The sequence below is a fragment of the Streptomyces sp. NPDC005551 genome (assembly GCF_042871785.1).
Lineage (GTDB): Bacteria > Actinomycetota > Actinomycetes > Streptomycetales > Streptomycetaceae > Streptomyces.
On the sequence record NZ_JBIAJE010000005.1, the window covers coordinates 428,930 to 484,752 of the forward strand.

A 55,823-nucleotide genomic window follows, 5' to 3' on the forward strand; every position below is an offset into this window, starting at 1 on the left:
GCGGGACGCATGTCGACGGGCTGTACGACACCTATCCCGACCGTCTGCGGCCGATCCTGCCCTGTTACCGCTCCGCGTTCCTCGCGCTGACCGCGTGGGTCGAGCGAGGGACGCAGCCGCCCGCGGACCGGACCATCGGCCGGCCCGCGAACGGCGATGTCGTCAACTCCTGCTCGCTGGAGCCGGCCCCATCCCCTCGGTAGCGCCTCAGCGGCCGAGCTCCTTTCGGCCGGCGCGGCGCAGTCTGCGCCGCTGCGAGGGGTCGAGTGTCAGATAGGCGGCGGCGGGGATGCCCAGCACGATCAGGAAAGCGATCCACCAGGGCACTCCCACCGCCGGCAGCAGGATCAGCAGGACGATGCCGATCCCGACGCCCCCCGCGACGACCTTCGCTCTTTTCGACATGTGTGTCGCCTCCTTCGCGGCCACCGGCCGCTCTCTGTCGTGGAAACGGATCGGCGATCCATGCGGTTCCGGAACGCGACCCTGATACATCCCTGAGCCGTGACCCCGAGTCTCCCCTGAGGGCCACCAGGGGCTGGACGTGTCGAAGACGAGGCGGGGGCATGCTCAAGACAGGCGGTGCCGATCTGGTGGTTGAGGCCGCCGAGGAACCAGTCGGTCGCGGGGCCGCCACGATGTTCCGCTGGGGGCGAGGGAGCTGCCCGGACCGGGGGACGCACGGCGCACGGTGACGTACCCCGCCGTCACACCCCTCTCGGCACTGAGCCCGAATGCTGTACCCTCGACGACCCGACCCCACTAGTCAAATTTGAGGAACGCGCCATCGCCGAGCAGTCGATTCCCGCAGCAACTCCCTCCGAGGTCCTGGAACTGTCCCGCTGCTGCGCCGTTTTCGTCCCTGGGGAGCCGGCCCGTACCGGGCACGTCGCCTTCTGGCGGCACGACGGCGACGCCCCACCGGTCGTCGAGTCCGCAGCCCTCGGGGACCTCACGATCGCCGTGCCAGGCACGGAGCGGGCCGAGCTGATGACCGTGCCCGCCGCCCTGCTGCCGGTGCGCGCCGCCCTCCCGGTGCTCACCCGCGCGCGTGCCGTCCCGCAGGCACACCGGGCGACCGCCTTCTGGGGCGCGGCCTCGGTGTTCGCTCTCCAGCTCGCGGCGCGCGGCCTGCTGCTGCCCGGTCTGACCGCGGACGATCATGACGCATGGCGCGCGGGCCCGCTCCGCGCGGAGGACTTGGCGCGGGCTCGGGACCTGGCCGCCGCCATGCCGCCGGACGCACACGCGGTCCCGGTGGACGAGTGCGAGCCGCTGCGACTGCCGGACCCGGAGCTGCTCCTGCGCGCCTTCCTCGACGCCGTCGCCGACGCCCTGCCAAGGTCCCCCGCAGCGCAGCTCGCGGCAGGCGGACCCGCCTTCGCGACGCGGGAGCCCCAGCGCGTACCGGAGCAACGTGCCTGGGCCGCCGCCGTGGCCGCCGGACACGACGCCGGAGTGCGGATCTCGCTGCGCATGGAAGTGCCCGGTCTCACCTCCGCCGTGCAGGACGCGGCCCGCCTGCCCTTCCGCGCTGTGCTCCAGGTCCACAGTGCGAGCGACCCGGCGCTCGTCGCGGACGCCCCGGCCATCTGGGCCGGTTCCGATTCGTTCGGCCCACGCGCGCGGACGGACACTCTGCTCGCCCTGCGGCGCGCCTCCCGCGCCTGGCCCCCGCTGGCCCCCCTGCTCTCGGCGGCCGTGCCCCACACCGTGGAACTGGCCGACGAGGAGGTGGCGGAACTCCTCGGCGAGGGTGCCCGTCTGCTGGCAGCGGCCGGGGTCGACGTGCACTGGCCGAAGGAACTGGTGCGCAGGCTCACGGCCCGTGCGGTCATCGGCCCGTCCGAGGAGGACGGCGGCCGGACCGAGTCGGACATGCCGTCCCTCCTGTCCGCCGACGCGCTGCTCACCTTCAACTGGCGGTTCTCGCTCGGGGATCAGCACCTCACCCGGCAGGAACTGGACCTGCTGGCCGAGGCGAGCCGGCCGGTGGTGCGACTGCGCGACCAGTGGGTCCTGGTCGACCCGGGGGAGGTCCGCCGCGCGAGCTCGCGGCAGGACCGCAGGATCACGCCCGTCGACGCGCTGAGCGCCGCCCTGACGGGCTCCGCGGAGGTCGACGGCCGCCAGGTCGAGGTCACGCCCAGCGGCTGGCTGGCGTCGCTGCGGGAACGGCTCACGGACCCCGAGGCGCAGGACCCGGTCGGTCAGCCCGCCGCACTCGCCGCGACGCTGCGGGACTATCAGCTCCGGGGTCTGAACTGGCTCGCCCGGATGACGTCACTGGGCCTCGGCTGCTGTCTGGCCGACGACATGGGACTGGGCAAGACGATCACGCTGATCGCCCTGCATCTGCATCGGCAGACCGACAAATCGACGGCGGGGCCCGCACTCGTCGTCTGTCCGACGTCCCTGATGGGCAACTGGCAGCGCGAGATCGAGAGGTTCGCACCCGGAGTGCCGGTGCGCCGCTTCCACGGCTCCCGCCGCGACCTCGACGACCTGGCGGACGGCGAGTTCGTCCTCACCACGTACGGCACGATGCGGCTCGACGCACCGCGGCTCGCCGCGGCACCGTGGGGCATGGTCGTCGCGGACGAGGCACAGCACGTCAAGAACCCCTATTCGGCGACGGCACGCGCGCTGCGCACTATCGGCGCACGCGCACGCGTGGCGCTCACCGGGACCCCGGTGGAGAACAACCTGTCGGAGCTGTGGGCGATCCTCGACTGGACGACTCCGGGGCTCCTCGGCCGGCTCGGCACCTTCCGCACCCGGTACGCGCACGCGGTGGAGGGCGGTCAGGACCCCGCGGCGGGCGAGCGACTCGGCCGCCTCGTACGGCCGTTCCTGCTGCGGCGCCGTAAGTCGGACCCGGGCATCGCGCCGGAGCTGCCGCCCAAGACCGAGACCGACCGCGCCGTGTCCCTCACCAAGGAACAAGCGGGGTTGTACGAGGCCGTGGTGCGGGAGACGCTGGCAGAGATCTCCGGCGCCGACAGCATGGCTCGGCGCGGTCTGATCGTGAAGCTGCTGACCGGTCTGAAGCAGATCTGCAATCACCCGGCGCAGTTCCTCAAGGAGGAGGAGCCGACGATCGCAGGCCGGTCCGGAAAACTGGAACTGCTCGACGAGCTGCTCGACATCATCCTCTCCGAGGGGGCGAGCGTTCTGGTCTTCACCCAGTACGTGCGGATGGCGCGCCTCATCGAGCGGCATCTGTCGGCGCGCGGTGTGCCCTCGCAGTTCCTGCACGGCGGCACACCCGTCGACGAGCGAGAGCGGATGGTGCAGCGCTTCCAGCGGGGTGAGTCGCCGGTCTTCCTGCTGTCGTTGAAAGCAGCGGGCACGGGCCTCAATCTGACGAGGGCGGAGCACGTCGTGCACTACGACCGCTGGTGGAACCCCGCCGTCGAGGCCCAGGCCACCGACCGCGCGTACCGCATCGGCCAGACCCGGCCGGTACAGGTGCACCGGCTCATCGCCGAGGGGACCATCGAGGACCGCATCGCCGAGATGCTCCTGCGCAAGCGCGAGTTGGCCGACGCGGTGCTGGGCTCCGGCGAGTCCGCGCTGACGGAACTGACCGACACGGAACTGGCCGACCTGGTGGAACTGCGAGGGGGCACGCGATGACCGGTCACGACACAGCGCGTACGTTCGAGGCGTTGCCGCCGGCTTCGGGGCGGGCCTTCGCCGGGACATGGTGGGGCCGGGCCTGGCTGAAGGCGCTGGAGGACGCGGCTCTGGACTCGGTCCAGGTGAAGGCTGGACGCGGACTCGTGCGCGCGGGTGCTGTCGGAGCCGTGTCGGTACGCCCGGGACGCATCACCGCGGTGGTCCAGGACCGCGACGGGACCACGCATCGCGCGGACGTCCTGTTGCGGGAGCTGTCCGAGGCACAGTGGGGCCGCCTCCTCGGCATCGCCGTCGAACGGGCCGGACACGTCGCCGCGTTGCTCGACCGGGTGATGCCACTGGATCTGGTGGAGGACGGTGCGGCGGCCGGGATCGAACTCCTGCCGGGCCTCGGCGATCTGGAGGCGGAGTGCGACTGCGGCGCCTGGGACCACTGCCGGCACACGGCGGCCCTGTGCTATCAGATGGCGAGGCTGCTGGACCAGGATCCGTTCGTGCTGCTCTTGCTGCGGGGGCGCGGGGAGCGCGCGCTGCTGGACGAGCTCCAGGCGCGCACGACCCGGCCGGACGACGGACCTTCGTCGCACCAGGCCGCTCCGGAGGGGGTGGACGCCGCGGAGGCCTACGCCGCCGGGGACATTCTGCCGCCCCTGCCCGACCTTCCCGAGCTTCCGGAGCAGCCCGGCGGACCGCCGTCCCTGGACAGCGAGGTGCCACCCGCGCCGGGCGTGCAGGCCGCCTCCCTCGAGTTCCTCGCCGCGCAGGCCGCAGGGGACGCGCTGAGCCTCCTGCTGGACGCGGTCGGCCCCGGCCACCCGGAAAGGGCGGTCAGCCGGGAACTGACGCTCTCCGAGGACGCCGTGCGACTGGCCGCGGGCGGTCCGGAGGAGGAGATCGCCGTCCGGCTCGCCGCCGGGTCGGGGCGGGACCGGGAAGGGCTGGCACTCGCTGTCCGCGCCTGGAGGCACGGCGGCGTGGCAGCGCTGTCCGTCCTCGAGGACGGATGGGCCGTGGATCCCGAGTCGCTCGCACGCGCGCGTGCCGCACTGGAGGCCGCCTGGGACGAGGGCGAGCGGCCGCGGCTGCACCGCTCGGGGAACCGCTGGACGGTGGCCGGCACCCCCGCCCAGCTGCGTCTGGGGCGGGACGGCCGGTGGTGGCCCTACCGCGAGGAGAAGGGACGCTGGGCCCCGGCCGGCGTGGCGTCCACGGACCCGGCTACCGCGTTGGAAGCCGTTCTGGGCGGCGACTGACAGACCCGCCGCCGAAGACGACGGGGTGGGCGGCACCGGTGCGGACGCACGGGGGCATCGCGACGACCACCTTCGGGATCCCGCGCGCCCGACGTCGGGGAGGCCGCGGGGCAAGGCCGCTCATCCGCTGATCTGCCTACCTCGGTCGGCCGGCGTTCCGTCGAGGGGGCGGGACGTACGCGCGCGTGGAGGTCGAAGTGCGGCCCACGCGCGCGTGCGGTCACCTCAACGGCCGGTCGAGTGGCCCTTCTTGAGCATGTAGGACGGCACTTCGTCGCCCGCCGGGACCGCGAAGAGCGATTCGAGGTCACTCGGCAGCCCGCTGGGGAAGCTGCTCGGCAGCCCGCTGGGGAAACCGGTCGGCAGTTCGCTGGGCAGCCCGGACGGCAGGCCCGACGGCAGCCCGGTGGGCAACGTCGACGGCAGCCCGGTGGGCAACTTCGACGGCAGGCTCAGCGAGGGGGTGGGCACCCGGCTCGTGTTCCTGCCGTCCTCGGTGGGGGACTTCTCGTCCGACGAGTCGCCTCCACCGTTGACCACCAGGAGGACGGCCACGAGGACGCCCAGGGCCACCACCACGGCGACCACGAGAAGGAGCGTGTGACGGCGAGGGCCCTGCCCGCCGGGCGGACCGGGAGGCGGCGGAGGCGACACACCCTCACCGCCGTGCCCGTACGTCCAGTTCCCGCTGTCCGGCGGCGGGCCGTAACCTCCGGCGCCGTACCCTCCCCCGCCGGGCGGTGCCCCGGGAACCTCCGGAGGCGGACCGAAGCCTCCGGGCAGCGGAGCGGATCCGGCGCCGTCCGGATACGGCGTGCCGTCTGGCGGCTGGGGCGGTAAGGGTGGCATGGCCATACCGCCCAGCGTCGCCTCGCACCGGCCACCGCGCGACTCCTGCACGGGAGTTGATACGCACTCATGCCACGGACGGCACGGTTCCGGAGAATTCGCCGCGGCAGCGGAGGGCGGACCGACCCGCGCGGACGCGGGCCGGCGCAAGCTCCGGAGACGGTCAGCCCCGCGCCCCCAGCAGGTGGTCCATGGCCAGCTGGTCGAGTCGCTCGAAGGCCATGCCGCGTGCGGCGGCCGCCTCCACGTCGAACTCCTCGAAGGACGCCCGGTCGGCGAGAAGCCCGGTCAGACCGTCCGCGGCGGTGGGCTGCGCCAGCTCGTCCAGCCGCGACGCCCGCAGTGCCTCCTGGACCTCGGGGTCGGCCCGGAAGGCGGCCGCCCGGTCCCGCAGGATGAGGTAGTTGCGCATGCAGCCCGCGGCGGAAGCCCACACACCGTCGAAGTCCTCGGTCCGCGGCGGCTTGAAGTCGAAGTGCTTCGGCCCTTCGTAACCGGCGGTCTCCAGGAGGTCCACCAGCCAGAAGGCGGACCGCAGGTCGCCCGCTCCGAAGCGCAGGTCCTGGTCGTACTTGATGCCGGACTGACCGTTCAGGTCGATGTGGAAGAGCTTGCCCGCCCACAGGGCCTGGGCGATGCCGTGCGGGAAGTTCAGGCCGGCCATCTGCTCGTGGCCCACCTCGGGGTTGACGCCGTACAGCTCCGGACGCTCCAGGCGTTCGATGAAGGCCAGGGCGTGCCCGACGGTGGGGAGCAGGATGTCTCCGCGCGGCTCGTTCGGCTTCGGCTCGATCGCGAAGCGCAGGTCGTACCCCTGGGAGGTCACGTACTCACCCAGCAGGTCGAAGGCCTCCTTCATCCGGTCGAGAGCGACGCGCACGTCCTTGGCCGCTCCCGACTCGGCACCCTCCCGGCCGCCCCAGGCGACGTAGGTCTGCGCTCCGAGCTCGACCGCGAGATCGACATTGCGGATGGTCTTGCGCAGGGCGTAGCGGCGCACGTCACGGTCGTTGGCCGTGAAAGCGCCGTCCTTGAATACGGGGTGCGTGAAGAGGTTGGTGGTGGCCATCGGCACGGTCAGGCCCGTCGCGTCGAGGGCCTGACGGAAGCGCTTGATGTGCGACTCGCGCTCGGTGTCCGAAGACCCGAAGGGGATCAGGTCGTCGTCGTGGAAGGTGACTCCGTAGGCACCGAGCTCGGCCAGGCGCTGCACCGACTCGACCGGGTCCAGGGCACGCCGGGTGGCGTCGCCGAACGGGTCCCTTCCCTGCCAGCCGACGGTCCACAGGCCGAAGGTGAACCTGTCCTCGGGGGTGGGCTGGTAGTTCATGCCGTGGCTCCTCGCTGTGCTCCGACTATTTCGTCATGGCGCTTAACAAATTAGTATGCGAACGCATCTCTGGGAAGAGACGAATCGCGAAACCCGGTCACGAAGGTCCGGGGAGCCCCGCCCACAGGACAGATTCCGCGGAGCCGCGGAAGAGGGAGAAGCCCGATGTCAGCAGCCGAGGGTCCGCTCGTCGTGGGGGTGGACACGTCCACCCAGTCCACCAAAGCCCTGGTGGTCGACGCATCCACCGGACAGGTGGTGTCGAGCGGGCAGGCGCCGCACGCCGTCTCCACCGGAGCGGGCCGCGAAAGCGATCCCAGGCAGTGGTGGGACGCGCTGAGGGAAGCGCTCCACCAGTGCGGGGACGCGGCGCACGAGGCGGCGGCGGTGTCGATCGGCGGACAGCAGCACGGCCTGGTCACCCTGGACGCAGCGGGTGACCCGGTGCGTCCGGCCCTCCTGTGGAACGACGTGCGCTCGGCACCACAGGCCCGTCGGCTGGTCGAGGAGCTGGGCGGTCCGAAGGCCTGGGCCGAGCGCGCCGGTAGCGTTCCGGGACCCTCCTTCACAGTGACGAAATGGGCGTGGCTCGCCGAGCACGAGCCCGAGGCGGTCCGCGCGACGGCGGCCGTGCGGCTGCCGCACGACTACCTCACCGAACGCCTCACCGGCGAGGGCACGACGGATCGCGGCGACGCCTCCGGTACCGGATGGTGGGCTTCCGCGACGGAGTCGTACGACGCGGAGGTCCTCGCACACATCGGACTGGATCCGGCGCTGCTCCCCCGCGTGGTACGCCCCGGCGAGGTGGCGGGAACCGTGCGCGACACGGCCGACCTGCCCTTCTCCAGGGGCACCCTGGTCGCGGCCGGCACAGGCGACAACGCGGCCGCCGCGCTGGGACTCGGACTGCGCCCCGGTACGGCCGTACTCAGTCTCGGTACGTCCGGCACGGTGTACGCCGTCTCCACCCACCGCCCCGCCGACCCGACCGGCACCGTGGCTGGCTTCGCCGACGCACGCGGAGACTGGCTCCCCCTCGCCTGCACCCTCAACTGCACGCTCGCCGTCGACCGTGTCGCCGCCCTGCTGGGGCTGGACCGCGAGGCCGTCGAACCCGGTACGAGCGTGACGCTGCTGCCCTACCTGGACGGGGAGCGCACACCGGACCTGCCGCATGCTTCGGGCCTCCTGCACGGGCTACGGCACGACACGACGGGCGGCCAGCTGCTGCAGGCCGCGTACGACGGTGCGGTCCACTCGCTCCTCGGGGCACTCGACCTGGTCCTCGACGCGGAAGCCGACCGTTCGGCGCCACTGCTGCTCATCGGCGGAGGTGCGCGAGGGAAGGCCTGGCAGGAGACCGTGCGCCGGCTGTCGGGACGGCCCGTCCAGGTACCCGAGGCCAGGGAACTGGTCGCGCTCGGTGCCGCGGCACAGGCGGCCGGACTGCTGACCGGCGAGGACCCGGCGGCAGTGGCCCGGCGCTGGAACACCGCCCGCGGTCCCGTGCTCGACGCCGTGGAACGGGACGAGGCGGCGCTGGCCAGGATCACCGGGGTACTCTCCGACGCGGCCCCGCTGCTGGAGCGAGGAGCCGACAAGCGCTGACGAGCGTCGGCCTGACCAGGGCAGCCCCGCGGGGACCGGCCGGACAAGGACTGACGGAGGCATGACCGCACCGCTGCACGAAGCCCATCCGGCCGGCCGGCCACTCCCCGACACCCAGCAGGGCATGCGCCGCCGCAACCTCGCCCGCGTCATGCACACCGTCAGCGCCGAGGGGCCGCTGTCCCGGGCAGCCGTGGCCTCACGCATCGGGCTGACCCGTGCGGCGGTGTCGACACTGGTGGACGAACTGACCCGTTCCGGGCTCCTGGAGGAACTGGGCCCGGAACGCCCGGGACGTGTCGGGCGTCCCGGCTCCGCGCTGGCCGTGAGCGGTCGCGGTCCCGCCGGCCTCGGGGCGGAGATCGGCGTCGACCATCTCGCGGTCTGCGCGGTGGATCTGCGCGGCGAGGTGCGGGCACGGGCCGTGCGGCACGGGGTGAACCGCGGCCGGTCGCCCGAGTCGGTGACCGGGGAACTGGGCGAGCTGGTACGCCAGGTCGTCGCCCGGGCCGACAGCGAAGGGCTGTGGCCCGCGGGCCTCGCGGTCGCCGTGCCGGGCCTGGTGGCCCGCGACGCCCGGACCGTGGTCCGTGCCCCCAACCTCGACTGGCACGACACGGACCTCGGCGCTCTGCTGCCCGAGGATCTGCCGCTGACCGTGGACAACGAGGCCAACTTCGGCGCCCTCGCCGAACTCTGGCTTGGCGACGGAATTCCGCGGGACTTCCTCCACGTGTCGGCCGAGATCGGCATCGGCGGGGCGGTGGTCGTGGACGGGCGGCTGCTGCGTGGGACACGCGGCTTCGCCGGCGAGCTGGGGCACGTACCGGTCCGCCCGGAGGGCCCCGAATGCGTGTGCGGCGGGCGGGGCTGCCTGGAGCAGTACGCGGGTGAGGACGCCGTGCTGCGCGCGGCGGGCCTCGCTCCCGTCGAGGACCGTGTCGGACTGCTGGCCGGACGCGCCGCCGAGGGCGACGAGGACGTACGGCGTGCCCTGCGCGGAGCCGGAACCGCGCTCGGCATCGCGCTGACCGGTGCCGTCAACCTGCTCGACCCGCAAACCGTGGTGCTGGGCGGCGCCCTGGCCCGGCTGGCGCCCTGGCTGCTGCCCGCGCTGGAAGGCGAGCTGACGCGGCGCACGACGGGCCCCGCCTGTGCCGTCACCGTCTCCCGCCTGGGGCCCGAGGGTCCTCTGCTCGGCGCCGCGCACTCGGTGGTACGGGCGGTGCTGGACGATCCGGCGGGTGCTGCGGCCCGCACGTAGTGGGCCCGGGCGCCCACCCGTAGCGGGGCGTGGCTGGTCGGTCCGCCGCCGAGGTCGACGACTCGGGCGACATCCGTGGCCCGGTTGGCGCCCCACTCCCCCTTCTGGGTGACGGAGTTGTCCACAGCCGCGGAGTTGTCCACCGACGGACGCCGCTCTCTTCCTGCCCAACCGGCAGGCGCCGTACCGTGATTCAGGCGAGGCGCAGCCGTCCTGACGACGGCTGTGCGAGCGTCACGACGGATCGGGGGGTCACATGTACCGCAGGCGCGAGTCGTTCTCGCCGGTACGGCAGTTTCTGTTGCCCGTGCCGGGTATCGCCGGCTTCGTGCCGGCGCTGCTGACACCGACGGGCCTGCTGCCGGCCTTCGACCTCGTGTCCGAGCTGACCGCGCCCGTGTCGTACGCGGGTCCTGTCGCAGTTGTCTGGATGATGACGGGAGTGTTGCCGGGCGTCCTCGTGCGGCGCCGATCGGAACGCATAGCCGACCCGGCCCGTGCCCGTCTCGACGCGAGTCTGCCGTCCTACTCGTCCGGCCTTCCCACGAACGGAGCTGTGCAGCCATGAGCGATTCCCGGATCCTGACCGAGTGGCCCCGGGCCCGAGTACGCGTGGACGCTCGGCGGCGCACCACCCGTGGCACGCATCGCTCACCCGCCAGTTCGCGACCCGGGCGGTCGAGTCACCGTCGGCCAACGTCTGCGACACCGACTGCACGTGCGTCGCCAAGCTTCGCAAGAAGTGGCTGCCCGAGCGGGAGAAACGAGCGGGAGACGCACCGCGGACTGCACGCGCGACTTCGCGAAACGGCGACGACGCTCCTGAGCTGAGCCGGGCGCCCCGACCCGACCCGCCCCGACCTGACCCGCCCTGATCAGCACCACTGGCCCCGGCCTCGCCCGCGTCGCCCCCGTCACCACTACCGGCCCGAGCTCCCGGTCGGCGCAGCTGCACCGGACCGCACCCGTGTCTCGCCGACTCCCGGTCGGCACAGCCAGACCTCACCCCAACCCGCCCCCCACATGGAAAGGCAGGCACCGATGGAGCGAGCCAGACCGTTCCTCAGTCGGCGAAGGCTGCTGACGGGCGCAGCCCTCGCCGCCGTCCCCTACGCGTTAGTACCCGGCACTCAGGCCGGAGCCCAGGCCCAGGCCGTCGACTACCCGTCGGCCGAATGGGTGCCGGCGAGCACGTCCAACCGCACCTCGTCCAGCCGCCCCGCCAGCTACCCGCTCAACTACGTGATCATCCACGTCACACAGGAGACCTACCCCGACACGCTGTCCATCTTCCAGAACCCGCAGAAGAAGGTGTCCGCCCACTACGTCGTCCGGTCGGCCGACGGCCATGTCGCGCAGTGCGTCCGCGAGCGCGACATCGCCTGGCACGCCGGGAACTGGGACTACAACACCCGCAGCATCGGCATCGAGCACGAGGGCTGGGTCGACCAGCCTGCCTATTTCACCAACGCCCTGTACGAGCAGTCGGCGAAGCTGACCGCGTCCATCTGCACCAGGTACGGCATCCCGAAGGACCGGTCGCACATCCTGGGCCATTACCAGGTGCCGGGCAGTGACCACACCGATCCGGGTCCGAACTGGGACTGGACCCGCTACATAAGACTGGTCAACTTCGCCTGACGCGGGCTCCACGCGCGCTCGGCGTACGTCCCGTCCGGCGACCGCCGCGAGGAGCACGGTCACGAAGCTTGTCCGGGCACGCACCGGGAGTGACGATGTGCTGAGCCGCATCGCCTTCCGGGAGGCCGAGTTGACCGATCCATGGGTGGCTCTGGAACCGGGTGCCGACCCCGTCGAGCGGATCCGGGCGCTGCACCGCGCCCATGAGATGTTCACGAACGCGGGGACGGTGCCGCGGCCGGTGCGTTCCGTGGTCGCCGACTCGTGGCGGCGTTCGGTGCGGGCCGGGGTGGGTCCCGACGGCACCGCGAGCGTGGAGCTCACCGACGGTGACCTCGGTGCGCACCGGGCGGAGCATCCGCTGGCGCCGGTGATGCCGGTGATCCGCGAGTTGGTGGGCACCTTCGCCGCGGACGGTGAGCATCTGCTGGCGGTGTGCGACGCGCAGGGCAGGCTGCTGTGGGTGGAGGGCCATCCGTCGACGCGCCGGGAGGCGGACAGGATGAACTTCGTGCCCGGCGCGCGGTGGGCGGAGACCGCGGTGGGGACGAACGCGCCGGGCACGGCCGTTGCCGTCGACCGGCCGGTTCAGGTGTTCACGGCCGAGCACTTCATCCGTCGGGTGCAGCCCTGGACGTGTGCGGCCGCACCCGTGCACGATCCGCGTACCGGCCGGGTGCTGGGCGCGGTGGACATCACCGGCGGCGACGGGCTCGCGCATCCGCACAGTCTCGGATTCGTCCAGGCGGTGGCACGTGCGGCCGAGTCCCAACTGGCGCTGCTCGCGCCGGTGCCGGACGCCGCCGGCGCACTCGAGCTGTCCGCGCTCGGCCGGGACGAGGCGCTGCTGGTCCTGCCGGGCCGTCGCAGGATCAGGCTCAGCCGGCGGCACAGCGAGATCATGGTCCTGCTGTCCCGGCATCCGGAGGGCCTGCCGGGCGACGAGTTGCTCTGCGCGCTGTACGAGGACGAGTCGGTGCCGCCGGTGACGCTGCGCGCCGAACTGGCCCGGCTGCGCCGCCTGCTGGGGCCGGGCGTGCTGGATTCGCGGCCCTACCGGCTCTCGCAGCCGGTCGAGTCCGATGTCGCCGTCGTCGAGCGCCGGCTGGGCGCGGGGGCGGTCGCCGCGGCGGCGGCCGCGTACACCGGCCCGCTGTTGCCGTCGTCACAGGCACCTGCGGTGGCCCGGATGAGGCGGCGGCTCGCCGACGGGCTACGTGGCGCGCTGATAGCGCGCCGCGACCCCGATCTGCTGGCCAACTGGGCGCACGCACCCTGGGGCGAGGACGATCTCGTCGTGTGGCGGGCGCTGGCGGCGGTGCGGCCGACGGTGACGGTGCGTTCGCGTCTGGCCGAGCTGGACGCCGAGCTGTCGGCACAGGGAGCGGCCGCGGGACGCGCAACGTGGTCGCAACGTTCCGGTTCCTAGCCTCGCGGCGAGAGCTGCCCAACGGCGGGCAGCGCTGCTCCGGGAGGCAGACCAGCATGACCCGTTACACGGCGCCCGGCACCGACGGCGCGATCGTCTCCTACCAGGCGCGTTACGACCACTTCATCGGCGGCGAGTACGTGCCGCCGGCCCGAGGGCAGTACTTCGAGAACCCGAGCCCGGTGAACGGTCAGCCGTTCACGGAGGTCGCCCGGGGCACGGCGGAGGACGTGGAGCGTGCGCTGGACGCGGCTCACGCGGCCGCTCCGGCCTGGGGGCGCACATCGGTGACCGAGCGCTCCGGCATCCTCCTCAGGATCGCCGACCGGATGGAGGCGAATCTGGAGAAGCTGGCGGTCGCCGAGAGCTGGGAGAACGGCAAGCCGGTGCGCGAGACTTTGGCGGCCGACATCCCCTTGGCGATCGACCACTTCCGCTATTTCGCGGGGGCGGTCCGCGCCCAGGAGGGTTCGCTCGGCGAGGTCGACGACGACACGGTCGCGTACCACTTCCATGAGCCGCTCGGCGTGGTGGCGCAGATCATTCCGTGGAACTTCCCGATCCTGATGGCCGTGTGGAAGCTGGCCCCGGCGCTCGCGGCGGGCAACGCGGTCGTCATCAAGCCCGCCGAGCAGACCCCGGCGTCCATCCACTACTGGATGAGCCTGATCGCAGACCTGCTTCCGCCGGGGGTGGTGAACATCGTCAACGGGTTCGGTGTGGAGGCCGGCAAGCCGCTCGCCTCCAGTCCGCGGGTGGCGAAGGTGGCGTTCACCGGTGAGACCACGACGGGGCGGTTGATCATGCAGTACGCCTCGGAGAACATCAAGCCGGTCACGCTGGAGCTGGGCGGCAAGTCGCCGAACATCTTCTTCGACGACGTGTGGGACAAGGACGACGACTTCCGCGACAAGGCGCTCGAGGGCTTCACGATGTTCGCGCTCAATCAGGGCGAGGTGTGCACGTGTCCCTCGCGGGCACTGGTGCAGCGCGGTCACTACCGGGAGTTCCTGGAAGCGGCCGTCGCCCGCACCGAACTCATCACGTCGGGCCACCCGCTCGACACGGGCACGATGATCGGCGCTCAGGCGTCCAACGACCAGCTGGAGAAGATCCTTTCCTACTTCGACATCGGCCGGCAGGAGGGCGCCAAGGTCCTCACGGGAGGCGAGCGCATCGAGCACGACGGGGAGCTCAAGGGCGGGTACTACGTCCAGCCGACGATCTTCGAAGGTGACAACCGGATGCGGATCTTCCAGGAGGAGATCTTCGGGCCGGTCGTCTCGGTGACGTCCTTCGACGACTTCGACGATGCCATCGAGACCGCCAACGACACGCTGTACGGACTCGGCGCGGGTGTGTGGACGCGGGACATCAACACCGCCTACCGCGCGGGCCGTTCGATCCAGGCGGGCCGGGTCTGGACGAACTGCTACCACGCGTATCCCGCACACGCGGCGTTCGGCGGCTACAAGCAGTCGGGTATCGGCCGCGAGAACCACAAGATGATGCTGGAGCACTACCAGCAGACGAAGAACCTGCTGGTGAGCTACTCACCGAAGAGGCTGGGCTTCTTCTAGACATGCAAACAGGGCGCCTGAACAGGCAAGATGCCCGTCAGGCGCCCTTCACGGCACCCGTCTGCCCTCCGCGTGGCCCATCGGCGGCCCCCCACGGAACACCTGCGAGAGGGCAGCCCGCAGGCCCCTACCTGAGATACGCGGCAAGCGGGAGTCCCTGTCTGCGCACGTCACCGGCGACGAGCCCGGCGACCTGCTGCGCGCCGTAGGTTTCGAAATGGGTGTGGTCGTTGCAGAAGAAGGCGCCCACGGGGCCCGATCCGTAGTCGCCGTTGTTCGGGCAGAAGCGCAGGCTGTTGTAGCGCGAGACGCTGAGCGTGTGCAGGTCGACGACCGGGGCCCCGGTCGCGGATCCGGCGGCGAAGGTCTGGGGGACGAAACCGCGGTTCCCGACGGCCGTGCTGCCGGAACAGGTGATGGCCGCCACTGGGGTGAGCAGCACCGGGTGTGCGCCCCGGGCGAGGGCGGCCTTCGCCATCATGGTCATCAACTGCTGGTACCGGTCCCGACCGACGTGCCGTGGGCAGGTCGACGAGGAGTCGTTGATACCGAACTGGATGAACAGGTAGTCGCCGGCCTTCATTCCGGTGCTCGCGTTCAGCATCGCCTCCCAGCGTGACGAGTACGCGGTTGAGGTGAGCCGGCACTCGCCGGCGGAGTCCTTCGTGCTGCTCACGTTCCCCTCGTACAGCCAGGTCTGGATGCTGCGGCCGCCCACGGCCTGGTTCTTGACGGTCACGTCGCTGTTGAACAGGGCGTCGAACTGGCTGCCCCAGCCGACCGGGCAACTGGCGGCGCCGGGGTTGGCCATGGTCGAGTCACCGGCCAGCCACACGGTGACCGGCGCGGCCGCCGCCCGGACAGCCGGAGCGGCGGCACCGGGGGCGCCCGTGCAGTTCACCGCAACGACGTCGGACGCCGACGAGACATCGGCTGCCGAGGCGACGTGAACGCCGAGGCCCGACATGGCGACCGCCAGCGCGGTCGTGATGAGTGTCCGTACGTTCTTCATCGAGTCTCTCCCGGAAGCAGGGCCAGGGACAGGACAGGTGAGGCGCCGCCCCGCGTCGGTCAGCGCAGGTACGTGGCGAGGGGCAGGTTCTGTTCGCGGATGCTCTGGAGCAGCAGGTCTCCGATCCGGGTCGCGCCGTACTGCGAGAAGTGGGTGTTGTCGGTGACGCCGTCGACCGAGGACCGCAGGAAGAGTTGTGCCGAGGCGGAGGGGCCGAGGGACTCGATCAGCGTCTTGCTCCTGGCGGTCAGATCGATCAGCGGAACCCCCTGCGCCGCGCCGACCGAGCGCATTTCGGCGGGCAGGTTCACGCCGACGCCGTTGACGTGCAGCGCCGTGGCCGTGAGCCGGTTGCCGTCGAACAGCCGGCGGACCGGTGGCGTCACCAGGACCGGGATCCCGCCCTTGGCGCGGACCCGCGTGATCATGGTGGTGAGGTTGTTCCGGTAGGCGGACGCGCTGGTCTGCTTGTCGTTGTGGCCGAGCTGGATGAAGACCGGGTCGTTCGTCCTGACCTTCGCCAGCAGGGCCGGGAAGAGTGCCGAGTTGGACAGGTAGCTGCCTGAGCTCTCGCCTGAGTCGCCGTAGTTGGCGATGGCCGCGCCGGGACGCATCGCGGTCGTGATCATCTGGCCCCAGCCGGTGTACGGGGCGGCCGGCTGGTCGCACACGGTCGAGTCGCCGGCCAGGTAGGCGACCAGCGGCCGGGGCGCCGGACTCACCGAGACGGCCGACACCTGGGGGGCGGCACCGGCGAACCGGAGGTCCAGGCCGGGGTTTCCATTGCCGCCCTGCCCGGTCGGCTGCCCCTCCGGCTGCCGCACGTCGACGGTGAACGAGTACGAGGCGCCGGCACCGGCCGCCGTGCTCGTCGCCGGAAGCATCAGGCGACGGGCCTCCACCCACATCTCGGTCCGTCCGGCGGAGGCAGCACCACCGATGGAGACCGTCACGTCGTACTCGCCGGGCGGCACCGCGTAGTGGCACCGGATCGGCGCGGCGCCGGAACAGCCCGCGGGCAGGGCCCGCGTGGCGGCTTCGGCACGCACCGCACCGGTGCCGGCCAGGGCCGCGAGGATCAGGAGGACCGCCGCTCCCCTCCTCACTCCACGCTCGTCGCGGTTCAGCGTCGTGCGCATTGCCATCATCAGTCCTCGTCGTCGGCCGGGGTGATGCCCGGGCTGAGGTCCACGGCCTGTCGCTCAGGCCTGGGTGAAGCCGTTCATGATGACGGTGGGCCGCTGCGTGGAGGAGTCCCAGGCGCCCATGTTGTAGCCGGTGAACGGGGACATGCACTCCGGTTCCCAGTAGAAGATGCCCTGCCCGCCGGCGGCCTTCAGCGCCTTGATGTAGGCCACCAGCGCCGCCTGGGTGGAGGAGGCCCGGTCCACCCGGCCACCGAACTCGCTCTGCAGGAACGGCTTGCCGTAGGTGTCGGAGATCTTCTTCATGTTTCCCACGATGCCGGGGGCGAGGTCGGCGCTGCCGTAGGAGGAGAACACCGACATGTCCCACTTGCCGCCGTTGGCCGCAAAGCGGCTGAAGAACGTCGTCATCACGTCCCACTTCTGCGGCTGGGCCAGGTGGATGCAGACCGTCGCGCTCGGCGAGACCGCCTTGACCTGGTCGTATGCGGCGTTGAGCAGCCCGGCCAGCTGCGCGGGGTTGGAGACGCTGCCCACCGGGCGGCAGATCCCGGTGTTGATCTCGTTCCCGATCTGGACCCACGACGGGAGCACGTCGTTGTTCTTCATGACGGTCATGGTCTGGTTCACGTATCTGCTCATCGCGGTGAGCATCTGGCTGTAGTTCATGTTCTTCCAGGCGGCGGGCGGGTTCTGCACGCCGACGGAGTTCCAGGTGTCGCCGAACATGTAGTCGAGCATGATCGACATTCCGGCGGCCTTGACCCGCTTGGCGAACGCGGCGACCTCGTTGATACCGCAGTGCCCGTTGGCCGGGTCACTGGACGGGTTGACGAACGTGCGCAACCGCACGGCAGTGATGCCGTATCCCTTGAGGACGGTCAGCAGGTCCTGCTTCTGCCCACTGGCGTTCTTCCACGAGAAGCCGCGCGCCTCCATCTGCGGTACCCAGCTGATGTCGACGCCCTTGACGAAACCTGCGGCAGCATTGGCCGGCGTCTCGAGTTCGGCGAACGCGGCCGAGGTCGCGATCGCCCCGGCGGTCACGGTGGTGGCCTTGAGCAGGGTCCTTCGGCTGATTCGTCCGGTACCGGATGCCGATGCCTCGGTGGGGTGCATGGTCGTTCCTTCCTGCGTGTCGGCGCACGCGAGCCGTGGCGACCTCGTGGCGGGGTCAGCGCGTGTGGACGGTGGACCGTGTGGAGGTGGGTTGTGTCTGCGGATCCGGTGGGGCTGCGCGACCGGACACGCCGGCAGCCCGATCCCAGATCTGACCCGCTCATGACAATCTGAGTGGTGGAGGTGAGCGGTGACCTCTCAGCTCAGGACGGATTCCCAGGTGGTACCGCCGGAAGTGGCGTCGACGGGAAGGCGGTCGCGGGCGGCGATGTCGCCGTACAGGCTGAAGCGCATCCAGTCCACGAAGGTGTTGACCGTCCGAGCGTCGCCGAAGTAGTTGCTGTGGCCCGCGCCGCGGAAGGTGAGGAACGCCCTGGGCGCGGGCAGTTCCCGGTATGCCTGGCGGGCGGAGGAGATGGGGCACGTACTGTCACGGTCGCCGTGCATGAACAGCACCTTGGCCCTGACCCGGCTACCGGGGGTGCCCATGTCCACACACGACATCGGGATCGCGGCGGTGATCCGCGAGTCCGGCCAGGCGGTCAGCAGGCCGTGGGTGGTCATGCCGCCCATCGAGTGCCCGGAGACGCCGACGCCGACCGAGGTGTTGATGTGGCCGGCCAGCGGGTCGCCGGCCGTGTTCAGGGCGAGGGTCCGGGTGATGACCTCGGAGACGTCCTTGGACTGGTTGCCGTTGTTGACATCCCCACCGCTGAGGTTGGCGAAGTGGGGAGCGGGGACGATGAAGCCGGCCTCGGCCAGGGGACGGATCACCGCGAGGGACTTCTGCGGGCTGCTGCTGAACCCGTGCATGAACTCGCAGACGGGGAAGACCCCTTGGGCGACCGGCGCGTTGGTGACCGGGGCGCCGCCGGGGGTTCCGGAAGCCGGGTAGTAGACGTAGGTCGTCCACCGGCGACTGCCGCGGCTCCAGGCGTACGGGCGCACCCCCACGGCGAACCGTTTGCCGGGTGCGCCCCGCGGCCCGACGAGGGCGCCTGCCTGCCCGGTACCGAGTAGGGAAGCGCCGACGCCGGTCGCGCTCAGCGCCAGGAACCTACGCCGTTGCATGCTCATGGAATGACTCCCTGTGCGTGGGGGCGCCAGAGGGGGACGTGGCGCCATGTGAGGGATCAGGGACCGCGGTTGCTTCATCTGCGGGGTGGCACCCGGGGTGGGGACGCACGCTTCACTCTGCGCGCCCTGCGGACTGGGAACGTTCCCACACCGCTGCACATGACAAAAAGAGTCGGGACCGGACGCCCAAGTGTCAATCGTTGCGACGCAATTACCCTGAAGCCAGCCGTCAGCCGGGGCTGTGACCGATCCCGGCACTCATGCCCGCGATCGTGTGCGCCCTGATGTCAGGATCCGGACCGTCGGCGAACCGGGCCGCCACGGAACGGACGTGTTCCTGGGCCGGGTGGGCCAGGCCGTCGTACACCGCGACGCAGACCTCCCGCGCCCGGGCCCGGGGCCAGTCGGCCGGCAGCAGCTCGACGGGGAGCAGTGGGTCCAGCACCGGGAAGTGCCGGTAGGCGCTCATCACTTCGGTGCGTGCGCGCACCGCGTCGGCCCCGGTGACGGCGTCGGCGCTGACACGGGGCACCCAACCGCTCCACCGCCGGACGAAGGCCTCGTACTGCTCGGCGATGCCGGGCAGGTCCCACGCGGCGACCGGGTTGCGGTTCGCGTCCGTCTCAAGGTTCACCTGACGCGCGCGGAACACACTCATGGACCCCAGCGCCAGGTCGGCCAGCTCCACCTGCCCCCTGGCTGTGAGCGGGTGAGGCGACGCCCAGACCGCGTCGTACAGCGGCGCGAACCCCCGCCACCGCAGGGCGGTGCGCAGCGCACGCCGTCGCGCGCTCTCCCGTTCCGGCACGGAGAAGGCGACCAGCGTCCACCAGCCGTCCCACAGGTCCGGTTGGGTGGTGAACGTGGCGATCGAGGCACCGCCACTCCACACATCGGCGGCGGCCTCCCGCGTCAGCCGGTACGAGCTGTACCGCCCCCGCCGACAGCCCTCCAAGACCCCTCGACGCGCCAGCCTGCTGATCGTCGTGCGGGCGGCGCCTTCGGCCACGTCGAACTCCCCCAGCAGCGCCACGATGGCCGCCGCTGGCAACCGGGCCCGGACCGGATACGTGTAGTCCGCGATCAGGGTGACCGCCAGGCCCGCTGGTGAACCGCCGGCCTGCCAGCGGCGCGAGCGCGTCGGCTCATCACCGTCGCCGGAGAAGATCTCCTCCAGGTGGGACAGGTTCGCCAAGGTCTGCTCCGGCACGTCGAATACGGCGGTCCCCCGGTGGAGCATCTTACAGTCCAGTGTCCGCCCGTACGGCAAGGTGAATCACCTCGTACTCCGACTCCAGTCGGCGGAGCGCTGTCAGTGGTGGCTGGCAGCATCGGGACCATGACGGACACCACGGCATTCGACTGGCGGCCCTTCCTGCTCGAGTGGAGCGCCGAATGGGCGGATTCCCTTCCGGACGACGAGACGCGGAGCACGGACGACGAGGCCGCGCTGCGGGCGCGGTGGCTGGGGTTCCCGCCCGCTTCGGAGGAGCGGATCGTGGCCATGGAGGAGCGTCTGGGCCGGCGGATGCCGCCGTCGTACCGGGAGTTCCTGAAGGTCAGCGACGGGTGGCGGCACGCGGGCGGGTTCGTGTGGCTGCTGGCCGGGACCGCGGACGCGCGCTGGCACCGCAACGAGTCGGGGCTCGCGGACATGTACGAGGAGTACCTGGACGAGGACGCCGGGCCCGAGGAGCGTCGGGAGGCGGACATCTGGCGGCGCGGGCTGCAGCTCGACGTGGAATCCGACATCACCCACGTCCTCCTGGATCCCGAGGACGTGGACGAGGACGGCGAGTGGGCCGTCTACACCTGGGCGAGCTGGCGGGCCGCGCCACCCGAGCGGCACGCGAACTTCCACGCGTTCATGCGGGACATGCACCGCGAGTTCCACAGCCTGCGGGCGCACCGGAATGACGGGGAGCCGGTGTTCGCCAACGACACGACGCGGAAGCTGGACGCCCAGGTGGAAGAGGCCCGGCTGGAGGCGCTGCGCGGCGGCTGGGAGCGAGCCGGGAGAGCGCTGGCGGAAGCCAAGGAGTACGGCAGGCCGCGGGCCGCCGGGCTGGGCCACCAGATCCGCCGCCTGCTCGGAGAGACCCACGCGGTCGACTTCGACGGCCTGGTGACGGACCCCCGATACGCGCCCGAGCTGTTGCCACCGTTGATGGCCGAGCACGCGGCGCACTCCTACCGGGACGACTCGACGCTGACGTTCCATCTGCGGGGCGCCGGGGACGATGTGGTGTCGCTGGCCCACACGACTCTGGATCAGCTGCGGAACGGCACGTACCGGTATGCGGCGGCCGGACCGTTCGGAGAGGCGGTCGAGCGGGCTCGGGAGCTGGCACGGTGGGGGGACACCGACGCGGCGTGGCGGACGCTGCGGGACGCGCTGCCCCTGTGGGAACCGCTGGGACCGGACCACTTGGCGCCCCTGGGATGGGTGGCCGATCCCCTGCTCGGGCCGCTGCTGACCGCGGAGCGTGGCCGCGAGCTGCTGTCCACCCCGCGGGGCGGACAGCAGGGTGAGGCACCGCGGCCGACGGCCGGGCTCGACCCGGGTGACCTGGCATGGCTCGCGGAGCGGGACCCGGGCAACAACCGTACGTCCTACCGGTTCGTCCTGGTGGAGGGGGTGGAGCCGCAGGAGCTGCCCGGACGCCTCGCGGACGGGGACGGCACCGTGCTGAACACACCGGCGACCGCCTGGGAGGCACGCGCAAGGGCACTGCGCGACCGGCGGGAGAGCTCGTCCCATGACGACAGGGCGCTCATGGCGGTCGGCCGGGCCGGCGCCGGCTGGAGCTTCGCCTTCGACGGCGACCCCGCCCCGTTCAACCGGTGGCGGTTCGTCTCACCGGCCGCTGCCGCCAGTGCGGGCACCCGCGTCGTGGTGGTGTGGAGCGGCCTGAGGGCTTGGCACGGGGAACCGTTCTTCCACCTTTCGGTGGCCCGGGACGGTGCGGAGGAGTACGCGTTCACGTACACGGACGGCGAGGTCCGGTCGAGCGGGGAGATACCGCGGGCGCTGGACCCGGACCGCTCCTTCGGTGACGCGGAGGGCGGCGCCGAGGCGGAACGGCCGTTGCTGGCGGCGGTGACCGAGCAGTTCGGTGTCCGTCTGCCGCGGCACGCCCTCGTGAGGGGACGCCTGCACACGTTCACCACCCGCTCCTGGACGCGGCCGCCCGGGGACGGGGAGACCTACACGGTCATACGCATAGGGGAGACCGCGGACCCTGTCGAGGGAACCGTCGCGCCGGACCCGCGCTCGTAACCGCCGTCGGCCGTCGGCCGACAGCCGATGTCCGACGGCCGATGTCCGACGGCCGACGGCCGATGCCCATGGCCACGGCTGACGGCTGGCGGCTGGCGGCTGACGGCTTGCGGCTTGCGGCTGACGGCCATTGCCTGACGGCCGACGGCAGACCGGCGACTGACGCCCGGACGGTGCCCGTTCCGGCATCGCCGCGCCGCGCAACGTCCGTGCAACGTGCCGGGGAGTTGGCTGGACCCGGCCACGGGACGGGACCGTGGCGCGCCCGACATCCCGAGGACGGGAGCCACCGCAGTGGACACGACTCCGCTCGTCGAACTGACGCCGGCCGCCGCCGCGTTGCTGGCACGGCTGCGCGCCCTCCACGGACCGCTGATGTTCCACCAGTCCGGCGGCTGCTGCGACGGCAGCGCCCCCATGTGCTTTCCGGCCGGCGAGTTCCGCACCGGCGCTTCCGACATCCTTCTCGCCGAACTGGAGGTGGACGGGCCCGGGGAACCGGTCACGTTCTGGATGTCGAGGAGTCAGTACGAGGTGTGGCGCCACACCCGGCTGATCGTCGACGTCGTGCCGGGACGGGGCAGCGGTTTCTCGCTGGAGGCACCCGAAGGGGTGCGTTTTCTGATCCGTTCCCGCGTCGTGGGCACGTAGCCGTCGGCACGGCCCCGCCGTCTGGTGCACTCCCCTGAAGTACTGGGACAGTTGACGAGACATCAGGGGGGACTGTGACGCGTCGCACCGCACGGTTCAAGACGGTACTGACGGCTCTGGCGGCGTGGAGCGCGCTCGCCGGAGCGGCTCTGACGACGGCGGCGCCGGCCGGCGCGGCGGAGGACGGCACGGAGATCGCGCCGGGCGTGCGCTACACGGCGTTCGACGTGCAGGCTGCCAAGGGCGTGACGCACGCCCATCTGCTGACCGTCGACCTGCGCAGCTCCCGCACGAGCGTGGGTCTGCTGTACCCCGGCGTCGTGGCGTCCCGGGCTCCCGTCTCACGGCTGGCCGATTCCCTGGGCGCCGTCGCGGGCGTCAACGGCGACTTCTTCAACATCACCGAGACCCAGCATCCCGGGGTCGAGGCGACGGGCGCACCCGTCGGCCCGGCGATCGCGAACCGGCGGGTGCTGAAGGCCGCGGTCCCGGACGGACAGCGTTTCGGCCCCGCGCTGCCGCCCGGCGCCACCACGAAGGACGTCCTCGGCGTGGGCGTCGACGGCAGGGCCAGAGTGGACGGCTTGGCGCTCGACGGCTCCGTGCGCACCCGCGACGGGCAGTTCGCGCTCGGCGGGCTCAACCAGTACGCGCTGCCCGGGGGTTCGGTCGGCGCGTTCACCTCGGACTGGGGAGGCGTCTCGCGGGCCCGGGCCGTCTGCGGCACGGACACCGACCGTGCCGCGCCCTGCAGTTCGGACACCTACGAGGTGACGGTCAGGGACGGCAGGGTCGTCTCGGCCGCCGACACGCCCGGCGCCGGTCCCATCGACGCGGACACCACCGTCCTGGTCGGCCGGGAGGCGGGGGCACAGCGGTTGCGCAAGCTGTCGGCGGGTGAGGCTGTCCGGGTGCGGCACCGTCTGGTGGCGGCGCGCTCCCGGGTCCCGTACCGCTTCGCGCTCGGCGGCTGTCCGGTCCTCATCGGCGGCCGGCCGCTGCCCGGTCTGGACGACACGACGTCGGCCGTGCGGACCGCGGTCGGCGTCGCGGAGGGCGGGCGCCGCCTGCTCCTGTTCGCCGTGGACGGGGCGCCCGCGTACCGCAGCGGTCTGACCGTCGCCGAAGTGGCGGACACCCTGCGCGGTTTGGGGTCCGAGGACGCCTTCAGTCTGGACGGCGGCGGCTCCACCACGCTGGTGGCCCGGGATCCCGGGGCCGCCGCCGTCACCGTACGCAATCACCCCAGCGGTGGTGCGGAACGGCCGGTGCCCAACGGCATCGGTGTGTTCGCGCGGTCCTGACGTCAGGGGTTCAGGCTGCTCACGATGTTCGCGGTGGCCGTGAGCCCCTCGTTGATGGTCGGCGCCATGCTCGTGCTCGCCAGGTAGAACCCCAGCATGACGCAGACCACGGCGTGGGAGAGCTTCAGCGCGCCGTTGCGCACGAAGACCACCGCCAGGATCAGCAGCAGCACCACCACAGAGATGGTAATGGCCATCGTCAACCTCCTCCGCCACGTCGACAGCGCGGCGTTCGGCCGCAAGTGTCGCGTAGCGGAGGGTTCTTCCGGGCGGTTGACGTGTCCTCCGAACGTGTGGAGTTCTACGGCCTGTCGTGAGCGTCGAGGAATGCCTGGAGCCCGGCCAGGTCATCCGTGTTGAGGTGGTCGACGCCGGCGGCGAGGAGTTCGCCCCACAGTGCCTCACGCGCCGGTCCCGGCAGATCGGGGGTGGCCCAGAACCGCACCCGCTGGCCGCGGGCGTGTGCCGACCCGGTGATGCCGTGCAGCTTCTCCCGCTCGGCGGCGGGGAACGGGCCGACACCCTGCCAGGTGAAGTTGAGGGTCCAGTTGTCGCTGATCAGCGGGACGAAGGAGGCGGGTGCCGCGGTGCCGAGGTCGGCGAGGCGGCCGTCGTAGAAGGCACGCCGCACGCTCTGTGCCTCCATGGGGGCGCGGGCGGCCCGGTCGCCGGAGATCACCGCGGTCACGGCTCCCGGGTGCACCCGCCCGTGCGCGTACGTGGTGAACAGGTGCCGGTAGTGGCGCAGATGGCGGTCGAGTTCGAGGTACGTCGAGGCGCCCTCGGTCTTGAGGTCGATGAGCAGTTGCAGGGGCCTGCGGTGCCCCCGGTACACCGAGCCGTGCTCAGCCCGGACGCGGGCGGCGAGAGGGGCCAGGTAGAGGGCCTCGAGGGTGCGGGCCGGGTCCAGGTCGGCGGGGTCGTGCGCGACGAGGAGTTGGCCGCCCACCAGGTAGATGTCGGCCTCGACGCTGCCGAAGCGGTGGTCGAGGGCGTCGAGGAGGGGCCTCGGATGTTCGTAGTCGTTGTGCGCGTGGGCGCGCCACAGGGGACGCGGGCGGTGCCGGCGCTCGCCGGCCGCCGCGAGCGCGGGGGGCAGCGCGACGGTGCCCGCGAGGGCGGCGCCGAGGGTGGTGAGGGCTCTGCGGCGGGTGGTGAGGGCCATGCTCTGCCTCCCTGGAGGTGCCCTGCGGGGCAGGCGGGAGCACCGCCCCTTCGAGCGAAGTCGGGTCGGGGAGAGTATGCGGTCCCGCGGCCGTGAAGGAGCAGGGGTGTGCGGGGAGTTGGCCGGACTGCCGTCGCGGGTTCACTTCCTCGGCGCGCCGCACGCACAGGCATGGCCCGCCCCGGAGGGCGGGCCATGCGGCGGAGGCTTGCCGGGCGTCAGGGTGCGCGCAGGTCGACCAGTTCGGCCAGTTCCTCCCGCTGCCTGCCGGCGGTGCCGTAGGCGAGGGAATCGGCCTTCGCCCGCTTCAGGTAGAGGTGGACCGGGTGTTCCCAGGTCATGCCGATGCCGCCGTGCAGCTGGAGGGCCTCCTCGGCGGCGTGCACGGCGACCGGCGCCGCGTAGGCCCCGGCGACGGCCACGGCCACCGCGGTGTCCGCGCTGCCGGTGGCGAGCGCGTCGGCGGCGTTGCGGGCGGCGGCGCGCAGGTTGACGACTTCCAGCCACACCTGTGCGAGCCGGTGCTTGAGCGCCTGGAAGCCGCCGACGGGCCGGTTGAACTGCTTGCGTTCCTTCAGGTAGCGGACCGTCTCGGTCAGGCACCAGTCGGCGAGGCCGAGTTGCTCGGAGGCGAGCAGGCCCGCGCCGGACCGCAGGGCGCGGCTGATCGCCGGCGCGGCGTCGGGGCTCACCAGGCGCGCCGGTGCCCCGTCGAGGACGACCGTGGCGAGGGGCCGGGTGAGGTCGAGGGAGACCTGGGGCGTGAGAGTGACGGCGTCCGCGTCCACGGCGTACAGCGCGCCGTCCTCGGCGGGGACGAGCAGGACGTCGGCGGCGGCCGCGTCCGCGATGCCGGTCAACTTCCCGTGCAGGGAACCGTTTTCATGGCGTACGGCCCTGGGGGTGCCGCCCGGGGCGACGGACAGCGCGACGGCGAGCACGCCGATCGTCCGGCCGGACGCCAGGGCGGCCAGCAGGGTGGTGGCCTCGTCGCTCTCGCAGGCCAGCAGCGCCTCCGTGGCGACGACCGCACTGGTCAGATAGGGAACGGGCGCAACGGCGCGGCCCAGTTCCTCCAGGACGACGGCGGCTTCACGGTGGGTGGCGCCCTGGCCGCCCCGCTCCTCGGGGACGAGGAGGCCGGCGAGGCCCATGTTCTCGGCGAGTGCCTTCCACAGGGCGCGGTCGTGCGGGGCGTCGCTCTCGGTGCGGGTGATGACGCCTGCCGCGTCGCAGTGGTCGGCGAGGAGGCCGCGGACGGCGGCGCGCAGCGCCTCTTCCTCCTCCGAGTACAGCAGATCGCTCATCGGGCCAGGTCCTTCCAGGCGACGTCCTTGTCGGTGCGCGGCTCGGAGGGGAGACCCAGCACGCGTTCGGCGACGATGTTCAGCAGGACCTCGGTGGTCCCGCCCTCGATGCTGTTGCCCTTGGAGCGGAGGTAGCGGTAGCCGGCGTCACGGCCGGTGAAGTCCACCTTCTCGGGCCGGCGCATCGTCCAGTCCTCGTACAACAGACCTTCCTCACCGAGGAGTTCGACCTCCAGGCCGCTGATCTCCTGGTTGAGGCGGGCGAATCCGAGCTTCATGGCGGAGCCCTCGTGGCCGGGCTGGCCCGCGACGAGCTGCTGGCGCAGCCGCTCCCCGGAGAGCCGGGCGACCTCGGCGTCGACCCACAGTCGCAGCAGTCGCTGGTGCAGGTCGTGGGTGCGCAGCTCGGGGCGCTCACGCCAGGTCTTCGAGACGGGGCCGATCATGCCGCCCTCGCGCGGGATGCGCATGCCGCCGATGGAGACGCGCTCGTTCATGAGCGTGGTCTGCGCGACCCGCCAGCCGTCCCCGACCTCGCCGAGGCGGTGCGCGTCCGGGATGCGCACGTCGGTGAGGAAGACCTCGTTGAACTCGGCCTCGCCGGTGATCTGGCGCAGTGGCCGCACCTCGACACCGGGGTCGCTCATGTCGCAGACGAAGTAGGTGATCCCGCGGTGCTTGGGTGCGTCGGGGTCGGTGCGGGCGATGAGGATCGCCCAGCGGGCCACGTGGGCGCTGGACGTCCAGACCTTCTGCCCGTTGACCACCCAGGTGTCGCCCTCGCGGACGGCGCGGGTGCCGAGCGCGGCGAGGTCGGAGCCGGCGCCGGGCTCGCTGAAGAGCTGGCACCAGACCTCCTCGCCGACCCACAGGGGGCGCAGGAAGAGCCGCTTCTGCTCCTCCGTGCCGTAGCCGAGGATCGTCGGGGCGGCCATGCCGAGGCCGATGCCGATGCGCCGGGGGTCGTTGTCCGGGGCGCCCGCGGCCTCCAGCTCGGCGTCCACGACGGCCTGGAGGGTGCGGGACACGCCCAGACCGCCGAGCCCCTCGGGGAAGTGCACCCAGGCGAGCCCGGCGTCGAAGCGGGCCCTGAGGAAGTCGAGGCGGTCCGTGCTCGCGGGCGGGTGCGCGGCCAGCAGCTCCTGGGTGCGGCGGCGCAGGCCCGCGGCGTCGAGTGCGCCGCCCTCGCGTGTGGTGTCGGTCATGCGTCTGCTCCGTTCTCCGGCGAGGGGAGCACGGCGACGCGTCCCGTCGTGGTCCCGTCGGCGACGCGCTGCACTGCCGCCGCGGCGGCGCTCAGTGGTACGCGCTCGCTGATCAGCGGCTTGACCGCGCCCCGTGCGGCCAGCTCGGTGAGCTGCTCGTGGCAGTGCTGGACCAGCTTCGGGTTCTTGGTGTTGTACAGACCCCAGTGCAGGCCGAGGATCGCGTAGTTCTTGACCAGCGCGTGGTTCAGGCCGGGGCTGGGGATGGTCCCGCTCGCGAAGCCGACGACGACGATCCGGCCCTCGAAGGCGACGACCTTCGTGGACTGGGTGTACGCCTCGCCGCCGACGGGGTCGTAGATCACGTCGGCGCCCCGGCCGCCGGTGGCCTCCTTCACGACGGCGATGACGTCCTCGGCGCGTCGGTCGACGACGACGTCGCAGCCGAGCTCACGGGCGACGGCGGCCTTGTCGGCCCCGCCCACCACGCCGATGACGGTGGCGCCCGCGGCCTTGCCGAGCTGGACCGCGGCGCTGCCGACCCCTCCGGCGGCGGCGTGGACGAGCAGTGTCTCCCCCGCCTCCAGGCGGGCGCGCCGGTGCAGACCGAACCAGCCCGTCTGGTAGCCGATGTGCAGGGCGGCCGCCTCGGCGTCGTCGAGGGCGTCGGGCGCGGGCAGGACGGCGGCCGCGTCCGCGACGGCGTACTCGGCGAAACCTCCGTACGGCAGCGCGGGGTTGGCGAGGACGCGGCGCCCGTCCTCGGTCTCGCCGCAGATCTCGACACCGGGGGTGAACGGCAGCGGCGGCCGGACCTGGTACTGCCCGCGGCACATCAGCGCGTCCGGGAAGTTGATGTTCGCCGCGCGCACCTTGAGCAGCAGCTGGCCCTCACCGGGCACGGGCCGCTCCACGTCCGCGAGCCGCATCACCTCGCTCGGCTCGCCGTTCTGGTGCACTTGCCATGCCTGCATGCGGGGCCTCCACGGGACTGCTTCGTCTGAGCGGGCTCGTCGCATACTAAGCGGTCGCTTGCCGATCAGGGAACAGTCGCGTGCGTCACGGAGCGGACGCCCTGGTGGGCCGCGCCCTGACGTGCATGCGTTCCCCCTGGGGACCGAAGAGACTCAGGAACTCGACCGGCCCTTCCCCCGTGGAGCCGAACCAGTGCGGAACCCGGGTGTCGAACTCGGCGGCCTCACCCGGACCGAGCACCACGTCGTGCTCGCCGAGGACCAGTCGCAGCCGCCCGGAGAGCACGTACAGCCACTCGTAGCCTTCGTGGGTCCGCGGGTCGGGCTCCTGCCGGCGCACCGGTTCGAGGACCTTGAAGGCCTGGAGTCCGCCGGGCTGCCGGGTGAGCGGCCAGTGGGTACGGCCGTTGCGCTGGATCGGCTTGGCACGCACGCGCGGATCGTCGACCGGCGGGGCGCCGACCAGCTCGTCGAGTGCGACCTTGTGGGCGCGGGCGATCGGCAGCAGCAGCTCGAGGCTCGGCTTGCGCAGCCCGGACTCCAGGCGCGACAGCGTACTGACGGAGATGCCGGTCGCCTCGGACAGGCCCGCGAGCGTGGCCCCCCGCTCCTTGCGGATCCGCCGCAGCCGTGGGCCGACGCCCGCCAGGACCGCGTCCGCACCCGTCCCGTCCGCCGGCTCTCCGCCTGCACCTGTGCCTGTGTCACTCATGAATGTATTGCAGATTCGGCAAAGGCATTTGTCAAGACGGCGGCTGCGGGCGACTGTCGGAGCGGAGGTGGTCACCATGACCGAAAGGTACGAAGCAGTCGTCGTCGGGGGCGGTACGGCCGGACTGTCGGCGGGGCTGGTGCTCGGCCGGGCCCGGCGCACGACACTTGTCGTCGACTCCGGCGAGCCGCGCAACGCGCCCGCCGCGCACATGCAGGGATATCTGTCCCGCGACGGCATGCCGCCGACCGAGTTCCTGGCCGAGGGACGGCGGGAGATCGAGCGGTACGGCGTCGAGCTGGTCCGGGACCGGGCCGTGGACGTGTCCCGGGACGGGGCGGGCGAGTTCGAGGTGACGCTCGCCGCCGGGCGTACGGTGCACGCCCGCCGGCTGGTCGTCGCCACCGGGCTGGCCGACGAGCTGCCGCCGGTGCCGGGCGTCGCCGAGCGCTGGGGACGGGACGTGCTGCACTGCCCCTACTGCCACGGCTGGGAGGTCCGGGACGAGCCCTTCGGTGTGCTGGCCACCGGCCCGATGAGCATCCACCAGGCGCTGATCGTCAGCCACTGGTCGAAGGACGTGCGGCTGTTCCTGCACACGGTCGACGAGGACACACTCCCGGACGAGGACCTGCGCAGGCTCGCCGCCGCCGGGGTCGACGTGGTGCCGGGCGAGGTCGCCGGTCTCGTGACCGCCGACGACCGGCTCACCGGGATCCGCCTCGCGGACGGTACGGTCCACGACCGCGCCGTGCTCTTCGTCGCGGCCCGCCTGTCGCCGCGCACGGAGCTTCTGGAAAAGCTGGGCGCCGAGTTCCACGAGACCGCGTTCGGCACGTACCCGGTGGTCGACGAGACCGGCCGCACGACCGTGCCGGGCGTCTGGGCGGCGGGCAACGCGACCAGCCACGCCGAACAGGTGGTGAACGCGGCGAGCGCCGGATACCGGGCGGCGGCCGCCCTCAACGGCGACCTGGTGTTCGGCGACATCGACGCGGCGGTCGCCCGCGGCTGACCACCCGGCGCGGCTGACGGCGACGGCGACGGCGACGCAATCGGCGACCGGCGACCGGCGACCGGCGCAGCACCGGCAGCACCGGCAGCACCGGCAGCACCACGATCAGCAGCAGCCCAGCTGCACCAGGCACCAGGACTAGGCACCAGGACCGGGACCAGCGACTGATCATCGAACTCCGGCCGCCGCCGGGGTCCCTAAAGGGTGTGCGCGGGGCGGCGCCGTTGCACCATGGCTGCATGCTGCTGAGCCGGCTCGCCCACGTGTCCCAGGAGGTCGCCGCCACCTCGGCGCGGTCCCGGAAGATCGCTCTGCTCGCCGAGCTGTTCCGGGACGCGGACGCCGACGACGTGCCGATCGTCATCCCGTACCTGGCCGGACGGCTGCCCCAGGGCCGGCTCGGTGTCGGCTGGAAGCTCCTCGGCACACCGGTCCCGCCCGCCGCCGAAGCCACGCTGACCGTGCGCGAGGTGGACGCCCGCCTGACGGGGCTCGGCGCGGTCACCGGCACCGGCTCGCAGGCCGGACGCAGGCATCTGATGACCGAACTGCTGGCGGCGGCCACCGAGGCGGAGCAGCGCTTCCTGTTCGGGCTGCTGACCGGCGAGGTGCGGCAGGGCGCGCTGGACGCCGTCGCCGTCGAGGGGCTGGCCGTGGCGACGGGGGCGCCGCCCGCCGACGTACGGCGGGCGGTGATGCTCGCCGGGTCGCTGCAGACCGTGGCGCAGGCGCTGCTCGCGGACGGTCCCGGCGCCCTGGACGGTTTCCGCCTCACCGTGGGCCGGCCGGTCCTCCCGATGCTGGCGCACACGGCGGCGTCCGTCACCGAGGCGGTCGGCAAACTGGGCCCGTGCGCCGTCGAGGAGAAGCTCGACGGCATCCGCGTACAGGTCCACCGGGACGGCGACCGGGTGCGCGTCTACACCCGCACGCTCGACGACATCACCGGCCGGCTGCCCGAGCTGACCTCGGCGGCGCTGGAGCTGGACGGGGAGCGTTTCATCCTGGACGGCGAGGTCATCGCGCTCGACGAGGGCGGCCGGCCCCGCTCCTTCCAGGAGATCGCCGGGCGCGTCGGTTCGCGCCTGGACGTGGCGACGGCCGCCGCCGCGGTGCCCGTCTCCCCCGTCTTCTTCGACGCGCTGTCGGTCGACGGCCGGGACCTGCTGGACCTGCCGTTCGCCGAGCGGCACGCCGAGCTGGCGCGGCTGGTGCCCGAGCCGATGCGGGTGCGGCGCACCCTCGTGCCGGGGTCGGAGGAGGCCGGCGCCGCCGAGACGTTCCTCGCGGACACGCTCGCCCGCGGACACGAGGGCGTCGTGGCCAAGGCGCTGGACGCTCCCTACAGCGCGGGCCGGCGCGGCGCGTCCTGGCTGAAGGTCAAACCCGTGCACACGCTCGACCTGGTCGTGCTGGCCGCCGAGTGGGGCCACGGGCGGCGCACCGGCAAGCTCTCCAACCTGCATCTGGGCGCACGCGGCGAGGACGGGGGCTTCGTGATGCTGGGCAAGACGTTCAAGGGGATGACGGACGCGATGCTGGCGTGGCAGACCGAGCGGCTGCGGGAGCTGGCCGTCGACGACAACGGCCGCGTGGTGACCGTACGCCCCGAACTCGTCGTCGAGATCGCCTACGACGGCCTCCAGCGCTCCACCCGCTATCCGGTCGGCGTCACGCTCCGCTTCGCCCGGGTGGTCCGCTACCGCGAGGACAAGACCCCGGCCGGCGCCGACACCGTCGCGACCCTCCTGGCCGCCCACCCGGAGGTGGCGAAGTGACGGTGAGGCGGAGTGCGGGCCTGCTGCTGTACCGGCGTGCCGGCGACGAGGTCGAGGTGCTCCTCGGCCATATGGGCGGCCCGTTCTTCGCCCGGCGCGACGCCGGCGCGTGGACCGTGCCCAAGGGCGAGTACGAGCCGGACGAGCCCGCCTGGGACGCGGCGCGCCGCGAGTTCGAGGAGGAGCTGGGGCTGCCGCCGCCCGAGGGCGCGGCCATACCGCTCGGGGAGGTCCGGCAGTCCAACGGCAAGATCGTGACGGCCTGGGCGATCGAGGCCGACCTCGACCCGGCCGCGATGGTCCCGGGCACCTTCGAGATGGAGTGGCCCCCGAAGTCCGGGCGTGTGCAGGAGTTCCCGGAGCTCGACCGGGTGCAGTGGTGCGGCCTGGAGCGGGCCCGGGCGGTGATCGTGCCGGCGCAGGCGGCGTTTCTCGACCGGCTCATGGAGCACTCGGAGTGAGAGCCGGTGTCCGCAAGGCGGCACCGGTTCCCCGAAGAGCCCTCCGCGTTGCGGTGTACCGCGCGGCGCGGCAGGGTCACAGAACAGCCCCGCTCCCAGGAGGTCGGCCATGCCCATCGCGACGGTGAACCCGGCGAACGGCGAGACGCTCAAGACGTACGACGCCCTCGGCACCGAGGAGATCGAGCGCAGGCTCGCCACCGCCGCGGCCACGTTCCGCACCTATCGCACCACGTCCCTCGCCGAGCGGGCGCGGCTGCTCCACCGGGCCGCCGGGCTCCTGGACGAGGACCAGGACGAGATCGCGCGGATCATGACCACCGAGATGGGCAAGCCGCTCAAGCAGGCCCGCGCCGAGGCGGCGAAGTGCGCCAAGGCGATGCGCTGGTACGCCGACCACGCCGGGGAACTCCTCGCGGACGAGGAGCCGGGCGAGTCGGCGGCCCGCGACTCCGGCGCCTCCCGGGTGATCGTGCGCTACCGGCCGCTCGGCCCGGTCCTGGCCGTCATGCCGTGGAACTTCCCGCTGTGGCAGGTCGTCCGGTTCGCCGCGCCCGCGCTGATGGCGGGCAACGTGGGCCTGCTCAAGCACGCCTCGAACGTGCCGCAGACCGCGCTCTACCTGGAGGACCTGTTCCGCCGGGCGGGCTTCCCCGACGGGTGTTTCCAGACGCTGCTGATCGGCTCCGGCGCGATCGAGGACATTCTGCGCGACCCGCGGATCAAGGCGGCCACCCTCACCGGAAGCGAGCCGGCGGGCCGCGCGGTCGCCTCCGTCGCCGCGGACGAGATCAAGAAGACGGTCCTGGAGCTGGGCGGCAGCGACCCGTACGTCGTCATGCCGTCGGCCGACCTCGACCAGGCCGCGAAGACCGCGGTGACGGCGCGTGTCCAGAACAACGGGCAGTCGTGCATCGCGGCCAAGCGGTTCATCGTCCACACGGACGTGTTCGACGCCTTCGCCGAACGCTTCACGGCGGCGATGGGGCAGCTCACGGTGGGCGACCCGATGGACGAGGGCACGGACGTGGGACCGCTCGCCACCGAGCAGGGCCGCAGTGACCTGGAGGAACTCGTCGACGACGCGGTGGAGAGCGGTGCGACGGTGCTGTGCGGCGGCGAGCGCCCCGACGGTCCGGGCTGGTACTACGCCCCGACGATCCTGGCCGACATCACCCCCGAGATGCGCATCCACCACGAGGAGGCCTTCGGGCCGGTGGCCACGCTCTACCGGGCCGCCGACCTCGACGAGGCGGTCGCGATCGCCAATGACACGCCGTTCGGGCTGAGCTCGAACGTCTGGACTCGCGACGAGGCCGAGGTGGACCGTTTCGTCCGGGACCTGGAGGCGGGCGGCGTGTTCGTCAACGGGATGACGGCGTCCCATCCGGCCTTCCCGTTCGGCGGGGTCAAGCGGTCCGGCTACGGACGTGAGCTGTCGGAGCACGGAATCCGAGAGTTCTGCAACATCACCACGGTGTGGCACGGAGCGTGAGCGTCCGGCAGCTACGATCCCCCCTGTGAACCGCGAAGTGACCCTCCCTCTGATCGTCGACGACCGCGGCACGCTGCAGGTCTCGGCCGCCGACGTCAGCAAACTGCTGCGCACGGTGGGCGGCCGGTGGCTGCATCTGGTGGAGGCCGGCCAGGACGGTCTCGACGAGGACACGGTCGCGACGCTCACCATCGAACTCGCCAAGCTCGCCGACCGGATCGACGTCGCCTGCATCGCGCACAGCAGCGGGACCACGACGAACTGACGGTGCGCCGGCCCGCCGCCGGGGCGCGGCCGGCCCCGGTCGGCCCGTGTGCCGCCGCGCTCCCCCGGGGCGGGCGGAGCGAAGAGGGTCCGGGTCGCCGCGTACTCCCCCGTCCCGGCTGTTCCGGGCACCCGGGGGCCGGGTCGGCACCCCGTGCGGGTCCTCCCCGGTCCGGAGTAGTCCGACGCGATATCCCCGCGCCGCCGGGTGATCGTGGGGACACCACCGTGACCGTGCAGCCGATCGAGGAGACGCTCCGGCGCCGTGCCACCGGCCGACCGGTCCCGGTGTCCGCCTGTCGCTCCGCCTGTTCGGCGACGGCGTCACCGCGGGGACGACCCGGGCCGCCGGCACGGCACCGCCCACGAGATGCGAGGACGGGATGACAGAACGGACGCTCACCGGGGCCCTGCCGCCCGTTCGGCACTGGCCCGCCCTCCACCTGAAAGGCGTGGAGTTCGACCCCGTCCTGGCCGAGCTGATGCGCGAGGGCCCGCTCACCCGCATCCAGCTGGCGGACGGCGAGGGCTGGGCGTGGCTGGTGACGCGCCACGACGACGTGCGCGCGGTCACCGACGACCCCCGCTTCAGCCGCGCGGCGGTCAGGGGACGGCAGGTCACCCGCCCCTCCCCGCACTTCAGCCCGGCGGCGGGCGCGGTGGGCCTCGCCGACCCGCCCGACCACACCCGGCTGCGCCGCGCGGTGGCCGCGGCCTTCACGGCCCGCAATGTGGAACGGCTGCGCGACAGCGCCCGCGGCATGCTGGACGAGCTGGTCACGGAGATGCTCGGGGACGGTCCGCCCGCGGACCTCACCGAGGCGGTCCTGAGCCCCTTCCCCGCCGCGGTCGTCTGCGAGCTGACGGGAGTCCCCACGGACGACCGGCGGTCCATGCACACCTGGGCCGGGCTGATCCTGTCCTCCTCGCACGGCGCCGAGGTCGGCGAGCGGGCCGAGGACGAGATGAGCGCCTGCTTCGAGCGGCTCATCGGGGACCGGCGCGACGGCACGGGCGAGGACGTCACCTCGCTCCTCGGCGCCGCGGTGGGCCGGGACGAGCTGACCATGGACGAGGCCGTCGGTCTCGCCGTGCTCGTCCAGATCGGCGGCGAGGCGGTCGCCCACAACAGCGGGCAGATGTTCTACATCCTGCTGACCCGCCCGGACCTGTACGAGCAGCTCCGCGCGGATCCGGGCATCCGCCCGCGGGCCGTCGACGAACTGCTGCGCTACATCCCGCACCGCAGCTCGGTGGGCCTGTCCCGCATCGCCATGGAGGACGTGGAGATCAGGGGCGTACGCATCCGGGAGGGCGACGCGGTGTACGTGTCGTACCTGGCCGCCAACCGGGACCCGGAGGTCTTCCCCGACCCGGAGCGGATCGACTTCTCGCGGAGCCCGAACCCCCATCTGTCCTTCGGGTCCGGACCGCACCGCTGCCTGGGCGGGATGCTCGCCCGGCTGGAGTCGGAGCTGATGGTGGACGCGCTGCTCGACCGGGTGCCGGGACTGCGGCTCGCCGTCCCGGCGGACCGGGTCCCCTTCCGGCGCGGCGCGCTGATCCGGGGGCCCGAGGCCCTGCCCGTGACCTGGTGACCGGCTCCCGACGGGCGCTCGCCCCGCTGTTCGTGCCGCATGGTCACGGCCGTACGGTGCGCACCCCGGCGGGCCGTCCGGCACGGGGGACGGGATGGTGCGGGCACCACGGCGGCACGGTGATCGTCGTGCCGCCGCGGTGCCCGCACGCCTTCGCGAACCCCACGGACGTACCCGTGGAGCCGTTCAGCGGATCGGCATCCCCGACAGGGTGCGGGCGATCACCAGGCGCTGGATCTCGCTCGTGCCCTCGAAGATGGTGTAGATCGCCGCGTCGCGGTGCATCCGCTCCACCGGGTACTCCCGGGTGAACCCGTTGCCGCCGAGGATCTGCACCGCCTGGGCGGTGACCTTCTTGGCGGTCTCACTGGCGAAGAGCTTCGACATGGAGCCCTCGGCCGCGGTGAACGGCTTGCCGTTCACCGCCATCCAGGAGGCGCGCCACACCAGCAGGCGGGCCGCGTCGATGGACGTGCGCATGTCGGCGAGCTGGAAGGCGACGCCCTGGTTGTCGATGATCGGGCGGCCGAACTGCTCTCGCGTCTTGGCGTACTCCAGCGCCTCCTCGTACGCCGCGCGGGCGGTGCCGACGGCCATGGCGCCGACCGCCGGGCGGGACGCCTCGAACGTCGCCATCGCGGCGTTCTTCACCCGCTCCCCGCCCTTCCTGGCGCGCTCACGGGCCCGGGCGAAGCGCTCGTCGAGCTTCTCCTTGCCGCCGAGCAGACAGGAGCCGGGAACGCGGACGTTCTCCAGGACGACCTCGGCGGTGTGCGACGCGCGGATGCCGTGCTTCTTGAACTTCTGGCCCTGGGACAGACCGGGCGTGTTCGGCGGGACGATGAAGGAGGCGTGGCCCTTGGAGCCGAGCTCGGGGTCGACGACCGCGACCACGACGTGGACGTTGGCGATCCCGCCGTTGGTCGCCCAGGTCTTGGTGCCGTTGAGGACCCACTCGTCCTTGGCCTCGTCGTAGACGGCACGGGTACGCATGGAGGCCACGTCGGAGCCGGCGTCGGGCTCGGAGGAGCAGAAGGCGGCGACCTTGACATCGTTGGCGTCGCCGTACATCTGGGGGATCCAGGTGCCGATCTGCTCCTCGGTGCCGTTGGCGAGGACACCCACGGCGGCCAGGCCGGTGCCGACGATCGACAGCGCGATGCCCGCGTCGCCCCAGAAGAGCTCCTCCATCGCCATCGGGATGCCGAGGCCGGTGGCGTCGAAGTACTGCTGGGCGTAGAAGTCGAGGGAGTAGATGCCGACCTTCGCTGCCTCCTGGATGACCGGCCAGGGAGTCTCCTCACGCTCGTCCCATTCGGCGGCGGCGGGACGGATCACGTCGGCGGCGAAGCCGTGCAGCCAGTCCCGGACCTCCTTCTGTTCGTCGTTGAGCTCCATGGTGAACTCGGCCATGTCCCCTCCAGCGTTGCCTGCGCGTGTTACTTGCGGTAACAGGAGTCTGTTACCGGCGGGTAGTGAAAGTCAACTCCCCGATCCCACTCGGTAGCCCGTTCGAAAGGGCGTTGCCCGTGAGTGTTAGTTTGCGGAGGCGTCACCGAATCAGCACAGGTGGGGAGAGCACATGGAGACCACGCAGCGGACCGAGCAGCAGAGGTCCGCCGACCGACGCCGGCGCGAGCTGCTGGAGGCAGCCGACCGGGTGGTGCTCCGCGACGGCCCCGGCGCCTCGATGAACGCCATCGCCGCCGAGGCGGGCATCACCAAGCCGATCCTCTACCGGCACTTCGGCGACAAGGGCGGACTCTACGCCGCCCTCGCCAAGCGGCACACGGACGCCCTTCTCGAAGCCCTGCGGGCCGCGCTGGACGCCCCGGCCGAGCGCAGGCAACGGGTGGAGGCGACGCTGGACACCTACCTCTCGGCCATCGAGGCCCGCCCGCAGGTGTACCGCTTCCTGATGCATCCGGCGGAGGCCGGCCAGCCCGGCGACATGGGCTTCGACGTCGGTCTGCACTCCGCCCCGCTGCTGCGCCGCATGGGCGAGGAGCTCGCCCGGGTCATAGAGGAGCGCGTCGACCTCGGCCCCGGCAGCCAGCAGCTCGCCCGGGTGTGGGGACACGGCATCGTCGGCATGATGCACGCGGCCGGCGACTGGTGGCTCGGCGAACGTCCCTGCCCGCGCGCCGAGTTGGTGCGGAGCCTGGCCGACCTCCTGTGGGGCAGGCTGGCGGCGGCCGGCGACAGGGCGGGCGGGCCCGGCTTCTGACCTCGCGTCGGCAGGGACCCCGCGCGCACCGCGTGGGCGGGGCTCAGCGCGCCCAGGAGGCCCGCGCCGCCCGGCGCAGGACCCGGCGGCGCCGGACGCCCGTGACCCGGTCCGGGTACACCAGGCCGTCGAGGTGGTCGCACTCGTGCTGCAGACACCGCGCGAACCAGCCGGTGCCGCGCACCCGCACCGGTTCGCCGGTCACGGTGAAACCCTCGACGAGCGCCTCGTCGTACCGCTCGGTGCCCGCTTCCAGGCCCGGCAGCGACAGACAGCCCTCCGGGCCGCGCAGCACCAGCCCGTCCGCCTCGACGAGCCGCGGGTTCACCAGGTGTCCCAGATGGCGGACGTCCTCGTCGTCCGGGCAGTCGTACACGAAGACCCGCAGCCCTTGCCCGATCTGGTTCGCGGCGAGGCCCACGCCGCGGGCGGCGTACATCGTCGCGAACATGTCCTCGACGAGTCCGGCCAGTTGGGGACCGAAGCCCGTGACGTCCTCGCACGGCGTGTGCAGCACGGGATCACCGAGCAGGGTGAGGGGCCGGACTCGCCCTCGGGCGCCCGGGATGGAGCGTTGTCGCATGGCGGCAAGGGTACGGTCCTCGATGTCGCGCGAATGTCGCGCGGGCACCGTGACGGTGCCGCGATTCGGGCACCTGAGTGGATCTCGATAGGCTGAGGGCCACACGGTGCCGGGGGCAGAGGCGCGGCGCGTACGCAAGGAGGATCGGACACGATGTCAGGCAACTCGGACCCGCTGACGCCGCGGGCCAAGCTGGCCGTGACGGCGGGCAAGGCGGCCGCGGCTGTCTCGCGTGCCGCTGGACGCGGCAGCGGATCGGTGATCGGCGGCCGGGTGGCGCTCAGGCTCGACCCCGATCTGCTGGCCCGGCTCGCCACGCACCTGGATGTCATCCTGGTGTCGGCCACGAACGGCAAGACCACCACCACCCGGCTGATCGCGGAGGCGCTGCGCGCCGCGGGCCCGGTCGTCTCGAACGCGCTGGGCGCGAACATGCCCGCCGGTATCACCTCGGCGCTGGCCGGCGGTTCCGACGCCAAGTTCGCGGTCATCGAGGTCGACGAGAAGTACCTGGCCGGTGTCGCACGCGACACCGACCCGAAGGCCATCGCGCTGCTGAACCTCTCGCGCGACCAGCTCGACCGCGCCGCCGAGACCCGCATGCTCGCCGAGCACTGGCGCGAGGGCCTCGCGGGCACCAAGTCCGTCGTGATCGCCAACGCGGACGACCCGCTGGTCGTGTGGGCCGCCTCCTCCTCGCCGAACGTGGTGTGGGTGGCCGCGGGCCAGATGTGGAAGGACGACGCCTGGTCCTGCCCGTCCTGCGGCGGTGTGATGCAGCGGCCCGGTGACGACTGGTTCTGCAACGAGTGCGGTTTCCGGCGCCCGACGCCGAGCTGGGCGCTCTCCGGGGACTACGTCCTCGACCCGCACGGCTCCAGCTGGCCGATCCACCTCCAGCTGCCCGGCCGCGCCAACAAGGCGAACGCCGCCTCCTCCGCCGCCGTCGCCGCCGTCTTCGGGGTGCCGCCCCAGGTCGCCCTGGAGCGCATGTACCAGGTGCAGGCGGTGGCCGGACGTTACGACGTCGTCCAGTTCATGCAGCGCGACCTGCGCCTGCTGCTCGCCAAGAACCCGGCGGGCTGGCTGGAGACGTTCTCGCTGATCGACCCGCCGCCGACCCCGGTCATCCTGTCGGTGAACGCGCGCGGCGCCGACGGCACCGACACCTCCTGGTTGTGGGACGTCGACTACACGCGGCTGACCGGCCACCCGATCTTCGTCGTCGGCGACCGGAAGCTGGACCTCGCGGTGCGCCTGGAGGTCGCCAACCAGCACTTCGAGGTCTGCGAGAACCTCGACCAGGCCGTGCAGAAGGCACCGCCCGGACGGATCGAGGTCATCGCGAACTACACCGCGTTCCAGGACCTGCGCCGCCGCGTCGGAAACTGACCCAAGAGGATGACCATGACTGACAACCAACTGCGGCTGGTGTGGATCTACCCGGACCTGCTCAGCACCTACGGCGACCAGGGCAACGCCCTCGTCGTCGAGCGCCGGGCCCGTCAGCGCGGACTCGACGTGGCCCGCGTGGACGTGCGCAGCGACCAGCCGATCCCGACCTCCGGCGACATCTACCTGATCGGCGGCGGCGAGGACCGGCCGCAGCGGCTGGCGGCCGAGCGGCTGCGCCGCGACGGCGGCCTGCACCGCGCGGTCGGCAACGGCGCGATCGTCTTCTCCGTCTGCGCCGGCTACCAGATCCTCGGCCACGAGTTCATCAACGACCTCGGCCAGCGCGAGCCCGGCCTCGGTCTGCTCGACGTGGTCTCCACCCGCGGCGAGGGCGAGCGGTGCGTCGGCGACGTGCTCGGCGACATCGACGCCCGCCTCGGCCTGCCGCCCCTGACCGGCTTCGAGAACCACCAGGGCATCACCCACCTCGGCCCCTCCGCGCGCCCGTTCGCGAACGTGCGGCTCGGCAAGGGCAACGGCACGGGTGACGGCACCGAGGGCGCGTACAACGACACCGTCTTCGGCACCTACATGCACGGTCCCGTGCTGGCCCGCAACCCGCTGATCGCGGACCTGCTGCTGAAGCTGGCGCTCGACGTGAACGCGCTGCCGCCGATCGACGACCGGTGGTACGAGGCGCTGCGTTCCGAGCGGATCGCGGCGGCTCAGCAGCCCGCCTGAGACCGCGCGCCCCGTCCGCCCGCGGCCCCCGGGAAACGGTTCGGCGGAGCCCGTCTGACACGGGTTCCGCTCAGCTGTGCGGGGGCGTCCAGCAGGCGGACGCCCGGTGCGGCCCCGCCCCCTCCCGCCGGTAGGGTGGCGGGGATTCCAGCCGGACAACGTGGTCCGGTCCCCGCCCACGCGGAGAAGGTATTTCGGGCTATGCGCATTGGTGTCCTCACCTCCGGCGGCGACTGCCCCGGTCTGAACGCCGTCATCCGGTCCGTCGTGCATCGTGCCGTCGTCGACCACGGCGACGAGGTCATCGGCTTCCGGGACGGCTGGAAAGGCCTTCTGGAGTGCGACTACCTCAAGCTCGACCTCGACGCGGTGAGCGGCATCCTCGCCCGCGGCGGCACGATGCTCGGCTCGTCCCGGGTCCAGCCGGCGCACCTGCGTGACGGTGTGGAGCGGGCCAGGGGGCACGTCCAGGAGCTCGGTCTCGACGCGATCATCCCGATCGGCGGGGAGGGCACCCTCAAGGCGGCCCGGCTGCTGTCCGACAGCGGCCTGCCGATCGTCGGCGTGCCGAAGACCATCGACAACGACATCGCCGCCACGGACGTGACCTTCGGCTTCGACACGGCCGTGGGCGTCGCCACCGAGGCGCTGGACCGGCTGAAGACCACCGCCGAGTCCCACCAGCGCGTGCTGATCGTGGAGGTCATGGGCCGCCACACCGGCTGGATAGCGCTGCACTCCGGCATGGCGGCCGGTGCGCACGCCATCGTCGTGCCGGAACGCCCCTTCGACATCGCGGAGCTGGCCGCCAAGGTCGGCGAGCGCTTCGAGGCGGGCAAGCGGTTCGCCATCGTCGTGGCCGCCGAGGGCGCCAAGCCGCGCGAGGGCACCATGAGCTTCGACGAGGGCGCCAAGGACATCTACGGACACGAGCGCTTCGCCGGCATCGCCCGCCAGCTCTCCCTGGAGCTGGAGGAGCGCCTCGGCAAGGAGGCCCGTCCGGTGATCCTCGGGCACGTCCAGCGCGGCGGCACCCCGACGGCGTACGACCGCGTGCTGGCGACGCGGTTCGGCTGGCACGCCGTGGAGGCCGTGCACCGCGGCGAGTTCGGGAACATGACCGCGCTGCGCGGTACCGACATCGTGATGGTGCCGCTCGCGGACGCGGTCGAGACGCTGAAGACGGTCCCCGAGGAGCGGTACGCCGAGGCGGAAGTGGTCCTCTAGTCCGCTGCGGACCGTCCGGTTCGACGCCGCCCGTCCCGAAGCCCTGCCCCCGGTCGCAGCCGCGACCGGGGGCGGTTCTACTCTGGACCCGGACAGACAGCCCACACCCTCCCCCAGTGGCGTAAAAGGGCCCGGGAGGCACCCCCACGAATCAGGAGCCGGCGGATGGATCACAGCGGGCACGGCATGACCACGGAGCTGCCGCCGTTCACGCTGGGACGAGGTCTCGAGTGGTCCACGGACCCGTTCTTCCTCGTCGCCTGTCTGGTGGGGCTCGGCCTGTACGGCTGGGGGGTGGTGCGTCTCGCGCGGCGCGGTGACGCGTGGTCGGCCGGCCGGACCGCGTCCTTCGTCATCGGCGTGCTGAGCGTCCTGCTCATGATGTGCACCCGCCTGAACGACTACGGCATGGTCATGTTCAGCGTGCACATGGTCCAGCACATGGTGATCAGCATGCTCTCGCCGATCCTGATCCTGCTCGGGGCGCCGATCACCCTGGCCCTGCGGGCGCTGCCGGTGGCCGGCACCCGGGGGCAGAAGGGCCCGCGCGAACTGCTGCTGATGTTCCTGCACAGCCGCTACATGCGGATCGTCACCCACCCGGCGTTCACCATCCCGCTGTTCATCGCGAGCCTCTACGCCCTGTACTTCTCACCGGTCTTCGACTTCCTGATGGGGTCGAGGGCCGGTCACATCGCGATGATGTGCCACTTCCTCGCCGTGGGACTGGTCTTCTTCTGGCCGATCATGGGCGTGGACCCCGGCCCGCACCGGCCCGGCTATCTGATGCGGATGCTGGAGCTGTTCGCGGGCATGCCGTTCCACGCCTTCTTCGGCATCGCGCTGATGATGGCGTCCGCGCCGATGGTCCAGACGTACGAGAACCCGCCCGCCTCGCTCGGCATCGACGCGCTCGCCGACCAGAACGCGGCGGGCGGCATCGCCTGGGCGTTCAGCGAGATCCCCTCGGTGCTGGTGCTCCTGGCGCTGCTGTTCCAGTGGTACGGCTCCGAGCAGCGGCAGGCCCGCCGTACCGACCGGGCCGCCGACCGCGACGGCGACAAGGAGCTGGCGGCGTACAACGCCTACCTGGCATCCCTGGACGCCCGCGGCCGCTGAACCGGCCCCACGGGCCGCAGCCGCGAAAACAGGCCCCTCACGTCCCAGGTGGGCCGATCCGAGCCGGATCGGGGCACCATGGAGGAGGACGAACCATGAGGAGGGTGTTGCGATGCCCGGTTCCACGAAGACGATGGGGGTGCTCACCATAGGTGGGCTCGTCGCGGTGACGGCCTACACGGTGGCCCTGGGGAGCAACGGCTGGCTGTGGTTCGGCTGGGTCGTGCTCGGTCTGATCACACTGGGAATGGTGGCCACCCGCACCACCTGACGCCCCCGGCCCCGGGGCGGCGGACGGTCGCCCCGGGGAGTCAGTCCCGGGGCAGCCGCCCGGCCGAGTGCACGCCCGGCTGGTACTTCGGCAACCGGGCCGTGATCTTCATGCCCGCTCCCACCGCCGTCTCGATGACAAGGCCGTGGTCGTCCCCGTACACCTGGCGCAGCCGCTCGTCGACGTTCGACAGGCCGATGCCGCCCGAGGGGCTGACCTCCCCGGCGAGGATGCGGCGCAGCAGTACGGGGTCCATGCCGGCGCCGTCGTCCTCGATGACGACCAGCGCCTCGGCACCGGCGTCCCGGGCGGTGATGCTGATGTGGCTCTTGTCGGTCCTGCCCTCCAGGCCGTGCTTGACGGCGTTCTCCACCAGGGGCTGGAGGCAGAGGAAGGGCAGCGCGACCGGCAGAACCTCGGGGGCGATCTGCAAGGTGACCGCGAGCCGGTCGCCGAAGCGGGCGCGGACGAGGGCCAGGTAGTGGTCGATGGCGTGCAGTTCGTCGGCGAGGGTGGTGAAGTCGCCGTGCCTGCGGAACGAGTAGCGGGTGAAGTCGGCGAACTCCAGGAGCAGTTCGCGGGCCCGCTCGGGGTCGGTGCGCACGAACGAGGCGATCACCGCGAGCGAGTTGAAGATGAAGTGCGGGGATATCTGGGCGCGCAGGGCCCTGATCTCCGCCTCGATCAGGCGGGTGCGGGACCGGTCCAGGTCGGCGAGTTCCAGCTGGACCGAAACCCAGCGGGCGACCTCGCCCGCGGCCCGGACGAGGACGGCGGACTCGCGGGGCGCGCAGACGACCAGCGCTCCGTGCACCCGGTCGTCGACCGTGAGCGGGGCGACGACGGCCCAGCGCAGCGGGCAGTCGGGGGTGTCGCAGACGAGCCGGAAGGCCTCACCGCGGCCGGACTCCAGGGGGCCGCCGAGCCGCTCCATGATCTCGGCGCGGTGGTGCTCCCCCACGCCGTCCCAGGCGAGGACCGTCTCGTGGTCGGTGAGACAGAGGGCGTCCGTGCCGAGCAGGGTGCGCAGCCGGCGGGCGGATCTGCGGGCCGTCTCCTCGGTGAGCCCGGCGCGCAGCGGGGGCGCGGCGAGGGACGCGGTGTGCAGGGTCTGGAAGGTGGCGTGCTCGACGGGGGTGCCGAGGCCGCCGAGGCTGCGGGGCCTGGAGGTGCGCCGGCCGAGCCAGAAGCCCGCGGCCAGCAGGGGGAGCACGGCGACGCACAGCCCGGCGAGGAAGCCGCTCACGTCCGTACCCCCCGGCAGGCGTCCGTCCCGCCGGAACCCCGCGTACCACTCACGACCCGGCCTCCTTCGGGTGCGCTGCCGCGGTGCGCCTCGGCTCGTCGGACAGCTCCTCCGGCAGGTGGAACCGGGCCAGGATCGTCGCGGTCCCCGCGGGCACCCGGCCCGGCGTGGCCAGGGACACCAGCACCATGGTGAGGAAGCCGAGCGGCACGGACCACAGCGCGGGCCAGGCGAGCAGCGCGTGCAGGGTGCCGGTGCCCGGCCAGCCGGCCATGGTCGCGGCCACGGCGGCGAAGGCCGCGCCGCCCCCGACCAGCATGCCGGCCGCCGCACCGGGCGGGGTCAGCCGCCGCCACCAGATGCCGAGGACGAGCAGCGGGCAGAAGGAGGACGCGGACACGGCGAAGGCGAGGCCCACCGCGTCGGCGACGGGCAGCCCGCCGACCAGCATGCTCGCCGCCAGCGGCACGGCCATGGCCAGGACCGTCCCGAGGCGGAAGTGCCGTACCCCGCGGGAGGGCAGCACGTCCTGGGTGAGGACGCCGGCCACCGCCATGGTCAGTCCGGAGGCCGTGGACAGGAACGCGGCGAAGGCCCCTCCCGCCACCAGTGCCCCTAGCAGGTCGCCGCCGGCGCCGCCGACCATGCGGTCGGGCAGCAGCAGTACGGCGGCGTCGGCGTTCCCCGTGACGGTGAGCTCGGGGGCGTAGAGCCTGCCCAGCGCGCCGTAGACCGGGGGCAGCAGGTAGAAGGCGCCGATGAGGCCGAGCACCGCGACGGTGGTGCGGCGGGCGGCGACCCCGTGCGGGCTGGTGTAGAAGCGGACCACCACGTGCGGGAGTCCCATCGTGCCGAGGAAGGTGGCGAGGATCAGTCCGTACGTGGCGTACAGGGGGCGTTCCTCGCGGCCTGCCGCCAGGGACGTCGACATGCCGCCCCCGTCCGCCCGGTCGGCCGCGGGGACCGGGGCGCCCTCGGCGAAGACCAGCCGGGTGCCGCGCGCGATGTGGTGGGCGCCGGCCGGCAGGCGCAGCCGGTCCCCCGTGTACCGGTGGCCGTCGACCGTGCCGCTCACCGTGACACCGAGCGGCGCGGCGAGTTCCAGGTCGAGGGTCTCGTCGACGCGGACGACGCGCTGCTCGCGGAAGGCGGGCGGTTCGTCGAAGGCGTGCCGCGGTGCGCCGTCGCCCTGCCAGGCGAGGACCAGGAACAGGGCGGGGACCAGCAGCGCGGTGAGCTTCAGCCAGTACTGGAAGGCCTGCACGAAGGTGATGCTGCGCATGCCGCCGACGGCGACCGTCGCGACCACCACGAGGGCGACGAGCACGCCGCCGAACCGGTCGGGCGCGTCGGTGAGCACGGCCAGCGTGAGGCCCGCGCCCTGCAGCTGGGGCAGCAGGTACAGCCAGCCGACCCCGACCACGAAGGCGCCGGCCAGTCGGCGCACCGGCTGCGAGGCGAGCCGCGCCTCGGCGAAGTCGGGCAGCGTGTAGGCCCCGGAGCGGCGCAGCGGGGCGGCCACGAAGAGCAGCAGCACCAGGTAGCCCGCGGTGTAGCCGACCGGGTACCAGAGCATGTCGGGGCCCTGGACCAGGACGAGTCCCGCGATGCCGAGGAAGGAGGCCGCGGACAGGTACTCGCCGCCGATCGCGGCCGCGTTGAGCCGGGGGCCCACGGTGCGCGAGGCGACGTAGAAGTCGGAGGTGGTCCGGGAGATGCGCAGTCCGAACGCGCCGACCAGGACGGTCGCGAGGACGACCAGGGCGACAGCGGAGACGGCGTAGCCCTGGTTCACGGCGCGCTGCCCGCTCTCGTCACGCGAGGCGGACCGTCCGCCTTCACGCGGGGCGGACCGGCCGCCTTCGCACAGGGCCGCCCGGCCTTCATCGTGTCGGCCCGCCCGGCCGCCTTCACGCGGGGCGGACCGGCCGCCTTCGCACAGGGCCGCCCGGCCGCCTTCGCACAGGGCCGCCCGGCCTTCATCGTGTCGGCCCGCCCGGCCGCCCTCTCGGGGGCCATCTCAGCGGTCCTCGACGAGGCGTACGAAGTCCTTCTCGTTGCGTTCCGCGCGGCGCACGTACCAGCGGGCCAGCAGGACCAGCGGCGGGTACAGGCCGAAGCCGAGCACCGCCCATTGCGGGCCCGCGCCGTCGGGCAGCGCGGCGAAGACGAGGGGCAGGGGCCCGACGAGGAGGACCAGGACGGCGAACACCGTGAGGCCCGCCCGCAGTTGGCTGCGCATGAGGGAACGCACGTAGGTGTGGCCCAGCGTGGTCTGTTCGTCGATCTCGGTCCTCGGCCGGTAGTGGCCGGACGCGCCGCGGGTGCGCCGGGGCACCCCGGTGACGACGACGCGGCGGTCGGCCGGATCCTGCGGCACGCCGTCCCCCTCAGCCCGCGGTCCGGCGCAGCAGCAGATCGCGCAGCTCGCGGGCGTGCCGGCGGCTCACCTGGAGTTCGACGGCGCCGACCTGGACGCTGACGGTGCCCGCGTCCAGGCGGAGTTCGTCGACGTGGCGCAGGGCGACGAGGTGGCGCCGGTGGATGCGGACGAAGCCGCGCCGGCGCCAGCGCTCCTCCAGGGTGGAGAGCGGGATGCGGACGAGGTGGCTGCCCTGGGCGGTGTGCAGGCGCGCGTAGTCGCCCTGGGCCTCGACGTGGGTGATGTCCTCGACGGCGACGAAGCGGGTGACGCCGCCGAGCTCGACGGATATGTGGTCCGGGTCGGGCTCGTGCACCGGGATGAGCGGGGTGGCGTCCTTGAGCTGGACGGCGCGTCTGACGGCCTCCGCGAGCCGTTCCCTGCGTACGGGTTTGAGCACGTAGTCGACGGCCTTGAGGTCGAAGGCCTGGACGGCGAAGCCCTCGTGGGCGGTGACGAACACGACGAGCGGCGGCTGGGCGAACCCGGTGAGCAGCCGGGCCATGTCCAGCCCGTCGAGCCCGGGCATGTGGATGTCGAGGAACACCACGTCGATCGCCTCCGGCCCGTCGGGCCCGGATTCGAGTGCGCGGTTGATCCGGCGCAGCGCCTCGGTCGCACCGCTCGCGCCCTCGGCACTGCCGACCCGTGGATCGGCGTTCAGCAGATAGAGGAGTTCCTCGAGGGAGGGCCGTTCGTCGTCGACGGCGAGCGCGCGCAGCATGAAGGTGGAGTGTAGGAGCAAGGCGGACGCATGGACACGTGCGGGGCGGTGGCTCCGGCGCCGCACGGGGCACGGACGCCGACCGGCCAAGGTGTCGCCGACGCGCTGGACACGGCACCGCCGACGCGCTGGATACAGTGCCGCCGACGCGCTGGATACAGTGCCGCCATGAACAGCAAGCCCGCGATGTTCGACGACCTCGACCGCAAGATCATCACGGCACTGATGGCGAACGCCCGGGCCACCTTCGCGGAGATCGGCGCGTCGATCGGTCTGTCGGCCACCGCGGTCAAGCGCCGCGTCGACCGGTTGCGCGAGACCGGGGTGATCACCGGGTTCACGGCCACGGTGAAGCCGACGGCGCTCGGCTGGCGCACCGAGGCGTACGTCGAGGTGTACTGCGAGGGCGCGGCACCGCCCCGGCGCCTTGCCGAGGTGGTGCGCAACCATCCGGAGATCACCGCGGCGATGACGGTGACCGGCGGCGCGGACGCGCTGCTGCACGTGCGGGCCACGGACGTGGAGCACTTCGAGGAGGTGCTGGAGCGGATCAGGACCGAGCCGTTCATCCGCAAGACGATCAGCTACATGGTGCTGTCCCACCTGCTGCCGGAGGCTCCGGAGGCCGGTGCGACCCACGCCGCGCCGGACGACGCAGCAAACATGCGCTGACAGTCGCGAGCACGCAGCAAAGCTGCGCACACGCGCAGCTCTCCACGCTTGTCGCCCGTATCCCCCCATTCCTACCGTGGATGCATCCCAGCCGACACCGCAGGAAGCGGAGGAACCCGTCCGTGCCCGAGAGCCGTGTGCCGCGCCCCCGGCGCTTCCTCGTCTGCGAACCCAGACACTTCGCCGTGCAGTACGCGATCAATCCCTGGATGCACCCCGGCCTTCACGTCGACGTCGACCTCGCCCGCGAACAGTGGCAGGCGCTGGTCCGCGCATATCGTGCCCACGGCCACACCGTCGATTCCGTCGATCCCGTCTCCGACCTGCCCGACATGGTGTTCGCCGCGAACTGCGCGCTCGTCCTCGCGGGCCGGGTCTTCGGCTCGTACTTCCACGCCCCGCAGCGCCGCCCCGAGTCCCTTGCGTACGAGACCTGGTTCCAGACGGCCGGTTTCGACGTGTACCGCTCCGAGTCGGTGTGCGAGGGCGAGGGCGACCTGGTCCCGGTCGGCCGGTACGTCCTGGCGGGCACCGGTTTCCGCACCACCCGCGAGGCCCACCGGGAGGTGCAGGAGTTCTTCGGCGTCCCGGTCGTCAGCCTCCAGCTGGTGGACCCGCGCTTCTACCATCTGGACACCGCCCTGTTCGTGCTGGACGACGGGAGCGACGGGGGCGCGGCGAACGTCGCGTACTACCCGGAGGCCTTCTCGCCCGGCAGCCGCGAGGTGCTGGCGCGGCTCTTCCCGGACGCGGTGATCGCCACCCGCGAGGACGCGATGACCTTCGGCCTCAACTCCGTCTCGGACGGCCGCCACGTCTTCATCTCGCCGCGCGCCGCGGCCCTCGCCGACCAACTCGACCGCCACGGCTACGCCCCCGTCCCCGTCGACCTCTCGGAATTCCACAAGGCCGGCGGCGGCATCAAGTGCTGCACCCAGGAGATCCGCTCATGACCGCTCCCGCCCGTACGCGCAGCTCCGCCGACGTCATCCGTGCCGAGGCCCCCGTCGTCGCGCACAACTACCACCCGCTGCCCGTCGTCGTCGCCCGCGCCGAGGGCACCTGGGTGGAGGACGTCGAGGGACGCCGCTACCTGGACATGCTGGCCGGCTACTCGGCCCTCAACTTCGGCCACCGGCACCCCGCCCTGATCGAGGCCGCGCACCGCCAGCTCGACCGGCTGACCCTGACCTCCCGCGCCTTCCACAACGACCGGCTCGCCGAGTTCGCCGAGTCGCTGGCCGCCCTGACCGGCCTGGACATGGTGCTGCCGATGAACACGGGCGCCGAGGCGGTGGAGAGCGCCGTCAAGGTCGCCCGCAAGTGGGCGTACGAGGTGAAGGGCGTCCCGGCCGCCCGGGCGACGATCGTCGTGGCCGCCGGGAACTTCCACGGCCGGACGACCACCATCGTCAGCTTCTCCACCGACGAGACGGCCCGCGCCGGCTTCGGCCCGTTCACCCCGGGCTTCCGCGTGGTGCCGTACAACGACCTCGCCGCGCTGGAGGCGGCCGTGGACGAGACCACGGCGGCCGTGCTGGTCGAACCCATCCAGGGCGAGGCCGGCGTCGTCATCCCGGACGAGGGCTATCTCACCGGCGTCCGCGAGCTGACGCGGCGCGCCGGATGCCTGTTCGTCGCGGACGAGATCCAGTCGGGGCTCGGGCGCACCGGCCGCACACTGGCCGTCGACCACGAGGGCGTCGTCCCGGACCTGCTCCTCCTCGGCAAGGCGCTGGGCGGCGGCATCGTGCCGGTCTCCGCGGTGGTCGGCCGTCGCGAGGTGCTCGGGGTGCTGCGTCCCGGCGAGCACGGGTCCACGTTCGGCGGCAACCCGCTGTCGGCGGCGGTCGGTTCGGCGGTCGTGGAGCTGCTGGAGACCGGTGAGTTCCAGCGCCGGGCCGCCGAACTGGGTGTCGTGCTGCGGGGCGGCCTCACGCACCTGGTGGGCCGGGGCGTCGTCGGGTTCCGCGCCCGGGGACTGTGGGCGGGCGTGGACGTCGACCCCGCCATCGGCACGGGCCGCGAGATCAGTGAACGCCTCGTGCGGGAGGGGGTTCTGGTCAAGGACACCCACGGCTCCACGATCCGGCTCGCCCCTCCGCTGACCATCAGCGGTGAGGAACTCCGGTCCGCTCTCGGGGCCCTGGAGAAGGTTCTGGCGCAGGGGGGCTGATACCGGCCACGTGGCGACAGGGCGTGCCTGCGAGGATGGTTACGCCCGGCCACGCCCGTGCCTACACTGATCGCTCCCGCGGGGGTACGAAGGAGCGGCAGAGTGTTTTATTACGTGCTCAAATACGTGCTTCTGGGTCCGCTGCTGCGGCTGGTGTTCCGGCCGCGGATCGAGGGCCTGGAGCACGTGCCGTCGTCGGGCGCGGCCATCATCGCGGGCAATCACCTCTCGTTCTCGGACCACTTCCTGATGCCCGCCATCCTGAAGCGGCGCATCACCTTCCTGGCGAAGGCCGAGTACTTCACCGGCCCCGGCATCAAGGGCCGGCTGACCGCCTTCTTCTTCCGCAGTGCCGGACAGATCCCGGTGGACCGGTCGGGCAAGGACGCCGGGCAGGCCGCCATCCGTGAGGGGCTGTGCGTCCTGCGCAAGGACGAGCTGCTCGGCATCTACCCGGAGGGCACCCGCTCGCACGACGGCCGGCTCTACAAGGGCAAGGTCGGGGTCGCGGTGATGGCCCTCAAGGCGGGGGTGCCGGTGATCCCCTGCGCGATGATCGGCACGTTCGAGGCGCAGCCGCCGGGCAAGAAGATCCCGCGCGTCCGTCCCGTCGCGATCCGCTTCGGCACCCCGCTCGACTTCTCGCGCTACGCCGGGATGGAGAACGAGAAGACCATTTTGCGCGCGATCACCGACGAGATCATGTACGCCGTCCTCACGCTCTCCGGGCAGGAGTACGTCGACGAGTACGCGGCCGCCGTCAAGGCGAAGGAGGCCGCGGCACAGGCGCGACGGGCGCGCAGGTTCCCGCGGCTGCCGACGCGGTGAGGGCACCGGTCGGACGGTGAAGGGGGCGGCCGGAAGACCGGCCGCCCCCTAGGTGTACCGCCGGGCGGGACTACGGCTTGGGCGTGGCGTGCGGGGCGCACGTCACGTCGGCCGCGTCCGTGCCGCCCGTGAGCAGGTAGGTGTCCACCCGCTCGTTGATGCACGGGTTGACCAGGCCGGTCACGCCGTGCGAGCCCGCGTCCTTCTCGGTGATCAGGCGGGAGCCCTTGAAGCGCTTGTGCAGTTCGACGGCGCCCTCGTACGGGGTGGCGGCGTCATCGGTGGACTGCACGATCAGGACGGCCGGCAGACCCTTGCCGGTCTTCACCTTGACCGGGGTCTGCTGCTTGGCCGGCCAGGTGGCGCAGGGCAGGTTCATCCACGCGTTGGCCCACGTCATGAACGGGTAGTCCTTGTGGAGCCGCGTGTTGTCCCGGTCCCACTTCTTCCAGCTGGTGGGCCACTTGGCGTCGGTGCACTCGACCGCGGTGTAGACGGCGTTGCTGTTCTCGGAGGCCTTGTTGCCCGCGAGGTCCGTCGGGTCCGGGGCGGCCGCGTCGACGAGCGCCTGGGTGTCACCGGCGACGTACTTGCTGAACGCCGTCGCGACCGGCACCCACGCGGAGTCGTAGTACGGGGCGCTCTGGAAGAAGCTGATCAGCTCGGCCGGTCCGACGACGCCACCGAGCGGGCTCTTCTTGGCGGTGGCCCGCAGCTTCAGCCAGTTGGCCTGGACCTCGGCCCGGGTGGCACCGAGGTGGAAGGTCGCGTCGTTCTTCGCGACCCAGTCCTCCCAGTCCTTCCAGCGTCCCTCGAAGGCGACGTCCTGGTCGAGGTTGGCCTCGTACCAGATCTTCTCCCGCGAGGGGTTGACCACGCTGTCGACGACCATGCGGCGGACGTGTCCCGGGAAGAGCGTGCCGTAGACGGCGCCCAGGTAGGTGCCGTAGGAGACGCCCAGGTAGTTGAGCTTCCGCTCACCGAGGGCGGCCCGGACGACGTCCAGGTCGCGCGCGGTGTTCGGCGTGGTCATGTGCGGCAGCATCTCGCCGCTGCGCTCGGCGCAGCCGTCCGCGTACTCGGCGGCGAGCTTGCGCTGGGCGCGCTTGTCGGCCTCGGAGTCCGGGACCGGGTCGGCCTTCGGCGCCTTGACGAACTCCTGCGGGTCGATGCAGGAGATGGGTGCCGAGTGACCGACACCGCGCGGGTCGAAGCCCACGAAGTCGTACGCCTTCGCGGCGTTCGCCCAGACCGGGTTCTTGTTGGTGACCCGGGTCGGGAAACGCATGCCCGAACCGCCGGGGCCGCCCGGGTTGTAGACGAGGGCGCCCTGGCGCTCCTCCTTGGTCCCGGTGTTCCCGATGCGGTCGACGGCGATCTTGATCTGCTTGCCGTTCGGACGCGCGTAGTCGAGCGGCACCGTGACCCACCCGCACTGGATCGGCTTGGCGAAGCCCCAGTCGGCCGGGCAGTCCTTCCAGTCGATCCCGGCCTTGGCGGCCCTGGCCGCCGCGATCGCGGCACCCCGGGCCTGTCGGTCCTGGCCGTGCCGCGCGTCGGCGGCTGCCGACGGCGCCGCGACGGCTCCGGCTATCAGGGTCGCCGTGACGAGCGCTCCGGCCGAGCCGAGCGCTGCCACCCGCCTCGTCGGTCTGATACCACTCAAGTGGGGCCTCCGCGTACGTCGTTGCGATTGGTACCGGGATCCTTTCTGCTGTGGGGCCCCTGAGAACAGAGGCGCCCTGGCTTCTTTACTAATCCGATAACCGGTGCGCGTTGCTCCGTTGAGCGGAGTGGGTAGGTCAGTCCAGTGCGCGCAATGCCTCGTCGAGCGTCCGCCGCAGCCGCAGCGCGTCCGGCGCGAGGGCGGTCACCAGGACGGCGGGACCGGCGAGCGGGGTGAGTGCGGCGCCCTCCCCGAACAGTCGGGGCGCCATCGGTTCCCGCTCGAACTTTGGTCGCACGACGACGAGTTGGCCCAGGGCGCGGTGTCCCCCCAGGACGGCGGGACCGTCCCAGCCGCCGGGTGCGCCGGGCCCGCAGGACAGTTCCTGGTCCAGCACCGGCTTCCCGTCGACGCGCACGGTGAGACGGCTGGTGAGCCGTCCCGGTTCCTCGCCGGCCCGCCCGAGCACCTGCTCCTCCCGGAAGACGAGCCGGGCCCCGGCCGCCACGTCGACGCCGGACGACACGTACAGGTCGCTCCCCCTGACGGAGATCAACTGCTCCGGCATCCAGTGCAGTTCAGCCCCGGCGGCCACGCCGATCCGGATGTCGTAGCGCGCCTCTCCCCCGGCCTGGCCCGGCAGGGCGATGGTCGCGGCCGCCGAGCCGACGTGGAGCCGGGCCCCGTCGCCCGCCTCTGCCTCGACGCCGAAATGGTCCCCGCCGAGCGGCCCGCTCATCGCGCCGACGATCATCACCCGCGCCTCGGATCCGTGCGCCCGGGTGCGGCGCAGCGCCAGCGGCCCTCCACTTTCCAGCACCGGCAGGGAGGTACCGCCGCTGCCGTCGCCGCGCGCCGCGATCCGCGCAGTGGCCCGTACCCCTGCCGTCATGCCGTCCACGCGGCGTGGCGAGCGCGCACCCAGTCGGCGACCTCACCGACCCCGGCCTCGGTCCGCAGCGACTGGAAGACGACGGGCAGCCGGGCCCGCTGCACCTCGGCGTCGGCGGCCATCCGCCCGAGGTCGGAGCCGACGTACGGTGCGAGGTCCGTCTTGTTCACCACCAGCAGGTCGGCGGTGGTCACCCCCGGGCCGCCCTTGCGGGGGATGTCGTCACCGCCGGCGACGTCGATCACGAAGATCTGCGCGTCGACGAGCCCCTTGGAGAAGGTCGCCGTCAGGTTGTCTCCCCCGGACTCGATCAGCACGAGGTCCAGGGCCCCCAGCTCGTCCTCCAGTTCCTCCACCGCTTCCAGGTTGGCGGAGATGTCGTCGCGGATCGCGGTGTGCGGGCAGGCCCCGGTCTCCACGGCCGTGATCCGCTCGGGCGGCAGCACGGCTTCCCGCAGCAGGAACTCGGCGTCCTCCCGCGTGTAGATGTCGTTCGTCACGACAGCGAGGGACAACTCGTCGCGCAGCGCCCGGCAGAGCGCGGCGACCGTCGCGGTCTTGCCCGACCCGACGGGCCCGCCGAGCCCGATCCGCAGCGCCCGCCGACGGCCGTCGCCCCGGAGGGCGTCGGCCCCCACGGCCGAGGGCCCGTCATGGAGGTGGGTGTGGTCGAGATGCATGAAGCGGCTCCAGGTTTCAGCCCGTCCGGCGTTCGAGACGAGGCCGCAGGACGGTACGTGGGGTCCGGGGGCGGAGCCCCTCGGACAGGAAGGGAAGGGACGGCGCGAATTCCTCCCCGGAGGATCAGGAGGCGAACAGCCTCACGGACCAGGCGGCATGCGCCTCCGCCCCGATCTCCAGCAGCGGAGCGGAGGCGGCCGGCAGCACGTCGACCCCGTCGACGAGCGCACGCCGGGCGGCGTCCGCCGCGGCCCGCGCCACGAGGTCCAGTTCGGGCGCAAGCCGCGCCAGCACGCCGGTCGCCTCGAACGGGTCGAGGCTCAGCAGCCGTACCGTCGCCGTCGCCGGGCCGCTCACGCTCTCGTACACGGAGCAGTACGCGGCGTCCTCCGGCGTCAGTCCGGCGGCTGCGGCTGCCAGCCCGAGGACGACGGGCTGGTGCGCCCCCTTCGGGAACCGCCGTGCCAGGTCGTCCAGTTCGATGCTCGGCCACGCCGCCCGGGCGGCCCGCACGAGCTGCCGCCCGAGCCGCCGGGCGGCAGCTCGCAGGGCGGGCGACGGCGTGCGGGCGTCCGCGGCCGCGTCCAGTTCACCCGGGTCGGCTCCGCTAGCCGCCGCCGCGGCCAGGGCGGCCGTCACCAGGCCGGTGGTGTGCAGCCGCCCCCGGCAGAACTCCTCGAGACTCGCCGCGCCGGTGATCCGCCCGGCCTTGACGGCCGCCTCGGCCCCACCGGAGTGGGCGTGCCCTCCGGCGGGGAAACGGCCGTCGGCCAGGACGAGCAGTGCTGCGCG

The 55,823-nt window shown here is 72.3% G+C and carries 52 protein-coding genes and 1 pseudogene (2 of these 53 running past the window's edge); 29 read left to right on the forward strand and 24 right to left on the reverse strand.

Annotated features, from left to right (window positions below):
* Window positions 1–203: the end of a tannase/feruloyl esterase family alpha/beta hydrolase gene (locus ACFYP4_RS17235; protein WP_358851173.1), read on the forward strand. Its footprint begins 1,183 nt before the window's first position; 203 of the gene's 1,386 nt are visible here — the last part of the coding sequence; its start codon lies beyond the left edge, outside the window; it ends in the stop codon at window positions 201–203.
* 4 nt (window positions 204–207) lie between these two features.
* On the opposite strand, the gene ACFYP4_RS17240 is transcribed toward ACFYP4_RS17235, so the two are convergent.
* Window positions 208–405: a hypothetical protein gene (locus ACFYP4_RS17240; RefSeq protein WP_358851172.1), complete on the reverse strand. Its 198-nt coding sequence runs from the start codon at window positions 403–405 to the stop codon at window positions 208–210.
* Window positions 406–801: 396 nt separating this feature from the next.
* Here ACFYP4_RS17240 and ACFYP4_RS17245 point away from each other — a divergent pair, with 396 nt between their 5' ends.
* On the forward strand, window positions 802–3,639 hold the full coding sequence (locus ACFYP4_RS17245; protein WP_388786245.1) for a DEAD/DEAH box helicase: 2,838 nt from the start codon (window positions 802–804) through the stop codon (window positions 3,637–3,639).
* Window positions 3,636–4,895 (forward strand): SWF or SNF family helicase, encoded by a 1,260-nt coding sequence (locus ACFYP4_RS17250; protein ID WP_388786073.1) that lies wholly within the window; start codon window positions 3,636–3,638, stop codon window positions 4,893–4,895. The genes ACFYP4_RS17245 and ACFYP4_RS17250 overlap by 4 nt, the downstream gene beginning before the upstream one ends.
* Before the next feature lie 225 nt (window positions 4,896–5,120).
* On the opposite strand, the gene ACFYP4_RS17255 is transcribed toward ACFYP4_RS17250, so the two are convergent.
* Together ACFYP4_RS17255 and xylA are read right to left on the reverse strand one after the other, a co-directional pair.
* Window positions 5,121–5,483, reverse strand: coding sequence for a hypothetical protein (locus tag ACFYP4_RS17255; protein ID WP_358851169.1), 363 nt, complete (start codon window positions 5,481–5,483; stop codon window positions 5,121–5,123).
* Between the two features lie 424 nt (window positions 5,484–5,907).
* Complete coding sequence (xylA, locus tag ACFYP4_RS17260; protein WP_358851168.1) at window positions 5,908–7,074, reverse strand: xylose isomerase; 1,167 nt, start codon at window positions 7,072–7,074, stop codon at window positions 5,908–5,910.
* 165 nt (window positions 7,075–7,239) lie between these two features.
* On the opposite strand from xylA, the gene xylB reads away from it, so the two are divergent.
* The 7 genes and pseudogenes from xylB (at window position 7,240) to ACFYP4_RS17295 (ending at window position 14,599) form a co-directional block, all read left to right on the forward strand.
* On the forward strand, window positions 7,240–8,685 hold the full coding sequence (gene xylB / locus ACFYP4_RS17265; protein WP_358851167.1) for a xylulokinase: 1,446 nt from the start codon (window positions 7,240–7,242) through the stop codon (window positions 8,683–8,685).
* 61 nt (window positions 8,686–8,746) lie between these two features.
* The gene (locus ACFYP4_RS17270; protein ID WP_358851166.1) at window positions 8,747–9,949 is read left to right on the forward strand and encodes an ROK family transcriptional regulator; all 1,203 of its coding nucleotides are present in this window, start codon (window positions 8,747–8,749) and stop codon (window positions 9,947–9,949) included.
* A gap of 256 nt (window positions 9,950–10,205) precedes the next feature.
* On the forward strand, window positions 10,206–10,517 hold the full coding sequence (locus ACFYP4_RS17275) for a hypothetical protein (RefSeq protein ID WP_388786076.1): 312 nt from the start codon (window positions 10,206–10,208) through the stop codon (window positions 10,515–10,517).
* Between the two features lie 91 nt (window positions 10,518–10,608).
* A pseudogene (locus tag ACFYP4_RS17280) lies at window positions 10,609–10,780 on the forward strand (acetamidase); the annotation flags it as partial.
* Window positions 10,781–10,990: 210 nt separating this feature from the next.
* Entirely contained in the window at window positions 10,991–11,590 is a 600-nt protein-coding gene (locus tag ACFYP4_RS17285; protein ID WP_358851164.1) for an N-acetylmuramoyl-L-alanine amidase, read from the forward strand.
* Between the two features lie 130 nt (window positions 11,591–11,720).
* Window positions 11,721–13,019 (forward strand): GAF domain-containing protein, encoded by a 1,299-nt coding sequence (locus ACFYP4_RS17290; protein ID WP_358851213.1) that lies wholly within the window; start codon window positions 11,721–11,723, stop codon window positions 13,017–13,019.
* A 56-nt stretch (window positions 13,020–13,075) separates the two neighbouring features.
* A complete protein-coding gene (locus ACFYP4_RS17295; protein ID WP_358851163.1) occupies window positions 13,076–14,599 on the forward strand; it encodes an aldehyde dehydrogenase family protein in 1,524 nt (507 codons plus the stop codon).
* A 127-nt stretch (window positions 14,600–14,726) separates the two neighbouring features.
* Here ACFYP4_RS17295 and ACFYP4_RS17300 read toward each other — a convergent pair whose 3' ends face one another.
* The 5 genes from ACFYP4_RS17300 to ACFYP4_RS17320 all read right to left on the reverse strand — a co-directional run bounded on the left by ACFYP4_RS17300 (window position 14,727) and on the right by ACFYP4_RS17320 (window position 20,192).
* Window positions 14,727–15,611, reverse strand: coding sequence for an SGNH/GDSL hydrolase family protein (locus ACFYP4_RS17300; protein ID WP_358851162.1), 885 nt, complete (start codon window positions 15,609–15,611; stop codon window positions 14,727–14,729).
* A gap of 59 nt (window positions 15,612–15,670) precedes the next feature.
* Window positions 15,671–16,750, reverse strand: a complete 1,080-nt coding sequence (locus tag ACFYP4_RS17305; protein WP_388786079.1) for a rhamnogalacturonan acetylesterase — start codon at window positions 16,748–16,750, stop codon at window positions 15,671–15,673.
* Window positions 16,751–16,813: 63 nt separating this feature from the next.
* A complete protein-coding gene (locus ACFYP4_RS17310) occupies window positions 16,814–17,875 on the reverse strand; it encodes a glycosyl hydrolase 53 family protein (protein ID WP_358851160.1) in 1,062 nt (353 codons plus the stop codon).
* Window positions 17,876–18,073: 198 nt separating this feature from the next.
* On the reverse strand, window positions 18,074–18,952 hold the full coding sequence (locus ACFYP4_RS17315) for an alpha/beta hydrolase (protein WP_358851159.1): 879 nt from the start codon (window positions 18,950–18,952) through the stop codon (window positions 18,074–18,076).
* A 229-nt stretch (window positions 18,953–19,181) separates the two neighbouring features.
* The gene (locus ACFYP4_RS17320) at window positions 19,182–20,192 is read right to left on the reverse strand and encodes a PaaX family transcriptional regulator C-terminal domain-containing protein (RefSeq protein WP_388786081.1); all 1,011 of its coding nucleotides are present in this window, start codon (window positions 20,190–20,192) and stop codon (window positions 19,182–19,184) included.
* Between the two features lie 99 nt (window positions 20,193–20,291).
* On the opposite strand from ACFYP4_RS17320, the gene ACFYP4_RS17325 reads away from it, so the two are divergent.
* The 3 genes from ACFYP4_RS17325 (at window position 20,292) to ACFYP4_RS17335 (ending at window position 24,187) form a co-directional block, all read left to right on the forward strand.
* Window positions 20,292–22,232 carry an SMI1/KNR4 family protein gene (locus tag ACFYP4_RS17325; RefSeq protein WP_388786083.1) on the forward strand — a complete coding sequence of 647 codons (1,941 nt, stop codon included), beginning with the start codon at window positions 20,292–20,294 and terminating at the stop codon, window positions 22,230–22,232.
* Between the two features lie 294 nt (window positions 22,233–22,526).
* Complete coding sequence (locus ACFYP4_RS17330; protein ID WP_388786085.1) at window positions 22,527–22,883, forward strand: DUF779 domain-containing protein; 357 nt, start codon at window positions 22,527–22,529, stop codon at window positions 22,881–22,883.
* 74 nt (window positions 22,884–22,957) lie between these two features.
* Complete coding sequence (locus ACFYP4_RS17335) at window positions 22,958–24,187, forward strand: phosphodiester glycosidase family protein (protein ID WP_388786087.1); 1,230 nt, start codon at window positions 22,958–22,960, stop codon at window positions 24,185–24,187.
* 2 nt (window positions 24,188–24,189) lie between these two features.
* On the opposite strand, the gene ACFYP4_RS17340 is transcribed toward ACFYP4_RS17335, so the two are convergent.
* The 6 genes from ACFYP4_RS17340 to ACFYP4_RS17365 form a co-directional block, all read right to left on the reverse strand.
* Window positions 24,190–24,384: a hypothetical protein gene (locus ACFYP4_RS17340; RefSeq protein ID WP_358851154.1), complete on the reverse strand. Its 195-nt coding sequence runs from the start codon at window positions 24,382–24,384 to the stop codon at window positions 24,190–24,192.
* 104 nt (window positions 24,385–24,488) lie between these two features.
* Window positions 24,489–25,352 (reverse strand): phosphatidylinositol-specific phospholipase C/glycerophosphodiester phosphodiesterase family protein, encoded by an 864-nt coding sequence (locus ACFYP4_RS17345; protein WP_388786090.1) that lies wholly within the window; start codon window positions 25,350–25,352, stop codon window positions 24,489–24,491.
* A 218-nt stretch (window positions 25,353–25,570) separates the two neighbouring features.
* Entirely contained in the window at window positions 25,571–26,659 is a 1,089-nt protein-coding gene (locus tag ACFYP4_RS17350) for an acyl-CoA dehydrogenase family protein (protein WP_358851152.1), read from the reverse strand.
* Window positions 26,656–27,864: an acyl-CoA dehydrogenase family protein gene (locus tag ACFYP4_RS17355; protein ID WP_358851151.1), complete on the reverse strand. Its 1,209-nt coding sequence runs from the start codon at window positions 27,862–27,864 to the stop codon at window positions 26,656–26,658. The genes ACFYP4_RS17350 and ACFYP4_RS17355 overlap by 4 nt, the downstream gene beginning before the upstream one ends.
* Window positions 27,861–28,838, reverse strand: a complete 978-nt coding sequence (locus tag ACFYP4_RS17360) for an NADPH:quinone oxidoreductase family protein (RefSeq protein ID WP_388786093.1) — start codon at window positions 28,836–28,838, stop codon at window positions 27,861–27,863. Before ACFYP4_RS17360 ends, ACFYP4_RS17355 begins: the two co-directional genes overlap by 4 nt.
* An 85-nt stretch (window positions 28,839–28,923) precedes the next feature.
* A complete protein-coding gene (locus ACFYP4_RS17365) occupies window positions 28,924–29,550 on the reverse strand; it encodes an XRE family transcriptional regulator (protein ID WP_358851149.1) in 627 nt (208 codons plus the stop codon).
* A gap of 76 nt (window positions 29,551–29,626) precedes the next feature.
* On the opposite strand from ACFYP4_RS17365, the gene ACFYP4_RS17370 reads away from it, so the two are divergent.
* The 6 genes from ACFYP4_RS17370 (at window position 29,627) to ACFYP4_RS17395 (ending at window position 36,161) form a co-directional block, all read left to right on the forward strand.
* Window positions 29,627–30,565 carry an NAD(P)/FAD-dependent oxidoreductase gene (locus tag ACFYP4_RS17370; protein ID WP_388786095.1) on the forward strand — a complete coding sequence of 313 codons (939 nt, stop codon included), beginning with the start codon at window positions 29,627–29,629 and terminating at the stop codon, window positions 30,563–30,565.
* Window positions 30,566–30,804: 239 nt separating this feature from the next.
* Window positions 30,805–32,343, forward strand: a complete 1,539-nt coding sequence (locus ACFYP4_RS17375) for an ATP-dependent DNA ligase (RefSeq protein WP_388786097.1) — start codon at window positions 30,805–30,807, stop codon at window positions 32,341–32,343.
* Between the two features lie 2 nt (window positions 32,344–32,345).
* The gene (locus ACFYP4_RS17380; protein WP_388786247.1) at window positions 32,346–32,804 is read left to right on the forward strand and encodes an NUDIX domain-containing protein; all 459 of its coding nucleotides are present in this window, start codon (window positions 32,346–32,348) and stop codon (window positions 32,802–32,804) included.
* Window positions 32,805–32,913: 109 nt separating this feature from the next.
* Window positions 32,914–34,299, forward strand: a complete 1,386-nt coding sequence (locus ACFYP4_RS17385; protein ID WP_358851146.1) for an NADP-dependent succinic semialdehyde dehydrogenase — start codon at window positions 32,914–32,916, stop codon at window positions 34,297–34,299.
* A gap of 25 nt (window positions 34,300–34,324) precedes the next feature.
* Window positions 34,325–34,564 carry a DUF6213 family protein gene (locus tag ACFYP4_RS17390; protein ID WP_358851145.1) on the forward strand — a complete coding sequence of 80 codons (240 nt, stop codon included), beginning with the start codon at window positions 34,325–34,327 and terminating at the stop codon, window positions 34,562–34,564.
* Between the two features lie 382 nt (window positions 34,565–34,946).
* The gene (locus ACFYP4_RS17395) at window positions 34,947–36,161 is read left to right on the forward strand and encodes a cytochrome P450 (protein WP_388786100.1); all 1,215 of its coding nucleotides are present in this window, start codon (window positions 34,947–34,949) and stop codon (window positions 36,159–36,161) included.
* A 186-nt stretch (window positions 36,162–36,347) separates the two neighbouring features.
* Here ACFYP4_RS17395 and ACFYP4_RS17400 read toward each other — a convergent pair whose 3' ends face one another.
* Complete coding sequence (locus ACFYP4_RS17400) at window positions 36,348–37,574, reverse strand: acyl-CoA dehydrogenase family protein (RefSeq protein WP_358853747.1); 1,227 nt, start codon at window positions 37,572–37,574, stop codon at window positions 36,348–36,350.
* 169 nt (window positions 37,575–37,743) lie between these two features.
* Here ACFYP4_RS17400 and ACFYP4_RS17405 point away from each other — a divergent pair, with 169 nt between their 5' ends.
* A complete protein-coding gene (locus tag ACFYP4_RS17405) occupies window positions 37,744–38,388 on the forward strand; it encodes a TetR family transcriptional regulator (RefSeq protein ID WP_358853748.1) in 645 nt (214 codons plus the stop codon).
* 43 nt (window positions 38,389–38,431) lie between these two features.
* Here the strand turns inward: ACFYP4_RS17405 and def are convergent, their stop codons facing one another.
* Entirely contained in the window at window positions 38,432–38,971 is a 540-nt protein-coding gene (def, locus tag ACFYP4_RS17410) for a peptide deformylase (protein WP_388786103.1), read from the reverse strand.
* 153 nt (window positions 38,972–39,124) lie between these two features.
* On the opposite strand from def, the gene ACFYP4_RS17415 reads away from it, so the two are divergent.
* From ACFYP4_RS17415 to ACFYP4_RS17435, 5 genes are all read left to right on the forward strand, one after another.
* On the forward strand, window positions 39,125–40,363 hold the full coding sequence (locus ACFYP4_RS17415) for a MurT ligase domain-containing protein (RefSeq protein ID WP_358853750.1): 1,239 nt from the start codon (window positions 39,125–39,127) through the stop codon (window positions 40,361–40,363).
* 15 nt (window positions 40,364–40,378) lie between these two features.
* Window positions 40,379–41,107, forward strand: a complete 729-nt coding sequence (locus ACFYP4_RS17420; RefSeq protein ID WP_358853751.1) for a glutamine amidotransferase — start codon at window positions 40,379–40,381, stop codon at window positions 41,105–41,107.
* Between the two features lie 201 nt (window positions 41,108–41,308).
* Window positions 41,309–42,334 (forward strand): 6-phosphofructokinase, encoded by a 1,026-nt coding sequence (locus ACFYP4_RS17425; RefSeq protein ID WP_358853752.1) that lies wholly within the window; start codon window positions 41,309–41,311, stop codon window positions 42,332–42,334.
* Between the two features lie 165 nt (window positions 42,335–42,499).
* Window positions 42,500–43,453: a cytochrome c oxidase assembly protein gene (locus tag ACFYP4_RS17430; protein ID WP_358853753.1), complete on the forward strand. Its 954-nt coding sequence runs from the start codon at window positions 42,500–42,502 to the stop codon at window positions 43,451–43,453.
* A 112-nt stretch (window positions 43,454–43,565) separates the two neighbouring features.
* A complete protein-coding gene (locus ACFYP4_RS17435) occupies window positions 43,566–43,724 on the forward strand; it encodes a hypothetical protein (protein ID WP_356164609.1) in 159 nt (52 codons plus the stop codon).
* A gap of 40 nt (window positions 43,725–43,764) precedes the next feature.
* On the opposite strand, the gene ACFYP4_RS17440 is transcribed toward ACFYP4_RS17435, so the two are convergent.
* The 4 genes from ACFYP4_RS17440 to ACFYP4_RS17455 all read right to left on the reverse strand — a co-directional run bounded on the left by ACFYP4_RS17440 (window position 43,765) and on the right by ACFYP4_RS17455 (window position 48,116).
* On the reverse strand, window positions 43,765–44,970 hold the full coding sequence (locus tag ACFYP4_RS17440) for a histidine kinase (RefSeq protein WP_358853754.1): 1,206 nt from the start codon (window positions 44,968–44,970) through the stop codon (window positions 43,765–43,767).
* Window positions 44,971–45,019: 49 nt separating this feature from the next.
* Window positions 45,020–46,765: a cation acetate symporter gene (locus tag ACFYP4_RS17445; protein ID WP_388786107.1), complete on the reverse strand. Its 1,746-nt coding sequence runs from the start codon at window positions 46,763–46,765 to the stop codon at window positions 45,020–45,022.
* 225 nt (window positions 46,766–46,990) lie between these two features.
* On the reverse strand, window positions 46,991–47,350 hold the full coding sequence (locus ACFYP4_RS17450) for a hypothetical protein (RefSeq protein ID WP_358853756.1): 360 nt from the start codon (window positions 47,348–47,350) through the stop codon (window positions 46,991–46,993).
* Window positions 47,351–47,360: 10 nt separating this feature from the next.
* On the reverse strand, window positions 47,361–48,116 hold the full coding sequence (locus tag ACFYP4_RS17455) for a response regulator transcription factor (RefSeq protein WP_358853757.1): 756 nt from the start codon (window positions 48,114–48,116) through the stop codon (window positions 47,361–47,363).
* Between the two features lie 168 nt (window positions 48,117–48,284).
* On the opposite strand from ACFYP4_RS17455, the gene ACFYP4_RS17460 reads away from it, so the two are divergent.
* The 4 genes from ACFYP4_RS17460 (at window position 48,285) to ACFYP4_RS17475 (ending at window position 51,792) form a co-directional block, all read left to right on the forward strand.
* Window positions 48,285–48,788, forward strand: a complete 504-nt coding sequence (locus ACFYP4_RS17460; protein ID WP_358853758.1) for an Lrp/AsnC family transcriptional regulator — start codon at window positions 48,285–48,287, stop codon at window positions 48,786–48,788.
* 122 nt (window positions 48,789–48,910) lie between these two features.
* On the forward strand, window positions 48,911–49,741 hold the full coding sequence (gene ddaH / locus ACFYP4_RS17465; RefSeq protein ID WP_358853759.1) for a dimethylargininase: 831 nt from the start codon (window positions 48,911–48,913) through the stop codon (window positions 49,739–49,741).
* Entirely contained in the window at window positions 49,738–50,964 is a 1,227-nt protein-coding gene (gene rocD, locus ACFYP4_RS17470) for an ornithine--oxo-acid transaminase (protein WP_388786110.1), read from the forward strand. The genes ddaH and rocD overlap by 4 nt, the downstream gene beginning before the upstream one ends.
* Window positions 50,965–51,066: 102 nt before the next feature.
* Window positions 51,067–51,792 (forward strand): lysophospholipid acyltransferase family protein, encoded by a 726-nt coding sequence (locus ACFYP4_RS17475; RefSeq protein WP_358853761.1) that lies wholly within the window; start codon window positions 51,067–51,069, stop codon window positions 51,790–51,792.
* A 70-nt stretch (window positions 51,793–51,862) separates the two neighbouring features.
* Here ACFYP4_RS17475 and ACFYP4_RS17480 read toward each other — a convergent pair whose 3' ends face one another.
* The 4 genes from ACFYP4_RS17480 to ACFYP4_RS17495 form a co-directional block, all read right to left on the reverse strand.
* Window positions 51,863–53,458, reverse strand: coding sequence for an alpha/beta hydrolase (locus tag ACFYP4_RS17480; protein ID WP_358853762.1), 1,596 nt, complete (start codon window positions 53,456–53,458; stop codon window positions 51,863–51,865).
* Between the two features lie 136 nt (window positions 53,459–53,594).
* Window positions 53,595–54,350 (reverse strand): urease accessory protein UreD, encoded by a 756-nt coding sequence (locus ACFYP4_RS17485; RefSeq protein ID WP_388786112.1) that lies wholly within the window; start codon window positions 54,348–54,350, stop codon window positions 53,595–53,597.
* On the reverse strand, window positions 54,347–55,030 hold the full coding sequence (gene ureG, locus ACFYP4_RS17490) for an urease accessory protein UreG (RefSeq protein ID WP_358853764.1): 684 nt from the start codon (window positions 55,028–55,030) through the stop codon (window positions 54,347–54,349). The genes ACFYP4_RS17485 and ureG overlap by 4 nt, the downstream gene beginning before the upstream one ends.
* Before the next feature lie 124 nt (window positions 55,031–55,154).
* On the reverse strand, window positions 55,155–55,823 hold the 3' portion of the coding sequence (locus ACFYP4_RS17495) for an urease accessory UreF family protein (RefSeq protein WP_358853765.1). It continues 6 nt past the right edge of the window; the window shows 669 of its 675 coding nt (coding positions 7–675); its start codon lies beyond the right edge, outside the window; the stop codon is at window positions 55,155–55,157.

What these genes read in the sequence shown, in the direction of transcription:
- ACFYP4_RS17240 (WP_358851172.1), bottom strand. Translation starts at nt 405, where the DNA reads ATGTCGAAAAGAGCGAAGGTCGTCGCGGGGGGCGTCGGGATCGGCATC.
- ACFYP4_RS17250 (WP_388786073.1), top strand. Translation starts at nt 3,636, where the DNA reads ATGACCGGTCACGACACAGCGCGTACGTTCGAGGCGTTGCCGCCGGCT.
- xylA (WP_358851168.1), bottom strand. Translation starts at nt 7,074, where the DNA reads ATGAACTACCAGCCCACCCCCGAGGACAGGTTCACCTTCGGCCTGTGG.
- xylB (WP_358851167.1), top strand. Translation starts at nt 7,240, where the DNA reads ATGTCAGCAGCCGAGGGTCCGCTCGTCGTGGGGGTGGACACGTCCACC.
- ACFYP4_RS17270 (WP_358851166.1), top strand. Translation starts at nt 8,747, where the DNA reads ATGACCGCACCGCTGCACGAAGCCCATCCGGCCGGCCGGCCACTCCCC.
- ACFYP4_RS17275 (WP_388786076.1), top strand. Translation starts at nt 10,206, where the DNA reads ATGTACCGCAGGCGCGAGTCGTTCTCGCCGGTACGGCAGTTTCTGTTG.
- ACFYP4_RS17285 (WP_358851164.1), top strand. Translation starts at nt 10,991, where the DNA reads ATGGAGCGAGCCAGACCGTTCCTCAGTCGGCGAAGGCTGCTGACGGGC.
- ACFYP4_RS17295 (WP_358851163.1), top strand. Translation starts at nt 13,076, where the DNA reads ATGACCCGTTACACGGCGCCCGGCACCGACGGCGCGATCGTCTCCTAC.
- ACFYP4_RS17300 (WP_358851162.1), bottom strand. Translation starts at nt 15,611, where the DNA reads ATGAAGAACGTACGGACACTCATCACGACCGCGCTGGCGGTCGCCATG.
- ACFYP4_RS17305 (WP_388786079.1), bottom strand. Translation starts at nt 16,750, where the DNA reads ATGCGCACGACGCTGAACCGCGACGAGCGTGGAGTGAGGAGGGGAGCG.
- ACFYP4_RS17310 (WP_358851160.1), bottom strand. Translation starts at nt 17,875, where the DNA reads ATGCACCCCACCGAGGCATCGGCATCCGGTACCGGACGAATCAGCCGA.
- ACFYP4_RS17315 (WP_358851159.1), bottom strand. Translation starts at nt 18,952, where the DNA reads ATGAGCATGCAACGGCGTAGGTTCCTGGCGCTGAGCGCGACCGGCGTC.
- ACFYP4_RS17320 (WP_388786081.1), bottom strand. Translation starts at nt 20,192, where the DNA reads ATGCTCCACCGGGGGACCGCCGTATTCGACGTGCCGGAGCAGACCTTG.
- ACFYP4_RS17325 (WP_388786083.1), top strand. Translation starts at nt 20,292, where the DNA reads ATGACGGACACCACGGCATTCGACTGGCGGCCCTTCCTGCTCGAGTGG.
- ACFYP4_RS17340 (WP_358851154.1), bottom strand. Translation starts at nt 24,384, where the DNA reads ATGGCCATTACCATCTCTGTGGTGGTGCTGCTGCTGATCCTGGCGGTG.
- ACFYP4_RS17345 (WP_388786090.1), bottom strand. Translation starts at nt 25,352, where the DNA reads ATGGCCCTCACCACCCGCCGCAGAGCCCTCACCACCCTCGGCGCCGCC.
- ACFYP4_RS17350 (WP_358851152.1), bottom strand. Translation starts at nt 26,659, where the DNA reads ATGAGCGATCTGCTGTACTCGGAGGAGGAAGAGGCGCTGCGCGCCGCC.
- ACFYP4_RS17355 (WP_358851151.1), bottom strand. Translation starts at nt 27,864, where the DNA reads ATGACCGACACCACACGCGAGGGCGGCGCACTCGACGCCGCGGGCCTG.
- ACFYP4_RS17360 (WP_388786093.1), bottom strand. Translation starts at nt 28,838, where the DNA reads ATGCAGGCATGGCAAGTGCACCAGAACGGCGAGCCGAGCGAGGTGATG.
- ACFYP4_RS17365 (WP_358851149.1), bottom strand. Translation starts at nt 29,550, where the DNA reads ATGAGTGACACAGGCACAGGTGCAGGCGGAGAGCCGGCGGACGGGACG.
- ACFYP4_RS17370 (WP_388786095.1), top strand. Translation starts at nt 29,627, where the DNA reads ATGACCGAAAGGTACGAAGCAGTCGTCGTCGGGGGCGGTACGGCCGGA.
- ACFYP4_RS17375 (WP_388786097.1), top strand. Translation starts at nt 30,805, where the DNA reads ATGCTGCTGAGCCGGCTCGCCCACGTGTCCCAGGAGGTCGCCGCCACC.
- ACFYP4_RS17385 (WP_358851146.1), top strand. Translation starts at nt 32,914, where the DNA reads ATGCCCATCGCGACGGTGAACCCGGCGAACGGCGAGACGCTCAAGACG.
- ACFYP4_RS17395 (WP_388786100.1), top strand. Translation starts at nt 34,947, where the DNA reads ATGACAGAACGGACGCTCACCGGGGCCCTGCCGCCCGTTCGGCACTGG.
- ACFYP4_RS17400 (WP_358853747.1), bottom strand. Translation starts at nt 37,574, where the DNA reads ATGGCCGAGTTCACCATGGAGCTCAACGACGAACAGAAGGAGGTCCGG.
- ACFYP4_RS17405 (WP_358853748.1), top strand. Translation starts at nt 37,744, where the DNA reads ATGGAGACCACGCAGCGGACCGAGCAGCAGAGGTCCGCCGACCGACGC.
- def (WP_388786103.1), bottom strand. Translation starts at nt 38,971, where the DNA reads ATGCGACAACGCTCCATCCCGGGCGCCCGAGGGCGAGTCCGGCCCCTC.
- ACFYP4_RS17415 (WP_358853750.1), top strand. Translation starts at nt 39,125, where the DNA reads ATGTCAGGCAACTCGGACCCGCTGACGCCGCGGGCCAAGCTGGCCGTG.
- ACFYP4_RS17420 (WP_358853751.1), top strand. Translation starts at nt 40,379, where the DNA reads ATGACTGACAACCAACTGCGGCTGGTGTGGATCTACCCGGACCTGCTC.
- ACFYP4_RS17425 (WP_358853752.1), top strand. Translation starts at nt 41,309, where the DNA reads ATGCGCATTGGTGTCCTCACCTCCGGCGGCGACTGCCCCGGTCTGAAC.
- ACFYP4_RS17430 (WP_358853753.1), top strand. Translation starts at nt 42,500, where the DNA reads ATGGATCACAGCGGGCACGGCATGACCACGGAGCTGCCGCCGTTCACG.
- ACFYP4_RS17435 (WP_356164609.1), top strand. Translation starts at nt 43,566, where the DNA reads ATGCCCGGTTCCACGAAGACGATGGGGGTGCTCACCATAGGTGGGCTC.
- ACFYP4_RS17455 (WP_358853757.1), bottom strand. Translation starts at nt 48,116, where the DNA reads ATGCTGCGCGCGCTCGCCGTCGACGACGAACGGCCCTCCCTCGAGGAA.
- ACFYP4_RS17460 (WP_358853758.1), top strand. Translation starts at nt 48,285, where the DNA reads ATGAACAGCAAGCCCGCGATGTTCGACGACCTCGACCGCAAGATCATC.
- rocD (WP_388786110.1), top strand. Translation starts at nt 49,738, where the DNA reads ATGACCGCTCCCGCCCGTACGCGCAGCTCCGCCGACGTCATCCGTGCC.
- ACFYP4_RS17485 (WP_388786112.1), bottom strand. Translation starts at nt 54,350, where the DNA reads ATGACGGCAGGGGTACGGGCCACTGCGCGGATCGCGGCGCGCGGCGAC.
- ureG (WP_358853764.1), bottom strand. Translation starts at nt 55,030, where the DNA reads ATGCATCTCGACCACACCCACCTCCATGACGGGCCCTCGGCCGTGGGG.